Below are 57,671 nucleotides of genomic sequence, written 5' to 3' on the forward strand. Positions count from 1 at the left end.
GTGCGTCCAAAGAGGGGACCCTTCCGCCATGCTGACTGAGAGGACACGGGCCGCCGCCTCCCACAAGACCCTGGTACTGCGCCTGTTACGGGAACACGGTCCGCTGACGCGGGGGCAGTTGGGGACCCTGTGCGGCCTGTCCCGCACCGTGCTCCACGACGCCGTCGGGGCGCTCATGGACGACGGCACCGTCCTCGCCTCGGTACCGGAAGCGGCCCGGCGCAAGCGGGGCCGCCCGGCCGAGGTGCTGACCGTGAACCCCGGAACCGGCCTGCTGCTCGGCATCGAGTTCGCGCGGCGGGCGGTTCGGGTGGCCACGATGAACGCGTCACACGAGATCGTCGGTGCCGTGCGGGAGGCACACGGCCCCGACACCCCGTGGCAGGCCCGTGTCGACATCGCATGGCGGCTGGCGGACACCCTGACGAGCGGGACGCTGCGATCCGGCGCGCCGAACGGCATCGGCGTCGGGGTGTTCGGACCGGTCGGCCCACCGGAGCACGACCCCATGCGGGCGTCCCGGCACAACACGGTTTCAGAGCTGGTCCGCGAGCGCTTCGGTGCGCGGGTGCTGGTCGACAACAACACCAGGCTGGCGGCACTGGCCGAGACGATCTGGGGCGCGGCCACCGGCGAACGGGATGTGCTGTACCTGCGGTTGTCGCACGGCGTCGGCGGCGGACTCGTGGTGGCGGGCGCACTCCACCGCGGCGCTGACGGCCGCTCCGGAGAGTTCGGCCACATCGCCGTGGAACCGGACGGCGCGCCCTGCGAGTGCGGTGGGACCGGGTGCCTGGAGACGGTGGCCTCGATCGGGGCCGTACTCGACGCCTACCGCGCCGCCGGAGGTACGGCAGCGGACATGCCGGAGCTGGTGGCCGCGGTCAGGTCGGGCGACCGTAAGGCACACGCGGTGCTGGAGCGGGCCGGCGCTTACGTCGGCGGAATGCTGGAAGCGGTGAGCCACGCCGTGGGCCCGGCCGTGATCGTCGTGGGCGGTGAGCTGGTCGACGCCGGTCCGGCCCTGCTGCGGCCGATCGAACGGGCGCTGAACACGCGCGTGGCGCACGGCTCGTATGGGCGGCCGATAGTGCGTCCGGCCGGACTCGGCGACTCCGCCGCCGCGCTCGGCGCCATCGCCCGCATGGCGCCCGGCCCCCGCACCGTCCGGTAGGAGGATCGTCGTCACCGTGAGGTACGTGGCGGTCCTGGGCGCGCTCCGCGCCTACTGGCCTCCGTGGACCGAGTCCTCCTGGTCCGGGATGACACTGCCGTCCTGTCGGCGTACCGGACCCAGCGTGCCGTCGGGGTTGGTGTATCCGGTGGTGGAGCAGGGGTAGGCGGCTTCCTTGCGCGGCAGCGACTCGATGAACATGGGGTTGATCAGCCAGGTGCCGTCCGCGTTGTCGTAGGCCCGGCACATGATCTCGTTCTTGTTCCGGTTGAGGACCAGGCCCGCGCCGGTGGCGTCGCCGACCATCGTCACATCGGTGTCGGCATCGCCCGCGCCGATCACCAGGCGCTTCCCGGCAGGCTGCTGCTTCCAGGCGGCGGGGCCGGTGACACCGAACACCTTCTCGTTGAGCCAGCATCGCTTGCCCTCGATGTACGGCATGACCGCGCCCTTGCTGTCGGGTTCGCCACCGCACCCTTCCTGGGTGTAGGTGATGCGCCCCCGACGGTCGAGCAGGTTGCGGATGGCGAGGGTGTGTTGGCGGTCGACGCCGACGCCACCTGCCCAGGCGTTGGTGACCGGAGTGCTGCCGGCGGAATCCACCCACACCTCGAAGCCCGCCTTCTTCAGGACCCGGATCAGATCCTTGATCTGCGGGTTGTAGCGAGCGTAGGCGTGCAGGGTGTGGCTGCCGACCCGCTGTGTGGCGCCGACGGGCGCGGCCAGCGCCTCGGCCCGGGACTTCCGCGCGTAGGAGGTGACCTCGGCCTCGGTGTGACCCGCGAACAGCTGGGGCACCCAGGCGTATTGGGGAAGGGTCCGGCGGCTGTTCCACTCTCCCGCGAATGCCTTGTGGCCGTTCATCAGGGTGGCCTCACTGCGGACGGAGAAGATCTCGTCCGTGCAGGCGGTGTTGGTGGAAGTCGGCAGTGGCGCGCCGACGGGCACATCCGTGCCACATGCCTTGGTCAGTGTGCGGTCGGCTTCCTCGGTCAGCCAGGGACTGGTGTCGGACCAGCGAGCCGGTCGCAGGATCTTGTCGTGCTTGAGAGCCCAGGCGATGGCGAGGTCGGTGATGTCGTTCTTGGTGACGGTGTTGTCCCAGTCGAAGGCGGCGACCGGCCGCTTGCCGTGCCGCACCTGCGGGTTGCCGCACGTTCCGTGCTCGTCGATCACTCGCTGAAGCCGCTCCCTGTTGTCGCCGTACCACGCGAGCGAGGAGGAGAGGCGGGGGCAGTGGGCTCGTCCGGCGGCGGTCTCCGTCGCGTACGTCGTTCCCGCTGGAGCCAAGGACGTCAGTACGACGACCGATGCCATCCCGAGGACGGCACCCAGGGAAGCAGTGCGCATGCGGTGACTCTCCTTCACATCGAGGACGGTGAGGACGGGTGAGGACGGGTGAGGGCGAAACGTTCGTACGACGGACGGCAGGACGACTCGTACCGTACGCGCAACGATCATCCGGGTACACCTTTGAGCGGCGAGTCACCGCAGTGGCCGCGAGCGCGGTGTCGGTCGTCTGCCCCGGACAGGCAGTGTGGACGAGGTACGGGGTGCGGTGGCCGGCGTCTGAGGGCGGACCGTCACCGCCGACGACGCGCGGATCGGACGCGGTCGCCCATAAGACCATTCAGTGGTCGATCGTCGTGGTGAGGCGTCGCAGCGCGGCATGTCCGGGTGGGCCCCAGGTGCGCTTGCCGCCCGGACGGCCGTGGACGCCCGCCTCTCCGATGAGGACGCAGACGAGGGCTTTCAGCACCGCCCAGCCGCGGGCGCGGCGTCGGGTCGCCGTGTCCGGGGTCGGCTGATAGGCGTCGTAGAAGCGGTCGACGGCGCCGTCCGGCAGCAGTATCCAAGCGGCGGCGAGATCGCAGGCCGGATCGCCCGCGAAGAGATCGCCGAAGTCGATCACGCCGCAGAAGGTGCCGTCCTCGGTGAGGACGTTGGCCGGATGCAGATCGCCGTGCAGCCACAGCGCCGGCCCCGTCCAGTCGGGCGCGGCGACGGCATCCTCCCAGACGGCGCGGACGGCGTCCGGGTCGGCGATCAGCCCCGGCTCGGTGGCCGAGGCCATGGTCCGGGCGAACCCCTCGGCGTGGTCGGTCAGCGATCCTCCGCGGTCGCGGCCGGTAGGCGCCCCGTCGGGGGCGGGCCGGTGAAGAGCGGTCAGAAACGCGGCCAGGGTGGCGGCCGCCTCCGCGGCGCGCGTGGCGGGGGCGCGGTCGGCGGGCGTTCCCGGCACCCAGGTGGTGACGATCCAAGGCCGCGGAAACCGCTCGGAGGGCTCGCCGAGGCGCTGCGGGACGGGGACCGGCAGGGGGAGACGCGGGGCGAGAGCGGGAAGCCAGGCGTGCTCCTTGCGCAGCAGCGCGTCCGCGGACAGCGTCGCCCAGGGCAGCCGGACGGCGAGGTCGTCGCCGAGCCGCCACAACTGGTTGTCCCAGCCACGTGCACCGAGCCGCACAGGGTGATCGGCCAGGTCGGGGTGCTGGTCGCGCAGCAGATCCCGGACCAGTTCCGCGGTGATCTCGATCTCGGTGTGGGTCATGCGGAGCCACGATAGCCGGACGGTGACCCGGCGTTCGCGACAGCCGACAGCCCGTGGTCCCGGGCCTCCGTCGTCCCAGCCGGGCGGGGATCGACGGCTGCGGGTCGGTCCTGGTCGCGGGGTTTCCTACACTCGCAGGATGAACAACTACACGTGCACCCATTGCGGCACCGTCGGTCTGGCGGAAGGTTTCATCGAGGACGCCGGCGAGCACTCGCGCGGGTACGCGCGCTGGATCGAGGGCGCGATGGAGCGGGGGTTCTTCGGGGGTGCCAAGCGGACGGGGCGGCCCCGGCGGCAGATAGTGGCATTCCGCTGCCCCAAGTGCGGACACCTCGAGCTGTTCGCCACCGACGAGGTGTAGCCGGCCCTCGTCGCCCCGGACGTCCACGGGCCGACCCCACCGTCGGCGTTTTGGCCACTTCCCCTTCCGGGCCCGGCCCTTGCGCGGCAAGGGCCGGTGCAACCCGCGCCTCCGGCACACGCCCAATCACGGGGTTCCAAGGCCGTCCGAAACACATGTGTTCGAAATTCCCGCTGAGTCGTTGACCCTCACAAGCCAGCCGCGCGACCGCCAAGGGGGACCACGTTGACTTCGGCCAGCACACAGGAACAACCGACTCCGGGCCCATCGGACACCAGCACGCCGGACGACACGAACAGCGCACGGGACGAGGAGTTCCTGTACCGCGACAAGTCCAGACTCCAGGCCGGCGCACAGATGACGACCAGCACGATGGCGCGGCGGCTGCCCGCGCTGGTCCTGCGGTCCCTGAAGATGGCGTGGCGGGTGGACCGCGGCGCCACGCTCGGCCTGCTGGCATGCCAGGTCGGCACGGGCGTGCTCGCCGCCGTGGGGCTGCTCGCGGTCACGGGGACGATCACCGCGCTGATCTCGTCGGGAGACATCACCGAGCGACTGTGGGAGGCGGCTCCGCGGCTGGCGGTCATCGCCACGGCGGCCGGTCTGCGCGCCCTGCTGGGGATCTCGGTCACATGGCTGACCGCGCGGCTGCGGCCGGTGCTGGCCCGGGCGGCGGAGCTGACGATGATCGAGGCGGCGCTCGGCGCGGAGCTGGCGGCGAACAACAAGCCCGGCTACAACGACTTCTACGACATCGCCGACCGCGGCGCCCAGGTCACACCCGACCTTGTCGACGAGGCCCAGAACGTGCTGGCCGCCTCGGCCACCCTCGCCGCCGGCGCGACCGTTCTCACCGTGCTGCACCCGGCGCTTCTTCCGCTGCTCCTTCTGGCGTGCATGCCGCAGGCCGCCGCGTATGTGCGGGCCGCGAGGGTGGTGTACCTGGCGGCGCTGGAGACCTCGGGGCGGCGCCGGATGCTGCACAAGCTCCGCTGGCACATGGCCTACGTGGAGTCCAGCGAGGAGATGCGGGCCTGCCTGGCCGGCCCCTTCCTCATCGGCCGGTACCGGCGGCTCGCCGCCTCGGTCAACGCGGCGGAGCGCAAGGCCGCGGACACCGGTGCGTGGATGGGTCTGGCCGGCGCGGTCGCCGGCGGCGTGGCGTCGGCCGCGGTGTGGGCCGCGCTGCTCTGGCTCCTGGCCTCCGGCCATATGAACCTCGCGGCCGGAGGCGGCGCGGTCTTCGCCCTCCAGACCGCGACCGGCTCCGTACGCGGCATCATCAACGGCGGGGCCCGGCTGGTACGCACCGGCTGGTACGTCCAGGACTGGCAGAACTTCCTCGACAACGCCCATGGGCAGGCCATGACGGCGTCCCGAGGCACCAAGACCCTCACCGGGGCGCCGGAGCGGTTCGAGGTCCGCGACGTCACCTACCGGTACGACGGCGCCGACAAAGACAGCCTCAGCGGGGTGTCCCTGCGAGTGCGCCGTGGGGAGATCGTGGCGCTGGTCGGGGAGAACGGATCGGGCAAATCCACCCTGTCCCGGCTCATTTGCGGACTGCTGCTGCCCACGTCCGGCGAAGTGGCGTGGGACCACACGACCACGGCGGAGCTGGAGCCCTGGGAGGCGTGGCAGCATGCCGCCCTGGCCCCCCAGAAGTACACCTACCTGCCACTGACCCTCCGCGACAACATCACCTTCGGGCAGGGTGACACCAGCGACACCGCCGTCCTGGCAGCCTGCGAGGCGTCCGGGGCGACGGACATGCTGCCCGGCCTGCGGTCAGGGCTCGACACCCTTCTGACGTCGGAGTGGTACGGAGGGCAGCAGCTGTCCGGGGGGCAGTGGCAGCGTGTGGTGCTGACGAGGGCGTTCTACCGGAAGGCGGCTCTGCTCGTGATGGACGAGCCCACCGCCGCGCTGGACGCCCGCGCGGAGCACCACATCTTCACCGGACTGCGGGGCCTGGCCAAGGACCGAGCGATCCTGCTGATCACACACCGGCTCGCCAACGTCGCCGTGGCGGACAGGATCGTCGTCCTCGACCAAGGACGGGTCGTGCAGGAAGGAACGTACGCCCAACTCACCGGCGAGCCCGGACTGTTCAGGACCCTATGGACACTTCAGCGGCGCACGGGCGGCGAGACGAGCACCTGCGCCTGACCCCCACCGCCACCGGCCCCCGGACGATCTCGTCACCGGTCTTGATGGCCAAACCGGATGATGAAGCCGCGCAGTCACCACTTTCCTCTCTCTGCTCTCGGGAGTTCTCGTGTCCGTTGAGGACCTCAACGCCGAAGCCTGGACCGTTTACGGCCAACGTCAGCTGAACCGTGGGTACATGCCACCTGTCCCCGCACGGCTGGAGTGGACTCCGTGGGAGGGGGTCGGTCCCGGTGCGGAGATCCTCGGTGACGTCACCGGCAAACGCGTCCTGGACATCGGCTCCGGCCCGGGCCACCACGCCGTGCACCTGGCCCGAGCGCACGATGCGCAGGTCACCGCGGTCGAGCGGTCCTTGACCCAGCACCAACGAGCCATCGATACCCATGCAGGGACTCCCGGCATCCAATTCGTGCACGGCGATGTGGTCGACTACCTCCGCACCGCCCAGCCCTTCGACGCCGCGTACGCCATCGGGAGTCTCGCCTTCACCGATCCGCGCCGCTCCCTGCCCGCGCTGCGGGACGGGCTGCGCCCCGGCGCGCCGTTGGTCCTCTCGCTCCTCCATACCGACCTGCACGGCCGGGGTCCGTCGATGACAGTGGCGCCACGCGAGCAGACGCTCAGGCTCCGTGACGATCCACCGCTGCCCACCCGGATGTGGGTCTTGGCACCGCGGCTGTGGGAGGACCTGCTCACCGAGCACGGCTTCCGAGTCGAGGCCGTCGACCTCCTGCGCGCCTCCGACGGGAACAACCCCGTGGTGCAGCAGCTCATCCGCGCCCGACGCCTCCCGCACGGCCCCGTACGCGTCTCCAGCCGACCGCGCTCCACCCGGCCGCCCGCGCCGCACGCCGCCATCGGTGTCGGCGCCATCGTCCTCAGCGACCAGGGCGTACTCCTCGGCCGCCACCGTCGCGGCACCCTCGAACTACCCGGAGGCACCGTAGAGGCCGGGGAATCCCTCGAGGCGACCGTGGTCCGTGAACTCGCCGAGGAAACCGGGCTGATCGCCCGCCCCGACGACGTCACCCTGCTGGGCACGCTGGTCGACCACGTCGGGGACATCGTGCGGGTCACCGTCGGCGCCATCGTCGGCGCCTGGCGGGGCCAACCGGTCACCCAGCCGGACGAGAGCGTCGGTGACTGGGCTTGGTACCCCCTGGACCGACTGCCTGACGGCCTGTTCGTATGCAGCGCCCAAATCCTCACCGCCTGGCGCCCCGACCTGCCCATCGATCACACCCCAGCGCATTTCACTCCCTATGCCTGACGCGAACGGGAGAAGACGACCTCTCGTCAGCTGGGCTCGTGCAATGCCACGGCCTGGTGTCCCCCCAACCCCGACGAGCACGGCATGGGTGATGAGTTCGGCGAAGTGAGCGGGCCCTCGGTCCACAGCGCCAGGATCTCCTGCCGGGAGCGGAGCAGTTTGAACGATATGGCCGGAGTGGGCACCCGTTCAGGGCGTTCACGCCGTCGAGGCTCCGCGCCCTGACGCGCAACCTCCGCATGTCCCGGGCCCTCTTCCATATCGGCCATGTCCGTACGCGCCGACGTGCCCCGGTCCGGGCCGCGCATCGGCTGACCGCCCCCGACTCCAACCCGACGCCGACTCCACGAGGACACACCGCTGTGATGCCTGACGAACACTTCGACCGCATCGCCGACGAACGCACCGATCGTCCGCGCGCAGCCCGTCGCGTTCATCCGGAAGCGCACAGCTCGGCTACCGGGGAATCGTCGGCCTCGTATGGACCGGTGGCGGCAGACGTGCCGGAACTTGTGCTGCATGCCAATGGACGCACCTGGACCCTGGACGCGTCCCGGAGTTACACCATCGGGCGCGACCTGGGGGCCGACGTCCCGTGCATCGACCGCCGGGTCTCCCGGCGGCACCTCGTGATCCGCTGTGACGGCGGGACGTGGGTCGTCGAAGATCTCGGCAGCGCGAACGGCACGTTCGCCGAGGGGCGTCGTATCCAGCGGATCGAGATCGGCCACGGTTCGATCGTCCGGCTGGGGAACGTGTCCACCGGCATGCGGCTGGACTTCACCGGAACCCCGGCGGCGGGCGACGGTCAGGCGCGTGCTGACGCTCAGGTGCGTGCTGACGCTCGGATACGCGCCGGGCTGCCCCAGGGCGAGGCCCGTCCCCAGGCCCAGACCCCCACCCCGGCCCCGGCCCCGGCCCCGGCCCCGGCTGCCAACGATCGGGGCACATCGGCGGCGGCCGCCGCCACACCCCCGGTGGTGCCCGGTCCCCGGGCGGGGGAGGCTCCGGGAGCCCCGACGGGGGCGGCGGCCCATGGCGACGACCTGTTCCGGCCCCTCCCCCACCCCGCAGCGTCCGACCCCACCCGTGCCGCGGTTCCCGGGACTCCCGGAGCCGCGGGTGGCGCCCGGGACGCCCATCGGCCCGAAGGGCCCACAGCCGGTCCCCGTGGAGCCGCCGCGGCCCTTTCCATCGACCGGGATCCCTCGGGCGTCCACCGGCTCGACCTGGGACAACGGCTGCGCATCGGTCGCGCGCCGGAGAACGAACTGGTGGTGGAGGGCCCGTATGTCTCCCGCCACCACGCGGAGTTCCGACCCCTGCCCGGTGGCCGTTTCGAAATCGTCGACCTCGGCAGTCACAACGGCACCTATGTCAACGGGCAGCCCGTGCACCGCCAGGTCATCGGCCCGTACGACATCGTCGGTGTCGGCCACTCCACCTTCCGTCTCGCCGGAGACCGGCTGGAGGAGTTCGTCGACACCGGTGAGGTCTCCTTCACCGCCCGCAACCTGACGGTGACCGTCGGACACGGCAAGACCATCCTGGACGACGTCTCCTTCGGTGTCCCCGAGAAGTCGCTCGTCGCGGTGATCGGGCCGTCGGGCTCCGGGAAGTCCACCCTTCTGCGCGCACTCACCGGCTACCGGCCCGCCGACCGTGGTCAGGTGCTCTACGACCACCGCGATCTCTACGCCCAGTTCGCCGAGTTGCGCCGCCGTATCGGACTCGTCCCGCAGGATGACATCCTGCACAAGGAGCTGACCGTCGACACCGCTCTGAAGTACGCCGCCAAGCTCCGCTTTCCTGGCGACACCAAGGCGGCCGAGCGCAAGGCCCGAATCGACGAGGTGCTCCAGGAGCTCAAGCTCGACGTGCACCGGACCAAGAAGGTGGCCTCCCTCTCCGGCGGTCAGCGCAAACGGGTGTCCGTCGCCCTGGAACTGCTGACCAAGCCCTCCCTGCTCTTCCTCGACGAGCCCACCTCCGGTCTGGACCCGGGCCTGGACCGTTCTGTCATGAAGTTGCTGCGGGAGCTCGCCGACGACGGCCGCACCGTGCTGGTGGTGACGCACTCGGTCGCCGAACTGTCCATGTGTGACCGGGTGTTGGTCATGGCGCCCGGTGGCTCCGCGGCGTACTTCGGTCCCCCGGACGAGGCCCTGGACTTCTTCGGTCACGACAGCTGGGCCGATGTCTTCTCCGCCTTCGAGGACCATCACGACGACGACTGGGGCGGGCGCTGGCGGGCTTCCCGGCAGTACCACCGGTGCATCGCGGAGATCGACTCGGCCGTACCACCACAGCAGCCCGGCGCCCCTGCCCCGCAGCCGCGCGCCCGAGCCCTACAGCCCAAACCACAGGGCTGGATCGGCCAGTTGTGGACGCTGATGCGCCGCTATGTGTCGGTCATCGCCTCCGACAGGGGCTTCATGGCGCTGATGCTGCTGCTCCCGGCCGTGCTGGGCGGAGTGAGCTGTCTGATCCCGGCGAAATACGGACTCGCCCCGCCACCGCCCGACAGCGGTTTCCGCTACAACCAGGAGTCCGGAACCATTCTGCTGGTGCTGATCGTCGGCATGTGCTTCACCGGCGCGGCCAACTCCGTACGTGAATTGATCAAGGAACGGGTGATCTACGAACGGGAGAGAGCCACGGGTCTGTCCCGATCCGCGTATCTGATGTCGAAGGTGATCGTCCTCGGTCTGATCACCGCGATGCAGGGTGTCGTCATCTGCGCGATCGGCTTCTCCGTCCGTCAACTGCCGGACCAGGGGCTGCTCATGCCCACGGCCGTCGAGGTCTGCGTGGTCGTCAGCGCGCTGGGCTTCACCACCATGCTGTTCGGTCTGGTCATCTCCGCGCTGGTGAGGACCCCGGAGAAGACCATGCCGCTGCTCGTGATGTTCGCCGTCGTCCAGGTCGTCTTCACCGGGGTCCTCTTCAAGCTGTTCGACTCTCCGGGCATCGAACAGATCGGCTGGCTGATGCCCGCCCGCTGGGCGGTCGCCGGCGCCGGGACCACGCTCGACCTCGCGCACACCATGCCGCCCTGGAATCTCGACAAGCCGGACGACCTCGACCCGCTGTGGGCCCACACCGTCACCCAGTGGGGTATCGACCTCGGTGTGCTCCTGGCGATCGGACTGCTCTGCGGCTTCGCGGTGGCCCGCCTGCTGCGCCGGCACGAACCCGAGGTCATGCGGGACTAGGGAGTGCCCGCCGGATCTTGACGCCTGCGGCGAGCCGCTCCCCTACCCGCCCTTCCCGTAGCCCGCGAGACATAGCGGTCAGGCCCACGATCAGAGATCGTGGGCCTGTCTCGGGTATTACCAAGCCGCGGGTCAGCCGCCCTGCCCGATGCCCCCGATCGGGCCGACCTTCATCGCGGAACCGGAACCGTCCGTGACGGGCAGCGTGCCGCCGCCCGGCCAGTCGAGGGTGACGCCCGACCGGCGCCGGCAACGCCGAATCGGCCGCGAGGGGCGCCGCCACCGGTGTAGCCGGTGTGCTCGGTGTCGATGTCGGCTCCGCCGGTCAGGCGTGCCGATTCCGCGTCGTACGAGGTGATGGGCTGCTCGGGGCCGGGGCGTGCGTTCAGCGTGTACCAGGCCTCGGTGGACCAGAGTTGCTCACCGGCGTCCGAGGCGAAGGGGCGCGGTGAGCGTATGTGCACCACCCGGTCGGTCTTGAGGCCGGGGATGGTGAGCCGGACCGTGCGACGGTCGGCGGACAGCCGGGCGGCCGCGACGGGGAGGGTCTCTTGGTCGACCTTGGGGCCGCCGTACGCCGGGGTGGGGACGTAGCGCCACTGCTCGGCGGAGTAGGCGCCGTTCGACAGCTTGGCGGCGGTCTCCGTCGACAAGGGCTTGGTATAGGTGAGTTCGAAGCCGTCGCGGGTGGCGCGCATGGTCTTGATGTCGAAGGCGGTCTTGCCGTTCGGCGTGAGTTTCTGAAGGCCGAAGCGGAGTTTTCCTTCCTGTCCCCAGTTTCCATCGGCGCCGAGGCCATCGGCGTAGATCGCACCGTCCGGTCCGGTGCTGATTCGGGTGATGCCGGCCTCCAGGCCCTGGGTGTCCGCCGTAGGTGACGTCGCCGAAGAGCATCTGCCCGGCGAAGGGTCCCTTCTTCAACAGCATCGGCGTACTGGGCGAGTTGGCTATCTCGTTCTGCGGCAGCCAGAGCGCGGGCTTGGTGACCGGGCGGTCGTCGAATGGGCCGTCCGGGTTGGTGTAGTGGTTGAAGAAGCGGTCCTGCTTGACGTGGAGCAGCTTGGAGGCGGGCAGCCAGCCGCCCTGATTGTCGGTGACGAAGAGATCGCCCTGGGGTCCCCGCCCGATCCCGTTCGGGGTCCGGAGGCCACCGGCCAGGTAACTCACCTTCCCGGTCCGCTTGTTCACCTTGATGGTGGTGCCGTGGTTCGCGGCAGGCTGCGGATCGGTTGTCGCACCGCCGTAGTTGATGGCCACGGAGAGGTTCAGATAGAAGTTCCCCTTCTCATAGAGCAGTCCGAAGGCGAACTCGTGGAAGTTCTCTCCGTACGGCCAGTCGGCGACCTTGCGGATCTCGTCCGCGGTGTTGTCGCCCTCGATGTCGGACAACTCGGTGAGCTGGTGCTTCTCCGAGACATAGAGCTTTCCGTCGACGTACTTGATCCCCATCGGCTCCTTCAGGCCGCCGGCGATCTTCTTGTATGTGACCTTCTCCGGCCCGGTGTCACCCGTGACATGCGAAGCCCTCGGGGCGCAGATCGGTGAGGGTGTAGCCCGGGTTGACCGAGGTCAGCGGGAGTCCGTCGCCGGGGGTGTCATAGCTGCCCTCGCACTCCTTGCGGCCCGGGGCGGTGACCCGGACGACGCCGGCGTCGGTGCTGAGCACGGAGTTCGGGACGAGGGAGAAGTCGTCGGCGCCCGGCGGCTTCCACTGGAGGGTGACCTGCTGCTCGCCGCCGCGGTCGAAGTGGTCGATGCGCAGGGGGTGGTAACCGGGCGCGAGGGGCGATCTCGCCGTCCTTGGGCTCGGCACCGTGCAGTCCGTCATGGTCGACGACCTTCTTGTCGCCGATGAGCAGTCGGGAGCCGTCGTCGCTGATCAGGCGGAATGTGTAGGGGACGTCGATGTTGCCGGTGATCTGCGACACGAAGTTGTCGGTGAAACCGAAACCCTCGGTGGAGGACCAGTCGACGTTGGGGATCAGCTTGTCGACGTTGGGGGTCTGGGCCGGTTTGAGGTCGCAGAGCTTGCTCAGCGGGGACTGGATGTCGAAGACGCGGAGGGTGACGCCAGGTTCCTGGGGCGGCAGATCTCCGAAGGGTCTTTCGTCCGCTTCGGCGGCCGGTGTCGCGAGGGCGCCGGCGAGAAGGCCCGCGAGGAGCAGGCCGGTTCTTCGTGGTCTACGGCGGTGGCCGCGAAGGCTCGGGGACTTGCGTAGCATCACTCCTTTGTCCTCAACAAGTCGAAAGTCCCCGCCCCTCACCGCACGCGGTGGCGGCCGGGGTCAGCCGGCCGTCTTCACCTTGGTCGCCTTGGCGACCTCGCACGTCTTCGGCATCGTTGCGGAGTCGCCCTTCCACGCGGCGGACGCGAGCGCGCTCTTCATGGCCCCGGCTTGGACGGGCTGATTGGCGAGGGTGGCGTAGACCGCCTGATCGGGGTGTGCGGAGTTCAGGAAACGGACCTTGACGGTGTAGGCGTAGTCCGCCGCGCCATTGGCGTTGTCGAGCTGGACGACCGCGAACAACTTGGCCGCGTCGCGCAGCTGGCACGACTTGATACTGACCTCGGCCTTGGACGTGACGGCCTGGGCGGCATTGGATCCGCCGGTCGACCCGCTCGCCGCGGCGGACGGCGACGACGCGCTCTTCGAACCCGGCGAGCCGCTGCTGCTCGTGCCCTTCTTCTCGTCCTTCCCGGCGGCGGACGACGCGTCGTCCGACCCACCGCCGGAGCAGGCCGAGAGAGCAAGGAGGGCGCAGGCGGCGAGCGCGCCGAAAGCGGCCACGCGAGGAAGCTGGTGCATGGTGAAAAGTCCCCCGTCAGGACACGGATTCGCCGGACGGACCGGCCGAGTCCGCTTCACGCTAGCACCCGCCATACACGCCAAGCGCTTGAGCGATCACTGGTTGGCGCACCCGGCGCCTGGCGCCCGAGACGTTGGTCCCGCGGAACGCCGTACCGCTCAGTGGCGGAGGAAGGAATCGATGGCCATGGCGGCGTCCGCCGTCTTGACCGCCTCGGCGATCACATGGGCTTCTTCCCGGCCTCTCTGTGCTCGATCACTGAGCGCGGTGTCGTCGACCACTTCGTTGATCGGCCCCCAGGCGGAGGCTTCCTCAGCGGTGGTTCGACGCGCTGGGGCCGGAAGCCGCCACCCCGACCCCAAAGCACAGCCGATTGATCCGACGTCAGCCCTTGCGGGACTTGACCTCCTCGGTCAGCTGCGGGACGACCTCGAACAGGTCACCGACCACGCCGTAATCGACCAGATCGAAGATCGGAGCCTCGGCATCCTTGTTGACCGCCACAATCGTCTTCGAGGTCTGCATACCGGCCCGGTGCTGAATCGCACCCGAGATACCCGCCGCGACGTACAACTGCGGCGAGACGGTCTTACCCGTCTGACCCACCTGATTGGTATGCGGATACCAGCCCGCGTCCACCGCCGCACGCGAGGCGCCAACCGCCGCGCCCAGGGAATCGGCCAGCGCCTCGACCACGGGGAAGTTCTCCGCACCACCCACACCACGGCCACCGGAAACCACGATCGCGGCCTCGGTCAGATCCGGACGCCCCGTCGACTCACGCGGCGTACGCGCCACCACCTTCGTACCGGCGGCGTTGTCGGAGAAAGACACCTCAAGCGCCTCGACCGCACCCGCGGCCGGGGCGGCCTCCGGCGCGGCCGAGTTGGGCTTGACGGTGATGACCGGCGTACCCTTGCTGACCCGGGACTTGGTGGTGAAAGCGGCGGCGAACACCGACTGCGTCGCCACCGGACCCTCCTCCCCAGCCTCCAGGTCCACCGCGTCGGTGATGATGCCCGAACCGATACGGACCGCCAGCCGGGCCGCGATCTCCTTACCCTCCGCGGAGGACGGGAACAACACAGCGGACGGCGACACGGCCTCATACGCCGCCTGAACCGCGTCCACCTTCGGCACCACGAGATAGTCGGCGAACTCCGGCGCGTCCGCGGCCAGCACCCGCACCGCACCGTACTCCGCCAAAGTGGACGCCGTATCCGCGGCACCGGCACCGAGAGAGACCGCGACAGGCTCGCCAATGCGGCGGGCCAGCGTCAACAGCTCCAGCGTGGGCTTGCGGACGGCACCGTCCACGTGATCGACAAAGACAAGGACTTCAGCCATGGGAATCGCTCTCCTGCGACATGCGAAAGATCTGGACGATAGGGACGGCGCGGCTCAGATGAACTTCTGACCCGCCAGGCGGCTTCAGATGAATTTGCGCTCCGCGAGAAAGGCAGCGAGCTGCCTGCCGCCCTCACCCTCGTCCTTGACGATCGTGCCCGCCGTACGGGCCGGACGCTCAGTGGCACCCTCCACGGCCGTCCAGGCACCCTCGAGACCGACCTCGTCCGATTCGATCTCCAGGTCCTCCAGGTCCCAGGACGTCACCGGCTTCTTCTTCGCCGCCATGATCCCCTTGAACGACGGATACCGGGCCTCACCGGACTGGTCGGTCACCGACACCACCGCCGGAAGCGACGCCTCCAACCGCTCGGTCGCGGTATCCCCGTCCCGGCGCCCCTTCACCGTGCCGTCCCCGACCGACACCTCCGACAGCAGCGACACCTGCGGCACGCCGAGGCGCTCCGCCAGCATCGCCGGGAGCACGCCCATGGTGCCGTCGGTGGAGGCCATCCCGCAGATCACCAGGTCGAAGCCGGTCTTCTCGACCGCCTTGGCCAGCACCAGCGAGGTACCCAGCGCGTCGGTGCCGTGCAGATCGTCGTCCTCGACATGCACGGCCTTGTCCGCACCCATCGACAGCGCCTTGCGCAACGCGTCCTTCGCATCCTCCGGACCCACGGTCAGCACCGTGATCTCCGCGTCATCCGCCTCGTCGGCGATCTGGAGGGCCTGCTCGACCGCGTACTCGTCCAGCTCCGAGAGCAGACCGTCCACATCCTCACGATCAACGGTCAGATCCTCGGCGAAGTGCCGGTCGCCGGTGGCGTCGGGCACATACTTCACACAGACAACGATCCTCAAGCTCACGCCGGCTCTCCTCACCGTTCTCGAATGTCTGCGTTGCCGCAGCGGAGCACCCGTACGAGGGTATGGCACTCAGTGCCCTGCGTAAAGGTACTCAGTGTCAATCACTGCTGGTGCTGATGCTAGGTTCCCTCCATGACGGACGTACGCGACGAGGGCAGGGCCACCGCGGCGGTCGGCGGGCCCGAGCCGTCCGACAAGGCGCCCATGCGCGAGGCGCTCATCGAGGCCGCGTTCCAGCTCTTCCTGGTGCACGGTTTCGAGCGGACCACGGTGGACGACATCGTGGCGCGGGCCGGAGTGGGACGCCGGTCGTTCTTCCGCTACTTCCCGTCCAAGGAAGACGTCGTCTTCCCCGAACATGAGCGCTGCCTGGCCGAGGTGAGCGCCTTCCTCACCACGAGCACTGACGGCGAACCGCTCGACGTGATCTGTGACGCGGCCCGTCTCGTCATGCGGATGTATGCCGCGAACCCCGAGTTCTCCGTGCAGCGCTACCGGCTCACCCGCGAAGTGCCCAGCCTTCGCGGCTATGAGCTGTCCGTGGTGCACCGCTACGAGCGGACCCTGGCCCACTACCTGCGGCAACGGTACTCAGGGGATCATGCTGGAGCGCTTCGGGCCGAAGTGCAGGCCGCGGCCGTCGTCGCCGCGCACAACAACGGACTGCGGACCTGGCTGCGAGGTGGGGGGCGGGGCGATGCCGCGAAGGCGGTGGATCAGTCGCTGACCTTCGTCCGGCAGACATGGGGCAGCGTCGGCGAATCCGCGGAGAGCGGCACCGCGCCCGCGCCGGAGGACGATGTGATCGTCATGGTGGCGCCACGGAGCACTCCCATATGGCGCGTGGTGCAGAAGATCGAGAAGACTTTGGAGGACGACTAGCCCCCCGCATGGCACTCAGCGCCTTGGCCGAGGGTACTCAGTGCCCTACAGTGCCTGACCTGGGACAGCCCGGTCAGGCACCGTCATCTATCGGGCCTTACGGCGTGTAGACGGCGTCACTGCCGTACAGCTCCCTGGTGAACGCGGAGACATCGGCGCTGCGATTGGCGCCGTCGAGGTTGTACGTCAGATAGACCCCGTACCCCTCGCTGACGGTGCGGCGGGCGAGGTCGGCGGCCGTGCCCTGCGAGGTCCGGCCGATCTCGACGGCCGCAGGTGACAGCTTCGACTTGGGCAGTGCTATGCGGGGAACCTGCCAGCTGCCGTAGTACGGGTTCCAGGCGTAGTCGAACTTGGACGAGATGTCGATGCCGCCGTAGGAGAGGCGCGACGCGGCCGGGCCGATGTTGTAGAGGCTGATGATCTTGCCCGGCATGTTCGCGCGCAGTGCCGTCACCAGGTGCACGAACGAGCTGTCGTTGGGCTGGCCCGTGCCGTTGTTGCCGTACTCCGCGTACTCGTCGTCGAAGTCGATGCCGTCGAGGCCGTACTCGGCCACGGTGTCCGACAGCTTCTTCGCGAACGCCGAAGTCGCTTGCTGGGAAGGGAAGTTGGCGAAGCCCGCGCCCTGGTGGTTGCCGAGCACCGAGAGGACGACCTTGATGCCCTTCTGCTGCAACGGCCGTATCTCCGTGGCGGCGTTGTCGAGGACGCGCTGCACGTTCTCGTTGAAGTGCAGATACGCCGTCTTGGTACCCGTGTCGTAGTTGATGTTCGCCGCGAAGATCACGGCGACGTCGAAGACGTTGCCGCCGCCGTTGGCGAGGGTGTACTTGCCGACGTTGCGCATGCTGTTGTTGTTCACCTCGACGTACGCCACCGAGGTCGGCCCCTGTTTCGCGGGAGCGGGAGCGGGGGCCGCCGCCGCACCGGTCGTGGCGGTCCCGGCGAAGGCGAGGGCCGCGACCGCCGAGAGCGCGAACGCGGTCCTCCGTACTCTGCTCCGTAAGAGAGTGAACATCGCTGACTGCTTCTCCCCTCGCTTGGGTCGGCGCCCGACCTGTTCGGAGCGCCGGGTGAGCCCTCCAAGTCTTCCGCCCCCGTAACCGGATCCCGAGAATCGCGCGCGAACTCTTCACGACTCCCACGCACCTCACGCCGCACACCGGCGCCGCGCGGTCGGCGGGCCTGACCCGGCGGGAGGGGTCCCGGCCGGGGCGGGGTCCCATGGGGCCATGATGCATAGAACGTCATCCACCGCCGTCTTCGCCGTCGCTGTCGCTGTCGTGTTCGCCGCCCTCACGTCGTGTTCCTCGGATTCTTCGGACGGGCCCCATGCGAAGGGCCGGTCCGGCGGGTCCAACTCCGGGTCATCGGCGTCCGATTCCACGCCGACTCCCACGGAGTCGGCCAAGCCGTCGCCCTCGCCGACCGGGCCGTGCGCCGACGGGACGTGCGAGATCGAGGTCGCCGCGGGGGACGTCGTGACCGTGCCGGCGAAGTACGGCCTCGGGCCGATCAAGGTGAGGGCGATCACTGCCGACGAGGTCGAGATGGTCGCGCAGGTGACGGGTTCGGGCTTCAGCGTTTCGGGCTGTTCCGGTGGCGGCGGCGTGTCATCGGAGGGTGGCGGCGGCGTCGGACTGAACTGTGGCGAGGGACCCGCCGCGACCATCAACGACGCCATGAGCCTGAAGGTCGTCAAGATCCACGGCACCGCCGCCGTCCTCCGTATCAAACCCGCCGGATGACGCCGCCAATACGCCAATACGTGCGACCGCTAAGCTGATCGTCTCAACGCAAGCCAGGCAAGCAGCAGTCACGGGAAGAAGCCGGCGGTACCAGGAGGGAACCAACCGCATGCCTGTCGAGTTAATCGGCGTGATCAGCACCAGGGACCAGTCGGTCACCCACGCCCTGAGGGGCGAGCCCCTGGCGGGGAGCGCGGGAGTGGTGGCATGAGCGACCAGAAGCGGCAGCTCAAGCTGGGCGCGATCACGATGGGCGCAGGCGGCCCCGGCCAGCCCTACCTCTGGCTCGACGAGGACCTTCCGGTCGATGCCAGCGTCAGCATCGACTGGTACGTCGAGCAGGCCCGCCTGGCCGAGGAGGCCAAGTTCGACCTGGTCTTCATCGTCGACGGTCTGTTCATCACCGCCGACTCAGCGCCGCACTACCTCAACCGTCTTGAGCCGCTGACCCTGCTGTCGGCCCTGGCGGTCAGCACCAGCCACCTGGGTCTGGTCGCCACCGTGACCACCTCCTACAACGAACCGTTCAACACCGCCCGCGGCTTCGCCTCCCTGGAGCTCATCTCCGGTGGCCGGTCCGGCTGGAACGTGGTCACCACCGGCGACGCGGGCGCCGCGGGCAATTTCTCCCGCGACGAGCACTACGACTACGACACCCGCTACGCCAGGGGCCTGGAGTTCGTCCAGGTCGCCCAGGGCCTGTGGGACTCCTACGAGCAGGACGCGTTCCCGCGCGACCGCGCCACGCGCACCTTCCTCGACCGGGCCAGGCAGCACGCCCTGAACCACAAGGGCGAGCACTTCCAGGTCGTCGGCCCGCTGAACGTCTCCCGCTCCCCGCAGGGCCAGCCCGTCATCTTCCAGGCAGGCGACTCCGAGCAGGGCCGTGACCTCGGCGCCACGATCGGCGAGGCCATCTTCACCAACGCTTCGTCCATCGAGGCGGGCCAGGCGTTCTACAACGACATCAAGACTCGGGCGGCGAAGAAGGGCCGCGACCCGCGGCACATCGTCGTCATGCCCGGTACCTCGGTATTCGTCGGCGACACGGACGACCAGGCCAGGGAGATCGAGCGCGAGATCCACACCAAGGACCGGGACTTCGATCAAGCCCTGGCGGGACTCGGCCGCCCATTCGGCTGGCACGACTTCCGCCAGTACGACCTGGACGCCCCGTTCCCGCAACAGGCCCTCGCCCATGCGCAGCGCGGCTTCCGTACCAACGCCGAGAAGATCGCCAACAAGGCGAAGGAAAAGGGCTGGACGCTCCGCCAGACCGTGGAGTTCATCTCGAGCCCGCGCCCGACCCCGTTCGCGGGATCGCCGGAAACGGTGGCCACCCGGCTTCAGGAGTGGTTCGAGGGCCGCGCCCTCGATGGCTTCAACTACCCCATCAGCCACCCCGACCAGTGGCGGCGCTTCCGCGAGGAGGTCGTTCCGATCCTCCAGGAACGCGGCATCGTCCGCACCGAGTACGAGGCCACCACCCTCCGCGGCAACCTGGGCCTGCCGGTGCCGGAAAACCGCTACACGAAGGCCCGCGAGGCGGAGTCCTCCTCGCTGAGCGGCTGAGCGGTCGCGCGGTCGGAGGTCGTTCAGGCGGGCCGGTCAGCCGCGGTGGCCGCTTCCGCCGTGGTAGCCGAGTTCGAGGTAGCGGGCGCGGGTGCTCCAGGGGCCGAGGTCGGACGTGTTGGCCAGGACGTCGCGCCAGGGGTGGGCTCCGGGAGCGGCCGCCTCGTCGTGCGCGGGCCGGGGAGAGCCCGGGCGCCCGGCCCAGAGCCGCACCCCCGACCGCGCGTCGGACTCGCGGACCGGCTCCCACCAACCCATCGAGAACATGCCGGCGAGCTCGTGCATGGCGATGAAGCCGGCCACACCGCTCTCAGGGTCCGTGCTGTCCGGGCGCTCGGTGAGGGCGTGCCACAGGAAGCGCATATTCGGTAGCCGGACATCGGGCTTGAAGCGGTACACGAGCCGGTCCAGCGTGATCGAGCCGATGCGCGGCAGCTGTACCCGGTTGAGCGGGACGACCTCGTGCTTGCCGCCGTTCCAGGTCAGCGTCTGGTTGCGGCCCCGGTAGCCGGGCTCGCTGAAGACCGTGGCGTGGAGGAGTTCCCGGCGATCGGGCCGACGGTTGTGCGCCATGCCCGCGGCGGTGACGGCGCCCACGGAAGCCAGGCCCACCAGGAGGATTCTGGTTTTGCGCTTCATCGGGACGCGACACCTCGCTTCTGATGGGACGGGCGCCTCCATCATGCGCCACCGACGGCGGGTTGACCTACCGTCAGCTCGTGCTCAGGTGTCGAGGAGTTCCGGCACGAAGATGTCCTCGCACGTCAGCCGGTGCTTCGACAGCCCCTGCTCGTGGTGGTAGCGCAAGAAGGTGTCGATGGCCTTGCGGTTCGCGCCGATCCCGTAGGGCCACCAGTCGTCGCCGAGCAGCCGGCGGTTCTCCTCGAACAGCGCGCTGAACCACGGCGTGATGACGCCCATGTGCTGCTTGGCGGCGTCGACGAGGTACTTCCGCTCGGCGAGCTCCTTGGCCTCCGTGAAGGCGTCGTAGACGGCCCGTGCGAGGCCCCGCCGCCGCACCAGTTCCCTGCGGATCGCGACGATGTGCATCGGGGGGAAGATCCCGGTGCGGCGGTAGTAGTCGCGCTCGACGGCCTCGTAGTCGGGGAAGAGGCGGGCGACCTTCGGTGAGCCGTCCAGCACCGCCTGCGGCACGTCGATGGAGATCAGTGCGTCGATCTCGCCGGATTCGAGCATGGCACCCAGGGTCTGGCCGTCCTCCGCGTGGCGCACGTCGACGCCGTCCGGGACGGGCTGCGGGATCCAGTCGCAGGCGGGGACGGGGTCGTTGGTGCCTCCGATGACCCAGCGGCACTGGTCGGGGGTCACGCCGTACTCGTCAGCCAGGATGCCCTTCGGCCAGATCCCGGCGTCGTGGCCGTAGAGCATGAACTCGCCGACGGTCCTGCCGACGAGATCCTGCGGCTCCTCGATCCCGCTTGCGGTGTTCACGAAGATCGCCGAGTGGCGGAAGTTGCGGTTGGGCAGGATCGGCAGCGCCAGGAACGGCGCATCGTCGAGGTCGAAGGTGCGCAGGAAGTAGGTGAGACCGAACTCGGCGAGGTCATAGTGCCCCTCGATGGCGCGATGGAAGATGTCCGATACGAGGGGTGCCGTCTCGAACACCGCGTCCACCCCGTCGACCGCGACCCGGCCGTCAAACAGTGCCTCGGTGTGCTCGTAGGTGTATACGCCGATGCTCAGCTCCGTGCCCATCAGTGGATCTCTTCTCCGGGGGTTCGTGGGGAGGCTCGCTTCCGTAAATGACCTTTCACTTTTATGGTGGTCCCGGAGCGGCCGAGCCGTCAAGGTGAACGTCCATTCACGATGAAAGGGGCCGTCATGCCGCGCATCACAGCCGAGCGCCGCGAGGCCAGGCGCGCCGAGATCGTCGCGGCGGCCCGCCGCTGCTTCTCCCGCGACGGGTTCCACCAGAGCTCGATGCCGGACATCGCCGCGGAGGCGGGCGTCTCGGCCGGCGCGCCCTACCGCTACTTCACGAGCAAGGAGGAGATCGTCCTCGCTATCGCGGGCGACGCGTTCCGGCTGATCTTCGAACCGGTGGAGCGGCTGGCCGACGGCACCGACGCCCCGACCGTCGCGGAACTGGTGGCCGCCGCGCTCGACACGATCAGCGGCGAGACGGTGCGGGACGCGGCGGGGCACACGGTCGCGGTCGACGAGCTGCTGCGCTGCGTGGTGCAGACGTGGTCGGAGGTGCTGCGCAATGACGAGGTGCGTGGCCCGGCCGCGGAGGGCTTCGAGAGGGTCCGAGCCAGGATCGCCGACGCGCTGCGCCGCGGCCGAGCCGCGGGCACGGTGCCCGCCGCCGTGGACCCGGACCGCGGAGCCCGCGTGGTGATGGGGCTGCTGCACGGATTCCTGCTCCAGCGCGTGGCCTTCGGACTCACGGACACGGCCGGCATCGCGGACGACCTGCGGGCCGGGCTGCTCTTGTGATGGCGATGACCGCGCCAGGCCGACGCGATCGGCTCAGGGAGTAGGATGACAACTAGACGCTGAGCCTGGGCCCTTGACCAGGGCGATGGCCAGGCTGGTCGCTGGAGGGTGGGTCGGATACGACGGGGGGCTCGCGTTGGATCGCCTGACACCGCCCACGGCGGACAAGAAGGTCACTACCCCGGGTCGACCGGGTGCGGTGGGCCTATGACCGGTCGGCCGGCGCCCGCGGTGCTGCCCCGGTCGCTGCGCGCGCGGCTCGGGCCGATCGCGGCCCTCGCCGCGCTGGTGGTCGGTGTGCTCGGGGTCCTGTACGCGGGTCACGGCGAGCCCGGCGGGGTGGACAGGTGGATCATCGAGCCGACGGCGGACAGTGTGCGGCCTCCCTGGAGACGCGTCGCCCTGGCCATGGACTTCCTGGGGGAACCCGCCGGAGCGGCGACGCTGATCGTGGTCGCCGTGACCGGCTGCCTGCTGCTTCGGCGTCCTCGCGCGGCGGTGCTCGTCGTCGCCGGGGCCGCCATGGCGGTGGGGACGGCGACGCTGCTCAAGCATCTGGTGGGACGCACCATCCACGGCGACGGCAACCTGTCCTATCCGAGCGGGCACACCGCCTTCTTCACCGCACTCGCCCTCGTCGTGGCGCTGCTCGCGACCGGCCGGTTCGGCCTCGGCAGGACGGCCGGCACATCACTGGTGCTCGCCGCGGCGCTCGTGGGCGGTGCGGCGATGGGATGGGCGCAGGTCGCCCTGGGCGCGCACTATCCGACCGATGTCCTCGGCGGCTGGTGCACCGCGCTGGCGGTGATTCCGGCGACCGCGTGGCTGGTCGATCGGATGGCCGACCGGCTGGTCGATCGGACGGCCGACCGGACGGCCGACCGGACGGCCGACGCCCGTCAGCGGGAGCATCGCTGACGCCACGTCACGTCACGTCACGCCAAGCGGCGGAATACGGGCTTCACCGGTCTTCCGGCCAGCCAGGGGGTGGGGTCGGCGGCGTCCAGCGCCTTCCGGTACACCGCACACGCCTGGGCCACCACGTCGACGGTGTGATCGATGTCGGCGTCGCTGAGCGCGCTGCTCACCACGAACGACGGGGCCAGCACCCCGCCCGCGAGGAGTCGGCGCAGAAACAGGGTGCGGTACCGCTGCGACGGCTGCCCGTTCTCGTCGAGGGTGGCGAAGACCAGGTTGCTGGCCCGGCCCCGGACGACGATGTGGTCGCCGACGCCCATGGCGGCCGCCGCCTCGTGGACCCCAGCGGCCAATCGCTCGCCGAGGAGGTGCAGTTGGGCGGTGGTGCCCTCCTCCACGTAGGTGGTTTGCACGGCCATCGCGGCGGCCAGCGAGTGCGTTTCCGCACCGTGGGTGGTGGACAGCAGGAACACCCGGTCGCCGGAGTGGCGCAAGCCCCCCAGCTCCATCAGATCGCGGCGCCCGGCCAGCGCCGAGACGGCGAATCCGTTGCCCAGCGCCTTGCCGAACGTGGAGAGGTCGGGGACGACTCCGTACAGGCCCTGGGCACCCGCCTCGGACCAGCGGAAGCCGGTGATCATCTCGTCGAAGATCAGAACACAGCCGTGCCGGTCGGCCAGTTCGCGCAGACCGGCGAGATAGCCGGGCGGCGGCTCGGCGACGGCGGCGGGTTCGAGGATCAGACAGGCGACCTCGTCCTGGTACCGGGTGAGCAGTTCCTCCGTGGCGGCCAGGTCGCCGTAAGGGAAAGCCACGGTGAGCTCGCTGGTCGCCGCCGGAATACCGGCGTTCATCGGCGTGGTGCCGATGAACCAGTCGTCGATGGAGAAGAACGGATGGTCGGCGCAGATGGCCACCCGCGGGCGCCCGGTGGCGGCGCGGGCCAGGCGTACCGCGGCGGTGGTGGCGTCGGAGCCGTTCTTCGCGAACTTCACCATCTCGGCGGTCGGCACGGTGGCCAGGAAGCGTTCCGCGGCTTCGACCTCCACGATGGACGGCCGGACGAAGTTGCTGCCGCGGTCGAGTTCCCGCCGCACCGCCTCGACCACGCGTGGATGGGCGTGGCCGAGGCTGACCGACCGCAGACCGGAGCCGTACTCGACGTAGCGGTTGCCGTCGATGTCCCACACGTGGGCGCCACGGCCGTGGCTGATGACCGGGGCCAGGTTCTCGGGGTACTGGTCGTCGCCCTTGGCGTAGGTGTGGGCGCCCCCGGGGACCAGGGTGTGCAGCCGCTCGTTCGCCGCCCATGACCGGGGCAGTTGGAACTCTTCGGTGTCCAAGCCGACTTCACCCTTCCTTGTGCTTCAGGACCTCGGCGAGGCTCGGCGCCTCGCGGTCCCGCTGGGACATCGATGTGACCGGCAGCGGCCAGGGAATGGCGAGCTCCGGGTCGTCGAAGGCGATCGTCACGTCCTCGGCCGGATCATGCTCGCGGTCGATCCGGTACGAGGTGTCGGCGGTCTCGGTCAGCGCCTGGAAGCCGTGCGCGCACCCGGCCGGGACGTAGAGCGTGTGCTGGGTCTCGCCGGACAGCTCGAAGGAGGCCCAGGCGCGGTAGGTCGGTGAGGCCGGGCGCAGATCCACGACGACGTCGAAGATCCTCCCGTAAGAGCACCGCACCAGCTTGGCCTCACCGGCGCCGGAGCGCAGGTGCAGGCCGCGCAGCACGCCCCGGACCGAGCGGGACACGCTGTCCTGGACGAAGGCGTACGGGTCGAGGCCCACCGAGCGGACCACATCGGCGTCGAAGGTGCGGCAGAAGAAGCCGCGCTCGTCGGCGTACGGCGTCGGCTCGAACAGGTACGCGCCGGCGATCTCCGGGACTTCGGTCGCTTTCATCGAGCCTCCCGAGGGGCCTGGGCATGGGCGTTCGCCGGGAACAGCGTCGTGGTCAACGCGGCGAATTGGTGGGCGAGTTGCTGTGCGGCGGCCTGGTTCCGCTCGATCAGCGTCTGCCGCAGCTCCGCCGAGCGCTTCTCCAGGTCCCTGAATTGTTCGAGCAGCCGGTCGGCGTCGACCGCGCGCGCCGGGTGGCAGTACGCGCCGAGGCCCATCCGGTCCATGAGCGCGTCGCTTTTCGCCGCGTAGCAGAGGGCGAGCACGGGCGTTCCGGTCTTCAGCGCGCAGATCAGGTTGTGGTAGCGGACGGCCACGACGGTGTCGGCGGCCGCCATCTCGTTCATCAGGTCGGCCAGTGAGGCCGGTTCGGCGGCGGTGACCAGGGTTGAGTCCACCGCGTCGAGGATGGCGGCGACCACCGACGCGTCGCAGTCGTCACCGGTGAGCAGCCGGACCGGTCTGCCCTCCTCGACCAGCGCGCGGACGAACCGGATCGTCCCGTCGAGGTAGCGCCGGTATATCTCGTCGGCCCGGGCGCGGTCGTCGTTGCCGCCGTGGAAGTCCATGACGCCGACGCAGACCGTGCCCGAGGACCCGGCGGCCGAAGGTGCGGGCAGCGCGAACGCGAGGTCGGGGTAGACCTCGTCGCGCGCGGTGTCCACACCCATCGCCCGCATCGCGTCGCGGGACTGGGCGTCCCGGTACGACCGGTACGCGGCCAGCCGCCCCGACCAGCGCACCAGGGCCCGGGTCGGCCGGTTGCGGATCTCGGCGGCGCCGACGCTGACCAGCGCGACCCGGGTGCGCAGCAGCCGGCCACTCGCGCAGAGCAGGAACAGCGAGTACGGGAAGCCCCATGGCCGCAGCGGCAGCGTGGCCTCCAGGACGCCCATGCCCGGCACGATCACCACGTCGTGCCGGCGCACCCAGGCGGCGGTGCGGAAGACATCGACGAGTTTGCCCAGGCCCTTCGCCGCGATCGAGCCCGCACGCGACGCGGTCCGGTACTCCCCGCGGTTCCAGTGCAGCCGCGTCGCGGGGATCCCGAACCGGGCCGTGACGGCCTCGGGTCCGCCGCACAGCGCGTCCACGACCGCCTCCGGGTGCTCGGTGCGGAGGTATCCGAGCACGGCCTCGAGCGAGCCGTCGTTGCCGAGGTTGCCGGAGCCGAGCAGGCCGAACACCCCCACGCGTGTCGCGGTCCTCATGCCCGCCTCCCTTCACGGCCCGCGACGAGGGCGTCGACGGAGACGGTCAGCTTCGCCGGGTCGACCGGGGCGCGGTCCTCGACCCGCTCACCGGCGCCCGGCCGGACCCGGCTGGTCAGCCATGCGGCCAGGTGGCGGTGGCAGGCGCGCCGGTCGGCCGCGGACAGCGGGGCCCGCCGGATCGCCGAGGCGAAGCCCCAGACGTACTCGGCGAGCAGCCGGGGCGTCGGGTGCAGCGGGCCCGCCCGGCGCGGGTCCAGGTTGACGCACCGGGAGCGCTTGCTCGGGTTGGCCCGCTCGGCGCGGGTGGGGTGGTCGCGGCGGAAGTACAGCAGCTCCGGCACCTGGTGGAAGCGCCCGTGCAGGGCGATCTCGGCGACGAATGTGCGGTCCGCGTGGTGGTAGCTGTCCATCGGCTTCACCCGGCGCAGCGCGGCGGCCCGGATCACCCCGTAGAAGTCGTCACCGCCGGGCTCGAACAGCATGCTGCGGAAGCGCTCCGGAGGGTGCGGTGAGTCGGTGGCGAGCGTGTACTCGTACGGGACCTTCACCTGGCCGTCGCCGTCGATGACCGCCTGGTCGGCGTGGGCGAGGATCACGTCCGGCCGCTCGTCCAGCGCCTGGACGCAGGCCCGCAGCAGATCGCGGGCGTAGAGGTCGTCGTGCGAGGCCCACTTGAACAGCTCGCCGCGGCACTCGGCGAACACCCGGTTGTGGTTCGGCGTGGCGCCGATGTTCCGGGGCAGCCGGAGGTACCGGACGCGCGCGTCCTGCGCGGCGTACTTGCGGCAGATGTCCTCGGTCCCGTCGGTCGAGGCGTTGTCCGAGATGAGCAGCTCGAAGTCCTCGTAGGTCTGGCCGAGCAGGGCGTCGAGCGACTCGGCCAGGTACTCCTCGCCGTTGTACACGGGCAGGCCGACGCTCAGCCTGGGTTGGGCTGTCATGAGGTCCTCACTTCGCGGATGGAATCGTGGTGGTGCTCGCGCAGGGCGGACCGCAGGTGCAGCCACCACACGGCCGAGCCGCTGACGGTCGCGGCGGCGACGCACCAGGCCGAGCCGACCGTGCCGGCGACGGCCGCCCCGCCGAGCCCGCCGCCGGCATAGCAGGCGGAGGCGAACAGCTGGGAGCGCAGGCTGCGCCGGGCGGCGCCGAGCGCGCGCAGCCCGGCCGCCGCGCCGGTGCCGAGGCCCGCGCCCGCGACACCGAGCGTGACCGGCACGATGAGCTGCGCGGCGGAGTGCCAGACACCGCCGAGCGCCAACTCGCCGAGCCGGTCCGGCATCAGCAGCAGCGCCCCGCCCCAGAGCAGCGCGCCCGCCGCCTGCCCGCCACCCAGCAGTAGGCAGAACGCTCCGAGGCGGTGCGGGGTCCGCCGCAGTACCCGTGCCGCCTCCGGGACGGTGACCAGCGAAAGGCCCATCAGTACGGCGAGGAACGGGCCGAGCAGGAGCTCGGCGCCCCGCACCGCGCCCACCGCGCCGACCCCGACGATCGCGCCGAGCCCATAGGCGCGCAGCTGGCTCGCGCCGCTGAGGCAGGTGTTCTCGACCAGGTAGCGGTAGCCGAGGTCGCGCTGCTCGCGAAGCCATCCGCGCGCCCCGGACACCCGGGGCCGAATGCCGGACTGGAGGTAGCCGTACCCCGCCGCCACCGTGGCGGACGCGCCCCAGGCGAGCACAAAGGCGGCCACGCTGCCCACCCGGGCCGCCACGATCATGGCCGGGACGAGCGCGACGCCCCACACGACGTCGTTGAGACACGCCTTCCGCCCGGCGCCGGCGGCGAAGAACGAGAACCGCCAGGCGTCCTGGAGCAGCAGTCCGGGCAGCATGACGCCGAGGCAGACGAACGCGGGCCCCACACGCCCGCCGAGGGCCGGCCCGGCCACCAGACACGCCGCGCCGATGGCCGCGCCCACCCCGAGCGCGGTTCCCGTCGACCGGGCCACCGCCCCGCGCCAGGACGCGTCCGGCACACCGCTGAAGCGCACCACGAGCGGATCGGTGGCCAGCCCGCGGGAGATGTTGAGCACCACGCCATAGGTCACCCAGGCGAGGCTGAACACGCCGAACGCGGTCACCCCCAGCGAGCGGGCCACGTAGATGCCCACCGCGAAGTTGGACACGCTGGAGGCCGCCTGGTCGGCAAGGCCCCAGGACAGCCGGCCGACGAGGGCCCGCTTGGCGGATCCGGCCGGTGGCGCCGGTGTCGTCGTCTTCTCCCCCTCGGTGGGCATCGGCGTCATGCCTTGATCAGCCCGGCGCCGTGGAGGGCGCCGGCCGCGTCGGCGACGGTGTCGAACGGCAGCCCGGACCGCTCGGCGACGTCCAGCAGACTGTGCTCGCCGTCGGAGAGGTTGAGCACCCAGAGCATGGCCATCTGGGCCTGCTTGGCGTCGCTGCGGCCGCCGAGCGAGTCGTACAACCCACGTCGGCCCAGCTGTGGTTCGCCGTAGGGGCTGAGGTTGAGGTACCGCCGGTTGCGGTCGAGGACGGCGAACGCCTCGCGGCAGACTGCGAGGGTGTCCGCCATCGCCTCCGGGGAGACGAAGTCCAGATTGTCCGCCGAGGTGTGATATTCGGGGTAGCCCGCGTACGGGGTCCGGGTGAGCGAGCCGACGCCGAGGTCGAACCCGGGCGAGCAGAACTGCCGCTCGTCGTAGCCGTACGGGGTGAACTCGGCGACGCGGTGCGGGCGTTCGGAGGCGGCGAGCACATGCCGCATGACGCGGTCGATCTCCGCGTCCCCGCGCCTGCTCTGCTTGTACGTCAAGGAGCCCCGGTCTCCGGCGCAGGCCAGCACCAGCCCGTGTTTGACCCGGTCGATCCGCTCCGCGTTGCGAGCCAGCCAGGTGATCGCCCCGATGGTGCCGGGCGCGTAGATGAACCGGTAGGTGTAGTACGGCGTCCGCTCCGCCAGCGTCCGCGCCAGGAAGGTCGCCACCGCGATACCGGCCAGGTTGTCGTTGGCCAGCGACGGGTGGCAGACGTGGCAGGAGACGATCACCTCGTCGGGGACCTGCCCGGGGATCACATGCTCGGCGTAGGTGAGGTGGCCGTCCGCGAGGGTGGAATCGATACGAACCTCGTACTCGCCGTCCGGCAGCGCGTCCAAGGTCTCCTGGGCCAGGCAGAACCCCCATTCCGGCTGGTAGTAGCTGGTGCGGTACGGCACCCAGGCCGGTTGGTCCGGCAGGGTGTGCAGGTGCGGGCGCAGCTCGGCCAGCGGCATGGTCGCGGACACCGGCACGCTGTAGCCCAGCACGTGCAGGCTGGACGCCTGGAAGTCGACGACCCGGTTGCCGTCGGGGTCGGCGATGTACGCGTCCCGGATGTTCCACTCCCGCGGCACCGTCCAGTCGAGCACCTGGGTCCCGGTCGGCACCTCGTGCACCCGCAGCGGGACGTACTCGCCGACGATCTCCAGGGTGGCGCGCACACCGTCGCCGGTGATGCTCCGGCACAGCGGGTACAGCCGCTCCACCAGCGCGTACATCTCATCGCCCGGGGCGGTCACCGGCGCCACCGCAGGGTCTCGTCGACGGTGCCGGCGTCGGACGCCGCGCGCAGCACGGCGAGGCGGGTGAAGCGCCGCTCGAAGTCCTCCCGGGTCAGCCCGTGTTTCCGGTAGGCGTCGGCGAGTTCGAGTGCGCCCTGCTTCACCGTCCACTCGCAGTCGAAGCCGGGTATCGCGGCGCGGAACCGGGAGAAGTCCACCCGGTACGACCGCGGGTCGGCACCGGTCTCCCCGGTGATCACCACCTTGGAGCCGGACACCGCCTCGGCGACCTGCCCGGCGATCTCGGCGACCGTGACGTTGTTGGTCTCGCTTCCGATGTTGAACGCCCGGTCGTGCACCGCTTCCCGCGGCGCGGTCAGCGCGGCCGTGAAGGCCCGTGCGATGTCGACGGCGTGCACCAGCGGGCGCCAGGGGGTGCCGTCGGAGAGCACCAGCACCTCGCCGGACAGCAGCGCGTGGCCCACCAGGTTGTTCAGCACGATGTCGGCGCGCAGCCGGGGCGAGTAGCCGAAGGCGGTGGCGTTGCGCATGAACACCGGGCTGAAGTCGCCGTCGGCCAGGCCGTGCAGGTCGTCCTCCACCCGCACCTTGGACTCCGCGTACGGCGTCACCGGGCGCAGCGGGGCGTCCTCGGCCACCAGGTCGTCGCCGCCGGCGGCGCCGTAGACCGAGCAGGTCGACGCGTACAGGAAGCGCCGCACTCCGGCGTCGCGGGCGAGCCGGGCCAGCCGTACGGACGCGTGGTGGTTGATGTCGTGGGTGAGCTCCGGCGCCAGCGATCCCAGCGGGTCGTTGGAGAGCGCGGCCAGGTGGATCACGGCGTCGGCCCCGGCCACGTGTTCGGCCGTGACATCGCGCAGGTCGACCCGATGCCCGGGGGCACCGCCCACAGGCGCGTCAGCGCCGACTGGGGGAGGGTCGGCAGGTGCCGGGCCGAGGACGCAGTCGGCGAAGAGTCCGGCGTCGAGGCCGACGACCTCGTGCCCGGCGGCGGCGAGGGCCGGGGCCATGACGGTTCCCAGATAGCCCTGGTGTCCGGTCAGCAGTACGCGCAAGGTTCAACCCCCCAGGTTGAGCGTGAGTTTGGTGACGGCGAACGCTTCGGCGTATCGCTCGTGGCATTCGATGCCGCGGATCCGCGCGAGGCCGAGGAAGGCCTCCCGGTCGTACCAGGGCCGGTGCCGCTGCGAGGGGTAGTGCTCCTGAAGCATCCGCACCTTCGCTTCGGCGATCTCCGGCGAGAGTGGCTGGTAGGCCGCGAGGCGGCCGAGGTCGCCGTCCCACTTGACGATCTCGTAGCCGAGCACGAGGTGGTCGCGGAAGGCGGTGGGTATCAGCCGCGCCAGGCCGCGGTGATCCTGGTGCGCGTCATCGGTGCGCGGCGCCAGCACCAGATCCGGCTCGGTGCGCGCGCGCAGTTCCTCGACCGCGGCCTTGGCCTCTTCCCAGTGGGCGGGCAGCCGGCCGTCGGGGAGCTTGTGGACGGTCAGCCGCAGGTCGGCGTCCGGGCAGAAGGCGGCGAGCGCGGCCGCCTCCTCCTGCTCCCGCTCGCTGCCACCGCCGGTGAGCACCAGCGCGTCGACGCGGACGCCCGGCCGCGCGTGGCACAGCGTCAGCAGCGTGCCGCCCGCGCCGATGGCGATGTCGTCGCAGTGCGCGCCCATGGCGACGATCCGGTCCAGGCGCCCGGTGTGGAGACGGATCACGCGCTCGCCCCCGCGCCGTCTCGTTCCCATACGGCCCAGGGGCGGTCGCCCCGGGCGTAGGCGGCGTCGAGCGCGGCCCGCTCCTTCACGGTGTCGGTCGGCTTCCAGAAGCCGCGGTGCTGGTGCGCCACCAGCCGTCCGTGCTTGGCCAGTTGGGCGCATCCGTCGGCGACCAGGTCCCCGTTCTCCGGGATGTGGTCGAAGATCTCCTGGCGGAGCACGAAGTAGCCGCCGTTCTCCCACAGTGGCAGTTCGCTCACCGCGGTGATACCGCCCACCAGGCCGTCATCGCCCAGGTCCACGCAGTGGAACGAGGACTGCGGCGGCACCACCATCATCGACGCACCGGCGTCGCGCGCGGCGAAGCGGTCGATCATCTCCGGCAGCGGGGCGTCGGTGAGCACGTCGGCGTAGTTGGCGAGGAACATCTCGTCGCCGTCCAAGTGGTGGCGCACCCGGCGCAGCCGCTCCCCGATCGGCGACTCGACGCCGGTCTGCGCGAACGTGATCGTCCAGTCCGAGATGTCGGTGGACAGCAGCTCGGTCCGCCCACCGCGCAGCACGAAGTCGTTGGACGTGGTCTCCTCGTAGTTGAGGAAGAAGTCCTTGATGTGGTGCGCCCCGTAGCCGAGGCACAGGATGAACTCCGTGTGCCCGAAGTGCGCGTAGTAGCGCATGACGTGCCAGATCAGCGGCCTGGGGCCGACCATCGCCATCGGCTTGGGCACATCGTCCGCGGCACCGCTCCGCATCCGCATCCCGTAACCGCCGCAGAACAGAACGACCTTCATGCCTTGACCTCGACAATGCTCAGTTCCGGGATGGGAAAGACCAGTCGGCCGCCCCAGTCGTGTACGAAGGACAGCTGCTCGACCAGTTCGGCCCGCAGGTTCCACGGGAGGACGAGCACGTAGTCCGGTTTGTCGGCGGCTATCCGCTCGGGCGGCAGGATCGGGACGCGGGTGCCCGGGGTGAACCTGCCGTGCTTGTAGGGGTTGCGGTCGACCGTGTACGCGAGCAGGTCGGGCCGGATGCCGCAGTGGTTGAGCAGGGTGTTGCCCTTGCCAGGGGCGCCGTAGCCGACGACCGTCTCGCCGCGCTCGGCCGCCTCGATGAGGAACCGCAGCAGATCCCGGCGCACCTTGGCCACCCGGCCACCGAACTCGGTGTAGCCGGACAGCTCCTGGAGGCCCGCGGCCTTCTCCCGGTCAAGGACGGCGGCGACCTGCGGCCTCGGCTCACCAGCCACCTCCACCGGCCGGGCCCACAGCCGGATGGAGCCGCCGTGCGTGGGCAGCAGCTCGACGTCCACGAGCGCGAGTCCGCCGCTCGCCAGCGCCCGGGTCGCTGAGGCGACCGTGTAGTACTGGAAGTGCTCGTGGTAGATCGTGTCGTACTGGTTCTCCTCGATCAGGGTCAGCAGGTGCTGCACCTCGATGGAGACCCAGCCGTCGTCGGCGACCAGGGCGCGCAGCCCCCGCGTGAAGCCGATCACGTCGGGGATGTGCGCGTACACGTTGTTCGCCACCACCAGGTCCGCCGGGCCGTGCTCGGCGCGTACGGCCTCGCCGGTTTCCGGGCTCAGGAACTCCGTGAGCGTGGGCACACCCGCCTCACGGGCCGCGGCGCCGACGTTCACCGACGGCTCGATCCCCAGGCAGCGGATCCCCCGGTCCACCACGTGCTTCAGCAGGTATCCGTCGTTGCTCGCGACCTCGACCACGAAGGCATCGGGCCCCAGCCCCACCCGGTCCGCGGCCTCGGCGACGTAGGTGCGCGCGTGCTCCACCCAGGAGGTCGAGTACGAGGAGAAGTACGCGTACTCCTTGAACGTCTCCTCCGGTGTGATCAGCGGCGGGATCTGCGCGAGCCAGCATTCGGTGCAGACCCGCAGGTGCAGCGGGTACGCGGGCTCCGGCTGGTCCAGTTGGTCCGCGGCGAGAAAGCTCTCGCACGGTGGTGTCGCCCCGAGATCGACGACGCTCGCCAGCGTCGCCGAGCCGCAGAGTCGGCATCGTGTCATCTACTGCCCCCCATTGATTCCGTCCCCCATTGATTCCGACCGCCCCGCGATCGCGGTGCGGTACTCCTCCTCCAGGCGCGCCAGCCCGACGGCGGGGCTGAACCCCTGCTCGTACCGGCGCCGCGCGGCCTGCCCCATCTCCTGGTTGCGGTCCGGCTCGGCCGCGATCCGGCGCATCCGGGACGCGAGCGAGGCGGGCTCGCCGGGCCGGTGCAGCAGCCCGGTCACGCCGTCCTCCACGAGTTCGACGAAGGCGCCGTGACCGGCGGCGACGACCGGGACCCCGGCCGCCATCGCCTCCACGACCACCAGGCCGAACGCCTCCAGCCAGGTCGAGGGGGCCACCACGGCGACCGAGCGCGCGATGGCCTTGGCGCACTCCGCCGGGTCCAGCAGGCCGACGAAGGCCACGTCGTCCCGGCCCGCCGCCCAGGCGGTCACCTCCCGCTCCAGTGGCCCCGCGCCCGCGATCACGAGCGGTACGCCCACACCGCCGCTCGCCGCGATCTCGTCCCACGCGGCCATGAGCAGCCGTATGCCCTTGGCCTCCGCGAGCCGGCCGAGACAGAGCAGATGCTCTCCCCCGCCTTCTCGGCGGGCGCCCGGGTCGGGCACGAAGTTGTGCTTCACCACCAGCCGCTCGGCCGGCATGCCGGCCCCCACCAGGACGTCGCGCTGCGCCGCGGAGATGCAGAAGAACCGCTCCACGCCGGACCACCAACGCCGCCGGTTGACCGAAAGGCTGACCGCGAGCGGCACCGTCGCGAGGCGGGAGCCGCGGTAGCAGCCGTGCCGGACGGCGGGCAGTGGTGCGGAGCCGACGCACTCGGCGCACGGCCTCCCGTCCCGCTGGAGCGTGCCGGGCGGACAGACCTGGGTGTAGTTGTGCAGCGTGGCGACGGCGGGCACACCGGCGTCGGCGCAGGCGGCGAGCACGGCGGGCGACAGGAGCGGGAAGACGTTGTGGACGTGGACCACGTCCGGCCGCTCGGTGCGCAGCCGGGTGGCGAGCTCCGCGCGGACCGCCGGGTTCCACGGCACGAGGAGCGGCACCGCGGCCTTGCCGAGGAGGGACCGGGCGGCGATGTCGTCGCTGCGCCGCTCGAACACCCCGACCCGGTGGCCGGCCGCGCGCAGCAGCGCCACCTCCTGGTCGACGACCTTGTTCTCCCCGCTCGGCTGCGCCGAGGCGTAGCGGTTGTGCACCACGAGGACGTGCATGCTCAAAGAACCTCCGATCGCCGGGCCCAGCGCGGAATGTGCCGTCGAGGGGCCTCGGGCATCGCGAGAGGAGCGGCCGCGGCAGGTGCCGCCAGCAGCGTGGCGGCCAGGGCCAGATGCAGCAGATACGGCGAGGCGTCGCCAAGGCCGGCCTCGGTGTACGACGCGATCGCGCAGTAGCTGATCAGGAAGATCGCGCAGGCCCTCTCCAGCGACGGTGGCCGCAGCAACGCGACGCCGCCCAGCACGAGGATGATCGCCGCGACAAGGGTGACACCGGCCAGACCCTGCTCGTTGTAGACGGCCAGCCAGCTGTTGTCGATCGGCAGCCCGCCGAACGACTTGTCGCCAAGGCCCACGCCGAACCACTTCTCCCCGGTCGTCCGTGGCGCGGCCAGCAGGGCGTCCCACACCTTGGCCCGCCCGGTGAGGCTGGAGAAGTTCTCCTTGCTCTGTCCGCGCAGGAACCACGCCTGGAGCAGGGAGGCGAACCCCACCGCGGCCACCGTGGCGCACAGCACCGCCCAGGTGAAGAAGCGGCGGGCCGCGGCGCTGGTGAGGAGGAGCGAGCCGATCGCCAACGCCAGGCCGAGGAACAGGCCGAGCGTGGCCGTCCGGGTGTGGGTCAGCGCGAGCAGGACGAGTGACGGCACGATGACCACCGCCGCGCTCACCCTGTCGGTCCGGCGGCCCAGTACGAGCAGCACGGTGAGCCCGATGATCACCGCGGCGTACTGTCCGATCTGCGGCGGGGTGAGCGGCCACAGCGCGCCGACCAGCCGCCCGCCGTAGAGGCCGGGCAGGGCCGCGCCCGGGGAGACGACCAGGCCGACGGCCACCGACCCGAGCACCGCGAAGTACATCCGGATGTGGTGCCGGACGAACGTCAGGCTGCCGTCCCACCAGCGGCTGAGCAGCCAGAGCGTGCCGACGAAGAGGGTCAGCCGGAAGCAGCGGAACAGCGCGCCGAACCCGGACTCCAGGTGCGCGCTGGAGATCACGCTCGTCACCAGCAGCAGGGTGAGCAGGAAGACATACGCACTGGCGCGGACGCGCAGCCGGAGATTGACCACGAGCGCCAGCGTGAACGCGGCGACCAGCGCGCCCATGGTGACCATCTGGATGAGGGAGCGGGGCAGCGGGACGATGGTCTTCGCCCCGGCGGAGCCGAGGGTGTTGAGGACCAGCAGCCCCCAGACCGTCCCGACGATCTTCGGTGTGTGACCCCCGCCCATCTCAGCCGCCGTCCCGTGCGCGGAAGGTGCTGCCCGCGTCCTGCTGGTACGGCGTGCTCTGCCACTGCCCGAAGTCGAGCACCCGGCTCGGGTCGTAGGCGACGAACATCCATGGTCCGAGGTAGACGTTGTCGTGCCAGCGGTTGTGCTGCTTGTGGGTGATCGCCTCGGCCACCCCTTCGCCCTGGTACGGGGACCAGTCCGGATAGGTGCCGTAGTTGGCCAGCACCGCCATTCGGTCGCACTTCACCGTGCACTTGACGACGGACGTGTCCAGCACGAAGCGGTTGTCGTGGATGTCCACCCGCTGGGTCTTCCACCGGCAGTCGGCGTAGAGCGGTGGCTTGCCGATCGCCGGTTTCGCGCAGCGGTCGGTGTTCCGGACCAGCAAGGTGCAGTCACCGGACGAGGTGTTGGCCGGGCTGTTGCAGAACCGGTCGGCGTTTTCCCACAGGGTGATCCCGGACCAGTTGTTCTCCAGCACGTTCCGGTAGATCTCGATCTTGTCCGTGCGGGCCTTGATCCGTGGTTCGCCACCGGACTCGGACACGTAGACGGTCGGGTACGGGAAGTTGTCGCCGCGGTCGGCTTCCCTGCGGCCCTCGACCCAGTTGTTCCGCCGGATCGTGTTCTTCCGGATGACCGCGTTATAGCTGGTCTCGTAGATCAGGGCGGCCCCGTCGTTGTCCTCGAGCACATTGCTCTCGATGCGGAAGTCGTTGTTGTTGGTGTCCGCCCACAGCCCGGTTCCACGGTTGTCGTGCACCCAATTGCCGCGTATGTCGGCGCGGTTGACGGCCCAGAACTTGATGCCTCCGGTGCAGCCGCAGCCCTTCCGCCGCCGCTCCCAGTCGCCGGTGTTGTTGCCCACGATCTCGTTGCCCTCGACCACCAGGCCGCCGATACGGCCCTTGGCCTTGTACGCGTTCATGCCGTACTGGCCGTTGTCGCGCAGACAGCTGGCACGGACTCGCTGGCGGGCGCCGGCCATCAGCCCGGCGCCGGAGTTGTCCTGGATCGTCGCGTGCTCGATCACCCATCCGTCGGCCGAGTCATGGTTGACCACGCCCTCGTCCGGCGGCGCCACGAAACGTCGCACGGTCAGGTAGCGGATGGTGACGTCGCGGGCGGTGCCGCCGAACGCGTACTGGTTCTTCTTCCGTCCGTCGAGCACCGCGCCGGGCGCGCCGAGGTAGCGGTTCCCCTCCTTGGGGATGACCTGGGCATAGCGTTCCGGGTCGAGCCTGTGCTTGCCCGGCCGAAGCCAGAACGTGGTGTTCGGGGGGTTGCTCTTGGTCTTCGCCGCCAGGTCACCGACCACCGCGGGGTCGACCGTCACCGCGCCCGCGGGCGCCTTCGCCGGCCCGGCCGCGGGCTTGGCGCACACCCGGGCCACGGACCGGGCCGCGGACATGGACGGCGCGGCGGTCGGCTCCGCCGCCGGGCTGCCGGGCGTGCTCTCACAGCCGGTCAACGCCAGCAGTACGAGCGCCGCCACCGGTAACGCCCAGTTCCGCCACTTGATCACCACGCGTCCCCCCTAGGGGGCGTCTTGCCGCGGAACCTGAGTACGGTGGTGAACCCCTGCGCGCCGTCGGCGAAGCCGGTGCCGACGAGTGTGGTGGTGGGTTCCTTGCGCCCGAAGCCGGCGGAGTACCAGCCCAGCGGCGGTCCGGTCTCGCCGCGATGTGCCCGCCAGGACAGCTGCCCGGGCAGGTCGAGCACCGCGGAGCGGTCCTCGCCGTCCCGGGTCCAGGTGAGCCGTGCCCGGTTGTCCACCAGGTCCGCGGCGATCGCCGGGCCGAGGTGGAACGCCAGCGCCACGTCCCGGCGCGGGCCGCGCACCTCGTCGACCACCCTCAGCTCCCTGGCCGCGGCCGTCAGCTCCACCCGGCGGCGGTGCACCGAGCCCTGGTAGCCGTCGTGCTCGGCGCACCAGCGGGCCACGCCCTCGCCGGAGGTGTCCGCGGCCAGGACGCGGCTGCGGGCATGCCGGGTCCACAGGAACGGGCCGCCGGAGACGGACTGGTCACCGCCGTCCAATTGCAGGGTGTTGTGGCCGAGGGTCGACCGGAAGTACCGCCGCCACTCGGGCTGCCCGTGGTAGCAGTACGTCCCCGGGTCGGCGAGCACGTCGACCCCGTCGTGCCGGACCTCCACGGACAGCGCGTCCGCGTGGGCGTGCGCGGCGATGGACAGGAAGCCGTGCGGACCGCCGTCGCAGCGGCACCAGATCCCTTCCGGACCGCGCAGGATGGTGAGCCCCGCGTCGGCGAAGTGGGCCGGGCGGCTTGGCGGGCGGGGCACCGACGGTTCAGTGGGTTTGATGAGCGCGGCCAGCAGCGGGGTGCGCACATCGGTGCCGGTCACCGCCGGCCACCAGGCGAGCCGGCCGAATACGGCGTCCCCGGTGGCCAGCAGCGAGGCCCAGCGGTCGGTGCCCGCGCCGTCCACGACCAGACCGTGCCCGTCGTCGGCGTCGCCCTGGCGCGGCGGCCGTAGCCGGCCGTCCACGATGGCCGCGAGCGCGTCGGTCATCCGCAGCAGCACCAGCCGGATCGACGCGGGGACCGGCCTGCCCGCGGCGTCCGCCTCGGCCAGCGCGGCCAGGCCGAGCTCCAGCACCAGTCCGTGATATTCGGTGGCCAGTTCGCGGTTGAGGCCGGAGCCGAAGGTGTTGCTTCGCAGCTGCCGCTCCAGCGACCGCAGTGCGTCGGCCCGCCAGCGCGCCGAGGCGGGGAACCAGCCGAACGCGCAGGCCGCGGCGTACTGCCCGGCGGCCTCGGCGATGACGTGGTTGTTCGCCGAAGAGCCCCGGCTCGGGAAGGCGGCCAGCCAGCGCTGGTGGTGCCAGATCTGGTTCAGCGCCACCGGGTTGCCCTCGAACAGCCCGGCCGCGCCCGGCCAGCCGTCGAGGAGCCGGCGGATCCACACCCAGGACAGCAGCCGGATTCCCAGCTCGATACCGCTGGTCCAGTGCACTCCGCGCAGCGGCGCGTTGGCCGTCCACCACGACCGCAGGTGCTCGGCCACCCGCTCGGCGTACCGCTCGTCCCCGGTGATCGCGTAGGCGGCGGCGAGCTGGGTGAGGTACTGGTGCCGGGACGGCTCCCAGATCTGCTTGATGTCCCCGACCGCGTCCTCGTCGCGGTACGGCACGTCGAAGGCGTAGCCCCACGGGGCCCGGCGTCCGGTCTTCGGGTCGTACGACCAGTCCGGGTCGGCCAGGTCGTGGCGGACCACCCCGAAGTACTCGGCGTGCCCGGCCATCAGCCGGTCCGCCTCGGCGATGAGGCGTTTCGCGGCGTCCGGTGGCACCGCGGCGATCGTCCCCGCGGGCAGTACCGCGGTGAACCGGGCGCCGGTCACCCTGGGGCAGTCCGGCGGCGCCGACCGCCACCGCCGCCTGCGTACCGCGTCGCCCACCCGGCCGCCGACCTCCCGCGGTCCCATCCGGGACAGCCGCCGCAGGTACCAGCCCGGACTCCCCGAGCTCACGGTCATCGCGCCCTCGCCAACGTCACCGGCGCACCGCCGGCCAGGCCGGCCCGCACGGCGAGGGTGGCCGCCGTGGTGGCGACCAGCGACTCCAGCGGCACCGGCATCGGCCCGCCGGTCCGTACGGCCTTGATGAACGCGGCCAGCTCGGCGGACTGGCCCTTGTCCCGGGCCTTGGGCAGCCGCGAACTGACCCACCGGTCGCGGCGGCCGTCGTACACGGCGGCACGGACGAAGTCGTCGAGCCGCAGCACCTTGCCGTCCGCGATCAGGTCCAGCGTCTCCTTGGGGAAGCCCGGCGAGCCGGTGGTGACGTAGGCGATGGTGGCGGTGGACCCGTCCGGGTAGCGCAGCACGACTTGGAGGTCCTCGTTGCCGGGGGTGGCGACCGCGTACGCCGAGACCGGGTCGGCCCCGAGCAGCCAGCTCGCCGTGTCGATGAAGTGTCCGCCCTCACCGGCGAACCGCGAGCCCTCGGTGCCCTGTTGGAGGTACCAGCTGCCGTGCTCGAGGCGGCCCGCGTTGACCAGGTAGCGGAGGTTTCCCGGCCCGGTCCGGGAGCCGAACCGCTTTCTGGCCTCCTGGAGCAGTGGCGCGAACCGGCGGTTGAAGCCCACCTGAAGCCGGTCGTTGCCGGACTCCTCCACCGCCGCGAGCACACCGGCCAGCTCGTCCTCGGTGAGGGCCAGGGGCTTCTCGACGAACACCGCCTTGCCGGCCCGCAGTGCCCTCATGGTCAGTTCGGCGTGCGAGCTGTGGCGGGTGACCACGAACACCGCGTCGATGGACGGGTCGCCGAGCACGGAGTCGAGATCGGTGGTCGCCTCGGCGAAGCCGAACTTCCGCTGCGCGTTGGCCGCGGACAGCGCCGTAGTGGTGACGACCGTGGCCAACTCGACGCCGTCGCGCCGTTCCAGGTGCGGCAGCAGCATCGACGACGCGTAGTTTCCCGCACCGACGAACGCCAGCCGCACCGACGCGTTGGCGTACCGGGCCGGGGTGGACGCTCCGCCGCCGCGTCGCACCGCGGGCACGGCCACCTCCGGGGGCCCCGTTTCCGCGGCCCGGTCGGGGTGGTCGGGGTACCGGAACAGCACCGCCACGGCTTTCAGATCGCCGTCCTTCAGCCGCTGGTACGTCTCGACGGCGTCGTCGAAGTCGGCCGTGTGGGAGACCAGGGGATGCACGTCGACGCTGCCGCGGGCGAGGAGATCGAGGAAACACGCCAGGTTGCGGCGCTCGGTCCAGCGCACATAGCCGATCGGGTAGTCCCGCCCCTCGAGCTCGTACTCCGGGTCATAGCGCCCGGGGCCGTAACTGCGGGAGAACCGGACGTCGAGTTCCTTCTCGTAGTACGCGTTCCACGGCAGGTCCAGGCGGCACTTGCCGATGTCGACGACCCGGCCGCGGTCCCGGCTCAGCCGGGCGGCCAGCTCGACGGGCTGGTTGCTGCCGCCGCCGGCGGCCAGATACACCTGGTCCACGCCCAGGCCGCCGGTGAGTTCGGCGACGGCGGTCTCCACGGCCGCGGAGGCGGGATCGCCGCAGGCCGCCGCACCCAGGCGCGCGGCGAGCTCGCAGCGCACCGGGTCGGGGTCGGCCCCGATGACGCGGACCCCCGAGGCGGCGAGGAGCTGCACCACCAGCTGCCCGATCAGCCCGAGGCCGATGACCAGCGCCACGTCGCCGAGCTGTGGCTCACCGCGGCGGACGCCCTGCAACGCGATCGACCCGACGGTGCCGAAGGCCGCGTGCCGCGGCGCGAGGCCGTCCGGCACCGGGGCGTAGAGGTTCTTCGGCACCCAGTTCAGCTCGGCGTGCAGCGCGTGTTCATTGCCCGCGCAGGCCACGAGGTCGCCGACCTTCACATCGTCGATCCCGGCGCCGACCTGCTCGACCACCCCGCACAGCGAGTAGCCGAGCGGTGTGTAGGAGTCCAGCTTGCCCATCACCTTGCGGTAGGTGGCGCCCACCCCGTTGGTGGCCACGCTCTGCATGACCTTGGCCACCTGGTCCGGCCGGGAGCGGGCCTTGCCCACCATCGACATGCCGGCCTCGGACACCTTCATGAGCTCGGTCCCGGTGGATATCAGCGAGTAGGCGCTGCGGACCAGCACACCGCCCGGCTTGCACCCCGGCACCGGCACGTCGAGCAGCGCCAGCTCGCCGCTCTTGTAGTTCTGCACAACCTGCTTCACTCAAACTCCCCAGAAGTCGCGCCGCGATACCAGTACTCGAGGGTCAGCACATGCCACAGATGCTTGGAGAAGTCCCGCTGCCCGGCGGCGTCCTCGGCGACCATCCGCGCCAGCGCCTCACGGCGCAGGAAACCGGAGCGGACCAGCACGCCGTCGTGCACCACCTCGCGCACCAGCGGTGCCAGATCCCGGCTCATCCAGGCCCGCAGCGGGGCGCTGAACAGGCCCTTGGGCCGGTACACGATCTCCCGGGGCAGGATCGAGGTGGCCGCCTCCTTGAGGACGACCTTCCCCTGCCGTCCGACGATCTTGCGGTCACCGGGCACGGCGAACGCCGCCTCGACCACCTCGACGTCCACGTACGGCACCCGTACCTCGGTCGACGCGGCCATGCTCGACCGGTCCGTGTACGCGAGGTTCAGGCCCGGCAGGAACATCCGGGCGTCGCCCAGGCACATGCGGTTGACGAAGTCGTCGAGGTCGTTGTCCTGGTAGACATCCGCATGCTCGGTCAGCACGTCCTCGACCGTCCCGGCCAGGTCCGGATCGATCAGTGCGAGCAGCTCGTCCTGGTCGTACATGGTGTAGCTGCGCCGGAAGGCGGTCTCCTCCGGCAGATCGGCGAAGGAGAGGAACCGCTTCGCGAAGCGCACCGATCGGTACCCCCGGCGGGCCGTGGCCACCGGCAGCCGGTCCACGGCTCTGGCCACCCCGCGCCGCAGGGGCCGTGGGACGCGCTGGTAGCGCAGCGCGATCAGGTTGGCCAGGTGCTTGCGGTAACCGGCGAACAGCTCGTCGGCACCCATCCCCGAGAGCATCACCTTGACCCCGGCCTCCCGGGCGGCCGAGCAGATCAGGAACGTGTTGATCGCGGCGGGGTCGCCGATCGGCTCGTCCAGGTGGTACGTCATCCGTGGCAGCAGGTCGAGCACGTTCGGAGCGATCTCGATCTCATGCAGGTCGACGCCGAACCGCTCGGCCACCCGCCGGGCGTAGCGCAGGTCGTCCGGCATCGCCTCGAACCTGGCGTCCTCGGCGCGGAACCCGATCGTGTAGGCGGAGATCCCGGGTTGGTGGCGGGCCGCCAGCGCGGTCAGGTAGCTGGAGTCGAGACCGCCGGAGAGGAAGGTCGCCACGGGCACGTCGGAGAGCAGATGGCGCCGGGTCGACTCCTCGACGATGGCGGCGAGGTCCGGCCGCTCGCCGCTCCGGGCCCGCTCCCGGCCCTCGGCGGCGACGTCCCTGAGGTTCCAGAACCGGCCGCGCTCCACCCGGCCGTCGGGCCGGCACCGCAGCCAGCTCCCCGGTGGCAGCTTCTCCGCATCGCGGAACGCGCAGCGCGAATCCGGCACCCAGTAGTACAGCAGCGAGGCCACCAGCGCCGCATGGTCCACCTCCAGCGATCCACCGGTCACGGCGGCGAGCGCCTTGAGTTCGGAGGCGAACACCAGGCCCCCGCCGCGCCGGAGCAGGAACAGCGGCTTGATGCCGAGCTGGTCGCGGGCGAGCACCAGATCGCCGGTTCGCTCGTCGAAGATCCCGAACGCGAACATGCCGCGCAGCCGGGACAGACAGTCCGTGCCCCAGCGCCGCCAGGCCTCCAGCAGCACCTCGGTGTCGGAGGTGCCGCGGAACCGCACCCCGGCGGCCGCCAGTTCGGCGCGCAGCTCGGGCGCGTTGTACAGCTCGCCGTTGTACGTCAGGACGAGGCCGTCCGAGACCATCGGCTGGGCGCCGGTCCCGGACAGGTCGATGATGGCCAGCCGGCGGTGCCCGAGGTGCACTTCACCGTCACCGGCGGGGTGGCTGTACCGGCCCGTCCCGTCCGGACCGCGGTGGGCGAGGGTATCGGTGAGCCGGTCGGTCACGGCCTTCCCGTCCGGCCATCGGTAGGTGCCTGCGATACCACACATGTCCTACCGTGCCTCCTGGTCGCTGTCCGGGACTCGCGCGGCCCACATCGGCGAGCGCTCCGTCCGTAGTTGGCCCATCCCGTGTCGCCGGGCCGGCCGTTCGCCATGGCCCCGCAGCGCGATGTGCAGCCCGTCCCACAGCGTGCCGTCGGTCCGGTCCCGCGGATCGGGGTCGATCAGCACCACACCGATCACCGGGATGCGCTGGTCCGCGAGCTGCCGCGCCACGGTGTGCAGCCATGCGGCGCTGCCGTGCCCGGCGCGCACGACGAGCACGGTCCGGGTGCCGAGGTACTGGAGGTCGGTCCACGCGGTGCCGGGCGCGACCGAGCCGACGCCGATCCGGCGCTCCTGATGTGAGACGGCGGCGGCCTGCTCGCCGCTGACCACGGTTGGGTCTCCTGGTTTCGGGCGGCGGCTCGCGAGCTGCGGGCCGGGCAGACCATCGATGATGACCACTGGCTCCTCCGCCGCGATCGCCCTGGCGAGGTCCAGGGCGATCACGCTCGTACCGCGCGCACAGCCCAGTTCCAGCAGCGACACCGGTTCCGCGGCGTCGCGCACGGTGCGGGCCAGGGACGTGGTGAGCCTTGTCCGTGCCGCCCGGATCCGTCGGCGCCGCCACGGCCTGCCCGACCGGAGGGGCAGCTCCGCGATGACCGAGGCGCCCAGGTTCGCCGCGATCTCCCGGCGCAGCACGGGGCGGTCCGCCACCACCGTGCCGACCGCGGCCACCGCGAGCCCGAGGGCGAGCCCGAGGACGAGCCCGATCGCGGCGTTGGTGGCAGCGGCCTTGGGCAGGGAGTGCGGCACCGCGCGCGGGGCGTCCACGATCTGCGTACCGGCGATGATCCGGGGCGTGCCGGTGCGCGCCTCCGCGGCGCGCTGGTCGAAGTCGGCGATCCGCGAGTTGAGCTCGGCCCGGCGGGCGAAGAGCGACTCGGTGCTCGCCGACGCCTCCGGGTCGCTGCCCGGCGATCGGTCTCCGATCGCCTTGTTGACCTCGGTGAGTTCGGCCCGTACGCGGTCACGCTGGTCGAGCAGGGCCTTGGACTCGGCTTTCGCGGTCTCCCGCATCCGCCTCACATGGTCCGCGACGAACGCGTCGGCCAGCGCCTTGGCCCGCGCCGCCGCTTCCGCGTCGCTGTCGCCCGTCACGGTGATCTGTAGCAGGTTGTTGGTCAGGCCGGTGCCCTGGTAGTCCCCCATGAAGTCTTCCGGTTTCTCCGGGGACTTGAGGGACCGCAGGGCCTCCCCGGCGATCCGCGAGGTCCCCAGCAGCGCGACATCGGTGCGGATCAGCGTTCCGGTGTCGTTCGGTTGGTCCTCCTGATGCGCGACCAGCACTTTGGTCACCGCGGTCGGCGGTGGCGGCAGCAGGACCGCCAGCGCCACGCCGCCCAGCAGCCCCAGCAGGGCCATGGAGCACCAGAGGCGGCGGCGCCTGCGCACCGCCACCACCAGCGCATGCAGGTCAAGGAGCGGAGTGGCGGCCGACGACTCCGCGGTCTTGCTCGTCACGCCGAACCTCCCGTCGCGTGGCCGCGTACCGCGAGCTCCAGAGTGGTCTCGTCCGCGGGACGGTCGGCGGTCCGCGTCGGACGGGCCCGTACGGTTTCCGCGACGACGGTGCCGACGACCTCATGCCCGGCGTCCGCACACGCCTCGGCGATGCCGGCGAGCTCCTCCGCGGTCCGGCTGCCCGCGCTGAGGACGACCAGGGCACCGGACTCGGTGTCGCGGTCCGGCACGATCGGCCGTTCCACCGAAACCTCCACCACCCGCAGCACGGGGTGTCCCCTGCTCGAAGAGGTCGGGGAAGGATCACCCTTGGCCTCGGCGACGAGCTGCCCGGCGGCCCGGCGGCCGATCTCGTCGCCTTCTGGTACGACCACCAGCAGCCGCCGGGGGGCCGCCAACTGGTCCCGGAGGCGGGCGCACACCCGCCGGTAGCGGATTTGCCTGCTGGCCTCGTCGCCGGACCGCTGCGGGGGCGGCATGTCCCACCGGGTGTCGACGCCGAGGAGCCGGCGGATCCGGGCCCTTGGGCCACCGCCTTCCGGCCGGTGCGCGCGCCGTTCACCAGGTACGTCGACGGTGCCCAGCAGCGTCGAGCCCAGCGCCGCGGCGATCTCCGGTTCGGTGCGCGGTCGGCGGCTCATCCGTGCGGCGGTGAGATGGCCGATGACCGCGAGCAGGAAGAACAGCATCGCCCCCGCCACGATGAGCTGCGTCCTCGTCGGCGGTGCCTCGCCGGACGGCCGGGCCGCGGGACCCATGACGACCATGTTGGATTTGCTGGTCACCGGGTCGGCCTCGGCCAGCTTCTTCATGGCCTCCTGGAGCGCGATGCGCAGCTTCTCCAGCTCGGTGCGGCCCTGGACGCTCTCCACGGTCCGCCCCGGATCGGCCGCGTCGGCCAGCTCGGTGATGCGGCGGCTCGTCTGCGCCACCATCTTCCGCAGGGTCTCGGGCCCGGCCGAGGCGTCGGAGTCGGTGTCGTCGCCCGCGAGCCGCGCGGCGAAGGTGACGAACTGCTGGGCCACCTGGTCGGAGAGGCGCTGCGCGCGCTCCGGGGTTTCGGCCGTACCCGAGATCTCGATGATGTTCCCGTCCGCGGCCTTGGCGCTCACCCGATCGCGCAGCTCGCTGCCGCTGACCCCGGTCCAGCCGAGCGTGGCGGCCGCGCGGTCGACCACCACCGAACTGGTCGCGATCTCCGCCTGAGTCAGCAGCTCGCGCTCCTCCCACGCCCCCGGCAGCAGTACCGATGCCGATGTCGTGTAGCGCGGCGGAATCAGCAGGGAGGTGCCGTAGCCGGCGAGCGCCCCCACCACGGCGAGGATGGTGAGAAGCCGCCACCGCCGACGGAACATCCGCCCGATCGTGACCAGGCGTATCGTGTCATCGCTCAACGGCGCGGCCTCTTCCCTGCCCGGCCCGGGTCGCCCGCCGACGCGTAGGCGGCGAGCAGCGAGGCTTGCGAGTTCCGCCAGGAGAGCGGCCCGCCGATCCGCTCCTGGCCGATCTTGCCCATCCGGGCCCGCCTCTCCGGATCGTCGAGGAGCTGCGCGATGAGCCCCGCGAACTCGGCCTCGTCGTTGGCGGGGGCGTAGACGGCGGCGTCACCGGCGGAGACTCGCGCCTCCTTCAGGTCGAACGAGACGATCGGCCGGCCCATCGCCATGTACTCCAGGACCTTGTTCATGGTCGACACGTCGTTGAGCGGATTGCGCGGGTCCGGCGACAGGCACACGTCCGCGGTGGACAGGTAGCGCACCAGGTCGGCGTCCGGAATGCGCCCGGTGAACCGCACTCGCTCGGTGAGGCCGAGCCGCCGGGAGAGCTCCACCATCGCGTCGAAGGCGTCGCCGGAGCCGACGAACACCGCGTGCCAGTCGGTCCGCCCGAGCTCGTCGCGCAGCTTCGCCAGGGCGCGCAGCGCGTAGTCGACGCCGTCCTGCGGGCCCATGACGCCGAGGTAGCACAGCAGATGGGGCTTGCCGCGCTTCAACTCCGGCTCGGGCGGCACCGGTTGGAACCGGTCGATCTGGGGCGCGCTGCGCACCACGAAGACGTCCTCCGGCCGCTTGCCGCCTCGGCGCACCGCGACGTCCCGGTAGCTCTCGTTCGTGGCGAGCACGACGTCCGCGGCCCGGTAGGTGCGCCGTTCCAGCGCGCACACGGCGCGGTAGAGCAGATCCTCGCCGCGGTCGAACCGGGAGAGGTACAGCTCGGGCACCAGGTCGTGCTGGTCGAAGACGAACCGCGCCCCGCGCCGCTTGAGCCACAGCGCCGGCAGGAACAGCAGATCGGGCGGGTTGCAGGCGTGGACCACGTCGACCGGGCCCACCTTCCGGGCCAGCCGGGCCGTATGCCACAGCGCCGATCCGTACTCCCGCAGGTAGCCGGCCGGTCCTCCGGTGGCCGCGCGCAACGGGTAGCGGTGGATCCGCACCCCGTCGATCAATGCCTCCGGCTCCGTGTCCCGCTTGCTCCCCCGGGGGCAGATGACGTGCACCTCCCAGCCCGCGTCGCGCAGCGTCGTGCACTCCTGCCACACCCGCCGGTCGAACGGCACCGACAGGTTCTCCACCAGGATCAGCGCGCGCCGACCCGACCCGTCACCGCTGAACGCATCACCAAGCAAGGCCCATGTACCCCGGTTCGGCCCGGCGCGCCTCGGCGTCGGGAAGGCGGATGAGGTCGACGATCACCGGGCCGTCACCATGGGGCAGCGCCGACAGCACGTCCGGATCCCTGGTCCCGACCAGGCACACCTCGGCGTGCTCGAGCACCTCGCCGACGGAGTCCGCGAGCAGCTGCGAGAGGTGCGGCAGCCGGGTCTCGATGTACTCGCGGTTGGCGCCGAGCAGCCGGGAGAGGCTCACATTGGCGTCGTAGATCTTCAGGTCGTAACCCTTGCCGAAGAGCCTCTCCGCCAGTTCGACGAGCGGGCTCTCGCGGAGGTCGTCGGTGCCGGGTTTGAACGACAGCCCGAACAGGCCCACCCGGCGCTTGCCGGTGCGCTCGACGAGCTCCACCGCGCGCCGCAGATGTTCGGAGTTGGAGGGCAGCACATGGGCGAGGATGGGCACCGAGACATCGGCCCGCTGCGCCGCGTGGACCAGGCTGCGCAGGTCCTTGGGCAGGCAGGAGCCGCCGAAGGCGAAGCCGGGCCGCAGATAGGCGGGGCTGATGTTCAGCTTGCGGTCGGCCAGGAACACGTCCATCACCTGGTGCGAGTCCACTCCGAGCGCCTGGCACACCGCGCCCAGCTCGTTCGCGAAGCCGATCTTGAGGCCGTGGAACGCGTTGTCCGCGTATTTGATCGCCTCGGCCGTCGGGACCGGCACCCGGAACACCTCACCGGGCAGGCCCTCGTACAGCGCCGTCACCGCGTCGCCGCTCGCCGGGTCGAGCTCGCCGATGACGGTCTTGGGCGGGTCGAAGAAGTCCCGCACGCTCGTGCCCTCGCGCAGGAACTCCGGGTTGACCGCGACCCCGATGTCCACCCCGGCCGTGCCGCCGACGTACTTCTCCAGGATCGGCACCAGCAGGTTCAGACAGGTGCCCGGGAGCATGGTGCTGCGGAACACGACGGTGTGCCGGCCCCCCTGTTCGGCCCCCTCGGCCAGCGCGGCGCCGATCTGCTCGGTGACCCGCTCCAAGTACGTGGTGCACAGGCTGCCGTTGGGCTCCGACGGCGTGCCCACGCAGACCAGCGACACCTCGCTGCCCATGATCGCCTCGCGGACGTCACCGGTGGCGCGTAACGCCCCTGTCCGCACGACCTCGGCGATGAGCTCGCCGATCCGCTCCTCGACCACCGGGGCCTTGCCGTCGTTGACCAGGTCGACCTTCACCTGGTTCACGTCCACCCCGATGACCTCGTGCCCCATGCTCGCCAGGCACGCGGCCGACACGCAGCCCACGTAGCCGAGCCCGAAAACGCTGACTCTCATGACCCGTTCCTCCCCCCCGGGCAGGCCCTTGCGGCCTGCCCTCCGTGCGCCGTCCGGACGGCGCCCCCCGCGCATCAGTAGGCCCCCTGCCCCTGGAGCACCGCACGCAGCGTCTTCCACAAGATCACTGTGTCCAGGGCGAGCGACCAGTCCTCCACGTACCGCAGGTCCAGCCGGACCGCCTCCTCCCACGGCAGGTCGCTGCGTCCGCTGATCTGCCACAGGCCGGTGAGCCCGGGCTTGACCAGCAGCCGCCGCCGGATGTCCGGGCCGTACGCGGCGGACTCCTCCGGTAACGGAGGCCGCGGGCCGACGAGCGACATCGATCCGGTGAGCACGTTGAAGAGCTGCGGCAGCTCGTCGATCGAGTACCGGCGCAGCACCGCTCCCACCCGGGTCACCCGCGGATCCCGGCGGAGCTTGAACAGCAGCCCCGCGCCCTCGTTGCGGTCGGCCAGCTCGGCACGTGCCCGGTCAGCCCCGGCGACCATGGTGCGGAACTTGAGGATGGTGAACTCGCGGCCGTCCTTGCCGACCCTGCGCTGGCGGTAGAACACCCCACCCCGGCTGTCCACCAGCACCAGCAGCCCGACGAACACCATCAGCGGCGCGAACAGTACCAGCAGGATCGCCGCGCCCATCCGGTCGACGACCCCTTTGACCGCCCGGCGGCCCCCGGTGAAGGTGGGCATGCTGACCCGCAGCAGCGGGATCCCGAGCACCGCGTCGATGTGCAGCCGCGGCCCGGCCACCTCCATCAGCACGGGGGCCACGACCATCTCGGCGTCGCTGCCCTCGAGGTTCCAGGCCAGCCGCTGCAACCGGTCCGGTGTCCAGTGCGGGTCCGGGGTGACCGCGACGACACGGTAGCCGTCGTGGCGGACGTGCTTGGCGACGTCCGCCAGCCGGCCGACGACCCGCACTCCGTCCAGTTCGTCACCTTCGAGCCCACGACCGTCCGTCGTGCACACCGCCTCCACCCGCCAGCCGAGGTGCGGGAACTTGCGGGTCCGGGTGATCAGGTCGCGTACGGTGGCCGGGCTCCCGGCGGCGAGCACCGGTCGCAGGCACCGTCCTTCCTTCCGCTGTTTGTGCAGCCAGAGGCGCAGCAGATAGCGCGCGGACATGGTGATGAGCGCGATCGCGGGGATCGCGACGAAGATCCAGAGCTTGATGTTGCGCGAGGTGAGGGCGATCCCGCCCAGCGCCAGTACGACGGTCGCCGTGAACAGTGAGCGTCCGAGCCGGCGGAATTCCTCGGCGCCCTGGCCGAGCACGGCCGGAGCCCACGACCGGCTCACCGCGAGCGACCCCAGCACCAGCAGCTCGGTGCCGAATGCGAGAATTCCCCATTTCTCGTGCCAGTTGGCCGCGTCCCGGGCCCCGAAGAAGTTACCGATCGCCGCCACCACGAAGGCGGTGGCCACGGTATCGCTGGTGATCACGGTACGGCGGTACCGGTGCTCCCAGTCAGTCGCGGGCTGTCTGATCGCCCCGTCCGCCAGACGCCCGCGCGCCGACGGAAACGGGTTGAGTAATCCCCCTTGCACAGAACCCCCCAAGGTCCCCAGTGGTTCGACGTATTCGCCTAACACTGTTCTCGGGAGGTCCCCACCCCCCGTACTGCCCCTCCCCTCGGGAGGCCCCCACCTCCCGTACTGTCCCTCCCCCCGGGAGGCCCCCACCTCCCGCACCTCACATGCCGGCCGCGACTGCTGGCTGTCCGTAGATCCGGACGCATAGATCATTATTTGTCGGCTGGTGTCCAAACATGTGAAGCACGGTCAATCTAGACCATCGGGGGGCCCATCTGAAGAGGGGATGTGTGCAAGTTGTGCCCAAACTTTGAAGCCGGGTCCACCGATCTTGCGGAAACCGCAAGGAGACGTGCCAGTTCGGGCAGAGCCTGGCGAGAGTGGTGTGCGCACCTCCCCGAACAAGGAGTTTCGATGAGCACAACAGACGCCGGTACGTTCTGGAACGACATCTACGCGGCCCGGCCCGCGGCCGCCTCCCCCCGCCCCAACGCGTGCCTCACCGCGACGGTCACCGGCCTGCCGCCCGGCGACGTCCTGGACCTGGGGTGCGGCGACGGCGGCGACGCCCTGTGGCTGGCGGGCCGCGGATGGCTGGTCACCGCCGTGGACGTCTCCTCCGTGGCCGTCGGGCGCCTCACCCGTCTCGCCGCCGAGGCCGGCCTCGCCGACCGGCTGACGGCACACCACCACGATCTGCGCACGTCCTTCCCCGCGGGCGCCTTCGACCTGGTCTGCGCCCACTACCTGCACACCCCCCTCGACCTGGACCGGACGGCCGTGCTGCGCACGGCGGCCCACGCCCTGCGCCCGGGCGGACGGCTGCTGGTGGTCGACCACGGATCGACCGCGCCGTGGTCATGGACGCAGGACCCGCACATCCGGTACCCGACCCCGCGGGAGGTCGCGGCGGACCTGGCCCTGAACCCCGGGACCTGGACGGTCGAGCGAGCCGACGCCCAGGTGCGCGAGGCGACCGGACCGGACGGCCGCACGGCCGAGGTCACCGACCACATCCTGATCATCCGCCGTACCGCCTGAACCGGCACGGCCGTCGAAAGCAGCCACCATGACCACCTCCCCCCGCCCCCACCGCCGCCGCGACGCCCCGCCGCCGCGCACCGGGAACACCGAGACCGAGGTCCTGCGCGGATTCCTCGACTACCTGCGCGACTCGATCGCCGCGAAGGTCGAAGGCGCTCCCGAACCCGGGATCCGCACGGCCGCGGTGCCCTCGGGCACGAATCTGCTCGGCCTGCTCCACCACCTCACCTGCGTGGAGCGAGCGCTGTTCCTCGGCGCCCGGATCACCGACTGGCAGGCGACCTTCCACGCCGCCCCCGAGCAGAGCGCCACCGCCGTCGTCACCCGCTACCGGGAGACCGTCGCGGAGGCGAACGAGGTCCTCGACACCTGTACCGACCTCGGCGCGCCACTGCCCCGCCCCCGGCCGGACACACCGGCCCCCGCCGTCCGCTGGGCGCTCACCCACATGATCGAGGAGACCGGCCGCCACGCCGGCCACGCCGACATCCTCCGCGAACTCCTCGACGGCGCGACCGGGCGCTGACCCACCCCACACCGCCGACGGCGGTAGCGGTCCAGGACTACGTGGGTGTCGCGGACTACTCCTGGGGCGCGGCGGGCCTCTTCAGCGCGGTGGGCGGGACCGGCGGCAGCTGGTCCCGGCGCAGGTGCCAGAGGCGGGGGTCGGACGTGGCGGCCGCGACCGATCCGAGGGCCAGCGCGAGCGCCACGTCGGCGGGGGTTTCCACGAATCCGGCGGCGACTGACGGGGACATCGCGCGCTGTGCCCGCTCACTCATCCAGGCGATGATCGGGGCGGGCATGATCTCGACCAGGTCCGGCGCCCCGCGCGAGATCGCGTCCGTGGAGCGGGGCAGATTGGACCGATCGGTGACGAACACCTTCATCATCGTCCACAGGCCCAGCGGGCGGCCCTTCTCTATGAGCGAGAGCCGGGTGCTGACCACCCCGTGCGCGCCCATGTTCTTGATGAACTCCAGCGCGCCCCGGTCCTGGGCCAGACCGGGGCTGCTGTCCACGTTCACGAACACGGTCTTCCCCGCCCGGACCAGCGCCGGCACCACCTTGGGCAGTTGCCCCACGGTGAACGACGCGAGGATGCACACCTTGGCCGGCGCGGTCAGGAACTGCCGCAGCGGCTGGGTGCCGATCACCGACGCGACGACCGGCACCTCGGCGAAGTCCGAGGCGAGCCGGGGCGCGAGTGCGGCACCGGACTGGAACGGGTGGCGGGCCATGGCGAAGACCTGTCTGGGGGGAAGGAGGGCGCGGGGCTGCTGAGGTCAGTCCAGCGGGGACGTGCCGAAGCGGCTGGGGAGGCCCAGTTTGCCAGGGTTGAGAATGCCCGCCGGGTCGAGGGCCTTCTTCACCGCGACGCACGTCGCGAAGCCCGTCCCGAGGGATTCCTCCAGGTAGGGGCCGCGCAGCAGACCGCAGCCATGGTGGTGGCTGAGCACCGCCGCGTGCTTGATCAGTACGGCGTTGGCCGCGTCCCACACCGAGCGGTACCAGTCACGGCGCGACTCGGGCGCCACATCGCCACGCAGCGAGAAGTAGACGCAGGCGCCATCGGTGTACGCGTGGGACTGGTGGGCCGAGGCGGCCAGCGTGCCCTCCACCGACTGGATCGCGGCGACCACCTCGTCGTAGATCACCGGGAGGTCGGCCCAGGACGCGGCCATCTCCAGGGTGTCGGCCACGAAGCCCGGACCCGGCTTGAAGCCGTCGGCGGACTTGCCGACCAGCATCCGCTCGTCCAGCCAGCGCTCGAAGACCGCCTTGCTGTCCAGCTCGGGGCCGTAACCCCCGCAGACCTCCTTCGCCACCTTGATCGAGGCGTCGACGATGGCCGGGTCACCCTCGTCGGCGATGAGCAGGAGATTGGTCTCCGGGTGGCCGAAATGGGTGCCGGACTCCAGGGTGTCGTACAGGCGCAGCACGGCCGGGGTGGCGCCGCGCTGCATGATCCTGCGGCAGGCGTCCAACCCCTCCGCGAAGGTCGTGAAGCCGTACGCGGCGGCGTCGGCGTACTCCGGCAGCGGGTGGACCCGCAGCCGGGCCGAGACGATGACGCCGAGGGTGCCCTCGGAGCCGATGAACAGCTGGCGCAGGTCCGGGCCGACCGCGGCGCGGGCGTAGTCGCCGTACGTGGCGCGCGTACCGTCCGCGTGCACGACGTCGACGCCGACGACCATGTCCTCGATCTTGCCGTAACGGGTGGAGAGCTGACCGGCGCCGCGGCAGGCGATCCAGCCGCCGACGGTGGAGACGGCGAACGCGGACGGCCAGTGGCCGGTGGTGACGCCGTACTCCTCCTGGAGTTGCTTCTCGAAGAGGTCTCCGAACATCCCGGCCTGGACGTCCACGATCTTCGACTCGGCGTCGAAGCCGGTGATCCGGTTCAGCCCGCAGACGTCCAGGACGACGCCGCCGAAGACGGGGAGCGCCGCGCCTGTGACGTTGGAGCGGCCCGCGGAGGGGGTGACCGGAATGCCTGCCTCGTGGCAGACGCGCAGTACGGCCGCGACCTGGTCGGCGTCGGCGGCCTCGACGATCACGGCGTTCGGGGTGGCGGGACGGCCCTCGGTCTCGCCGATCATCGAACCGGCCCACCAGTCACGGGTCCGGGTGACGACCTCGTGGCGGGAGGTGTGGACCGCGTGCGCGGCCTCGCGCAGCGCCTCGACCACGGACTCGGGGACCTCGACCGGGTTCACCTGGAGCGCGGCCTCGCCCTCCCCGACCGGGGTGTTCCGCGCCCACCTGGCGAAGCTGGGGGCGCCGACGGTGTAGTCGCCCCGGTTGAACGGGTGGGTGATGGTCTGGCGGCTGATCATGCTGCTGCTCCTTCGAGGAGTACGGACTTTTCGTGGCGGACGGCCGCGAGGTACTCGGCGACCGAGCGCTCGACCTCGGCCTCCGCGAGGTTCAGTTCCTGGCCGAGGATCGCGCCGACGGCCTCGGCGGCGTCCACGGAGGCGTCCCGGGCGAACAGCCGGGCGCGCGTCCGGCGGGAGAGCACGTCGTCGACCGAGCGGGCCAGTTCGGCGCGGGCCGCGTACACGACCTCGGCCCTGGTGTACGGGAGTCCCGCGACGATCGGCTCGGCCAGCGCCGGGTCGTCCTGGATGAGGTCGCCGACGAAGCGGGCCTCGGTGCCGAAGCGCTCGCCCAGGTGCGCGGCCAGGCCGCCGGACGCGGCGACGGCTTCGGCGTCGTGACCGGCGCCGCCGAGCAGCGGGAGGTTGGCGGTGCGGCTCTTCCCCCTGCGGCCGAGGACCGTCATCACCTTGTCGATGACGAGCTCGCCCATGTGCCGGCTGGTGGTGAGCTTGCCTCCGGTCACCGTCACCATGCCGGTGCGGCCGACGGTGATGTGGTGGTCGCGGCGCATATCGAGGGTGGCGCCCTCCTTGCCACCGACCAGCGGGCGCAGACCGCCGATGGAGCCGACCACATCGTCCGGGGTGAGCTTTCCCTCGAAGGCGGTGTTGGCGCCCTCCAGCAGGAAGTTCATCTCCTCGCGGGTGCAGTGCACATCGTCCGGGGGGCCCTGGTAGTCCTCGTCGGTGGTGCCCAGCACGACGCTGTTCCCCCAGCGGGTGCAGGTCGCGCGGCGGGCCCGGCCGGGGACCGGCACGGTGACCGTGCAGTTGATCCGCACCTTCTCCCAGGGGACCACGATGTGAACGCCCTTGGCCGGGCGTACCCGCGGCTGGTGACCGTCGTCCGCCTTCGCGTCGAGCTCGTCGGTCCACACCCCGGTGGCGTTGACGACGGCCCGCGAGCGGATGTCGAAGGTGTCGCCGTCCGCCGTGACCCGGGCACCGGCCACCTTGTCCGTCCGCGTCAGCAGAGCCTCGGCCTTGGCACCGTTGAGGATCGTCGCGCCGAGCGCGGCGGCGGTGCGGACGATGGTGAGGACGAGCCGGGCGTCGTCGGTGCGGGCGTCGAAGTACATCAGCCCGCCCTTGAGGTTGTCGGCGCGCAGCGTCGGAGCCTGGGCGAGCACCTCGGGAACGGTGAGCCGCTGGTGGAGCTTGCCGATCCGCCAGCCGCCGACCAGGTCGTACGTCCACAGCAGACCCTCGAAGCCCTTGGCGAGGCGGGCGTCGAAGACACCCTCCTTCTCCAGGACCGGGAAGAGGAACGGCAGCCGGTGCACCAGGTGCGGGGCGTTCTTGCGGAAGCGGTGGCGCTCCAGGAGCGAGTGGCGGACCAGGTTGACGTTGCCCTGCTCGATATAGCGCAGCCCGCCGTGCACCATCTTCGAGGACTTCGACGAGGTGCCGGAGGCGAAGTCGTCCTTCTCGATCAGCGCCGCGCGCAGCCCGCGCGAGGCGGCGTCGAGCACGGCATACGCCCCGGTGATGCCGCCGCCGATGACGAGCACGTCATATGTGTCGTCGGCCAGCCGGCGCTTGAGGGCTGCCCGGTCGAGCAGCAGTGGCGTTCGGCGGGTCGCCGCGGCGCTGCGCCGCGGTTTCCGGGCGGGCATGGTGATCACAACATCAACTCCTGGTGTTCCGGTACGGCGGCCGCGTGGTCGGCGGGCCGCCCAGTGCGACGGTCAGTGGGCCGTCGTCAGCGTGGGGTGGGGGGTTGGGGCGCGGGGTGCTCGGAGGAGAGCAGCGCGGGGTCGTCGAGGTGGGCGATCAGCACATCGCGCCAGGCGGCCCGCTGCTCGACGCGTTCGGCCGTCGTGATCGCGGGCTCGAAGATCCGGCCGTGCGGCTGTGCTTCGACGACCTCTTCGAGCGAGGGCCACAGCCCCCGGGCGACACCCGCCAGATAGGCGGTGCCGCGCAGGCTGGCGGTGGCGGAGTCGGAGACCCGCTCCAGTGGCACACCGGCCAGGTCGGCCTGGGTCCGCATGAGCGGGTCGCTGGCGGAGACTCCTCCGCCGACCCGGAGCCGGGTGAACGGCGTACCCATGGTGTCGGCGACCCCGTCGATCAGATCGCACACCGAGTGCGCGATCCCGTCGAGCACGGCGCGTGCGAGATCGGCGCGGGTGGTGGCGAGGGTGAGTCCGGTGAGGACCCCGGTGGCCTCCGGGTGCCAGACCGGCGTACGGACCCCGGCGAGTGCCGGGAGGAAACGCGGGGTGCGGCCGGGCCGGGCGGGGCTCCGGCCCGCCTCCTCGCCGAGCTCCTCAGGCGATGCGAACAGCCCCAGGTCGTCGCAGAGCCAGCGCAGCGCCGAACCCACCGTGGAGGTGTATGCCTCCAGGCTGTAGTGGCTGATGTCGCCCTGCCGCCGGCCCGGCTGGGCGAGCACCCCGGAGATGTCCGGCCGGGGCAGGGCGGGCGTGGTGCCGGTCGCCGCGTCGACGAAGGCGCCGGTCCCGTAGACGCACATGCCCTGTCCGGCGGCGAGACCGCCGAGCGCGACGAGCGCGGCGTGCTGGTCGCCCATGGCGGCGGCCAGCGGGACGGCGATGCCGAGGACGGCCGGGTCGGTGGTACCGAATCCGGCGTCGTCGGAGCGGAGCTCCGGCAGCAGGTCGAGGGGGAAACCGAGGTGGTTGATCCACTCCTCGTCCCAGGCGTGCCGCTCCAGCAGATAGCCACCGGTGGACGCGGCGTTGGTCGGCGTGGTGGCGTACACGGCGCCGCCGGTGAGGCGCCAGATCAGCCAGGTGTCGACGGTCCCGAAGAGCAGCCGGCCCTGGCGGTACGCGGCGGCCACCCCGGAGTGCTCGGCGATCTGCCGGGCGGCCCAGAGGAACGGGGAGCGGGCGCCGACCGGCCGGCCCTGCCGGGCCAGCAGGACGGCGTCCCACTCCGCCTCGTACGCGGTGAGCTCATGCGCGTACCGGCGGTCCTGCCACACCACCGCGGGCAG

Annotated in this window: 46 protein-coding genes and 2 pseudogenes (1 of these 48 only partly in view); 12 read left to right on the top strand and 36 right to left on the bottom strand. The window is 71.0% G+C overall.

What is annotated here, in order from left to right; translation table 11 throughout:
* The first annotated feature begins 28 nt into the window (after nucleotides 1-28).
* On the top strand, nucleotides 29-1,174 hold the full coding sequence (locus ACJX2R_RS09925) for an ROK family protein (RefSeq protein WP_413099752.1): 1,146 nt from the start codon (nucleotides 29-31) through the stop codon (nucleotides 1,172-1,174).
* 51 nt (nucleotides 1,175-1,225) lie between these two features.
* On the opposite strand, the gene ACJX2R_RS09930 is transcribed toward ACJX2R_RS09925, so the two are convergent.
* Both ACJX2R_RS09930 and ACJX2R_RS09935 read right to left on the bottom strand, forming a co-directional pair.
* A complete protein-coding gene (locus ACJX2R_RS09930) occupies nucleotides 1,226-2,524 on the bottom strand; it encodes a haloacid dehalogenase-like hydrolase (RefSeq protein ID WP_413099753.1) in 1,299 nt (432 codons plus the stop codon).
* A 280-nt stretch (nucleotides 2,525-2,804) separates the two neighbouring features.
* The gene (locus tag ACJX2R_RS09935) at nucleotides 2,805-3,722 is read right to left on the bottom strand and encodes an aminoglycoside phosphotransferase family protein (protein WP_413099754.1); all 918 of its coding nucleotides are present in this window, start codon (nucleotides 3,720-3,722) and stop codon (nucleotides 2,805-2,807) included.
* 139 nt (nucleotides 3,723-3,861) lie between these two features.
* Between ACJX2R_RS09935 and ACJX2R_RS09940 the strand changes: the two genes are divergently transcribed.
* The 4 genes from ACJX2R_RS09940 (at nucleotide 3,862) to ACJX2R_RS09955 (ending at nucleotide 10,743) form a co-directional block, all read left to right on the top strand.
* Complete coding sequence (locus ACJX2R_RS09940) at nucleotides 3,862-4,086, top strand: hypothetical protein (protein ID WP_210945700.1); 225 nt, start codon at nucleotides 3,862-3,864, stop codon at nucleotides 4,084-4,086.
* Between the two features lie 225 nt (nucleotides 4,087-4,311).
* Nucleotides 4,312-6,255 (top strand): ATP-binding cassette domain-containing protein, encoded by a 1,944-nt coding sequence (locus tag ACJX2R_RS09945; RefSeq protein ID WP_413099755.1) that lies wholly within the window; start codon nucleotides 4,312-4,314, stop codon nucleotides 6,253-6,255.
* Between the two features lie 178 nt (nucleotides 6,256-6,433).
* Nucleotides 6,434-7,528: a bifunctional class I SAM-dependent methyltransferase/NUDIX hydrolase gene (locus ACJX2R_RS09950; protein WP_413099756.1), complete on the top strand. Its 1,095-nt coding sequence runs from the start codon at nucleotides 6,434-6,436 to the stop codon at nucleotides 7,526-7,528.
* A gap of 500 nt (nucleotides 7,529-8,028) precedes the next feature.
* Nucleotides 8,029-10,743, top strand: a complete 2,715-nt coding sequence (locus tag ACJX2R_RS09955) for an FHA domain-containing protein (protein WP_413099757.1) — start codon at nucleotides 8,029-8,031, stop codon at nucleotides 10,741-10,743.
* 132 nt (nucleotides 10,744-10,875) lie between these two features.
* Here ACJX2R_RS09955 and ACJX2R_RS09960 read toward each other — a convergent pair.
* The 6 genes and pseudogenes from ACJX2R_RS09960 to ACJX2R_RS09985 all read right to left on the bottom strand — a co-directional run.
* A pseudogene (locus tag ACJX2R_RS09960) lies at nucleotides 10,876-10,977 on the bottom strand (DUF4232 domain-containing protein); the annotation flags it as partial.
* A gap of 8 nt (nucleotides 10,978-10,985) precedes the next feature.
* Nucleotides 10,986-12,965, bottom strand: a pseudogene (locus ACJX2R_RS09965) (PA14 domain-containing protein); the annotation flags it as partial.
* Nucleotides 12,966-13,028: 63 nt separating this feature from the next.
* Nucleotides 13,029-13,532 (bottom strand): hypothetical protein, encoded by a 504-nt coding sequence (locus ACJX2R_RS09970; protein ID WP_413099758.1) that lies wholly within the window; start codon nucleotides 13,530-13,532, stop codon nucleotides 13,029-13,031.
* A gap of 177 nt (nucleotides 13,533-13,709) precedes the next feature.
* Entirely contained in the window at nucleotides 13,710-13,832 is a 123-nt protein-coding gene (locus ACJX2R_RS09975) for a hypothetical protein (RefSeq protein WP_413099759.1), read from the bottom strand.
* A gap of 103 nt (nucleotides 13,833-13,935) precedes the next feature.
* Nucleotides 13,936-14,898 carry an electron transfer flavoprotein subunit alpha/FixB family protein gene (locus ACJX2R_RS09980; RefSeq protein WP_413099480.1) on the bottom strand — a complete coding sequence of 321 codons (963 nt, stop codon included), beginning with the start codon at nucleotides 14,896-14,898 and terminating at the stop codon, nucleotides 13,936-13,938.
* A gap of 84 nt (nucleotides 14,899-14,982) precedes the next feature.
* A complete protein-coding gene (locus tag ACJX2R_RS09985; RefSeq protein ID WP_413099481.1) occupies nucleotides 14,983-15,768 on the bottom strand; it encodes an electron transfer flavoprotein subunit beta/FixA family protein in 786 nt (261 codons plus the stop codon).
* Between the two features lie 132 nt (nucleotides 15,769-15,900).
* Here ACJX2R_RS09985 and ACJX2R_RS09990 point away from each other — a divergent pair, with 132 nt between their 5' ends.
* On the top strand, nucleotides 15,901-16,650 hold the full coding sequence (locus tag ACJX2R_RS09990; protein WP_413099760.1) for a TetR/AcrR family transcriptional regulator: 750 nt from the start codon (nucleotides 15,901-15,903) through the stop codon (nucleotides 16,648-16,650).
* Between the two features lie 97 nt (nucleotides 16,651-16,747).
* Here the strand turns inward: ACJX2R_RS09990 and ACJX2R_RS09995 are convergent, their stop codons facing one another.
* The gene (locus ACJX2R_RS09995; protein WP_413099761.1) at nucleotides 16,748-17,671 is read right to left on the bottom strand and encodes an endo-beta-N-acetylglucosaminidase H; all 924 of its coding nucleotides are present in this window, start codon (nucleotides 17,669-17,671) and stop codon (nucleotides 16,748-16,750) included.
* 463 nt (nucleotides 17,672-18,134) lie between these two features.
* Between ACJX2R_RS09995 and ACJX2R_RS10000 the strand changes: the two genes are divergently transcribed.
* Nucleotides 18,135-18,401: a hypothetical protein gene (locus ACJX2R_RS10000; RefSeq protein WP_262705726.1), complete on the top strand. Its 267-nt coding sequence runs from the start codon at nucleotides 18,135-18,137 to the stop codon at nucleotides 18,399-18,401.
* Nucleotides 18,402-18,608: 207 nt separating this feature from the next.
* A complete protein-coding gene (locus ACJX2R_RS10005) occupies nucleotides 18,609-19,973 on the top strand; it encodes an LLM class flavin-dependent oxidoreductase (protein WP_413099762.1) in 1,365 nt (454 codons plus the stop codon).
* 36 nt (nucleotides 19,974-20,009) lie between these two features.
* Here the strand turns inward: ACJX2R_RS10005 and ACJX2R_RS10010 are convergent, their stop codons facing one another.
* Both ACJX2R_RS10010 and ACJX2R_RS10015 read right to left on the bottom strand, forming a co-directional pair.
* The gene (locus tag ACJX2R_RS10010) at nucleotides 20,010-20,612 is read right to left on the bottom strand and encodes a hypothetical protein (protein ID WP_413099763.1); all 603 of its coding nucleotides are present in this window, start codon (nucleotides 20,610-20,612) and stop codon (nucleotides 20,010-20,012) included.
* Between the two features lie 84 nt (nucleotides 20,613-20,696).
* On the bottom strand, nucleotides 20,697-21,689 hold the full coding sequence (locus ACJX2R_RS10015) for a 4,5-dihydroxyphthalate decarboxylase (RefSeq protein ID WP_413099764.1): 993 nt from the start codon (nucleotides 21,687-21,689) through the stop codon (nucleotides 20,697-20,699).
* 126 nt (nucleotides 21,690-21,815) lie between these two features.
* Between ACJX2R_RS10015 and ACJX2R_RS10020 the strand changes: the two genes are divergently transcribed.
* Both ACJX2R_RS10020 and ACJX2R_RS10025 read left to right on the top strand, forming a co-directional pair.
* A complete protein-coding gene (locus ACJX2R_RS10020; RefSeq protein WP_262705730.1) occupies nucleotides 21,816-22,433 on the top strand; it encodes a TetR/AcrR family transcriptional regulator in 618 nt (205 codons plus the stop codon).
* Nucleotides 22,434-22,640: 207 nt separating this feature from the next.
* On the top strand, nucleotides 22,641-23,351 hold the full coding sequence (locus tag ACJX2R_RS10025; protein WP_413099765.1) for a phosphatase PAP2 family protein: 711 nt from the start codon (nucleotides 22,641-22,643) through the stop codon (nucleotides 23,349-23,351).
* 17 nt (nucleotides 23,352-23,368) lie between these two features.
* Here ACJX2R_RS10025 and ACJX2R_RS10030 read toward each other — a convergent pair whose 3' ends face one another.
* The 21 genes from ACJX2R_RS10030 to ACJX2R_RS10130 form a co-directional block, all read right to left on the bottom strand.
* Nucleotides 23,369-24,694, bottom strand: coding sequence for a glutamate-1-semialdehyde 2,1-aminomutase (locus ACJX2R_RS10030; protein WP_413099766.1), 1,326 nt, complete (start codon nucleotides 24,692-24,694; stop codon nucleotides 23,369-23,371).
* Nucleotides 24,695-24,701: 7 nt separating this feature from the next.
* Nucleotides 24,702-25,253, bottom strand: coding sequence for a dTDP-4-dehydrorhamnose 3,5-epimerase (gene rfbC / locus ACJX2R_RS10035; RefSeq protein ID WP_413099767.1), 552 nt, complete (start codon nucleotides 25,251-25,253; stop codon nucleotides 24,702-24,704).
* Complete coding sequence (locus ACJX2R_RS10040; RefSeq protein WP_413099768.1) at nucleotides 25,250-26,461, bottom strand: polysaccharide pyruvyl transferase family protein; 1,212 nt, start codon at nucleotides 26,459-26,461, stop codon at nucleotides 25,250-25,252. The genes rfbC and ACJX2R_RS10040 overlap by 4 nt, the downstream gene beginning before the upstream one ends.
* The gene (locus ACJX2R_RS10045) at nucleotides 26,458-27,405 is read right to left on the bottom strand and encodes a glycosyltransferase family 2 protein (RefSeq protein WP_413099769.1); all 948 of its coding nucleotides are present in this window, start codon (nucleotides 27,403-27,405) and stop codon (nucleotides 26,458-26,460) included. The genes ACJX2R_RS10040 and ACJX2R_RS10045 overlap by 4 nt, the downstream gene beginning before the upstream one ends.
* On the bottom strand, nucleotides 27,402-28,709 hold the full coding sequence (locus ACJX2R_RS10050; RefSeq protein ID WP_413099770.1) for a hypothetical protein: 1,308 nt from the start codon (nucleotides 28,707-28,709) through the stop codon (nucleotides 27,402-27,404). The genes ACJX2R_RS10045 and ACJX2R_RS10050 overlap by 4 nt, the downstream gene beginning before the upstream one ends.
* Nucleotides 28,706-29,989, bottom strand: coding sequence for a DUF4910 domain-containing protein (locus ACJX2R_RS10055; RefSeq protein ID WP_413099771.1), 1,284 nt, complete (start codon nucleotides 29,987-29,989; stop codon nucleotides 28,706-28,708). Before ACJX2R_RS10055 ends, ACJX2R_RS10050 begins: the two co-directional genes overlap by 4 nt.
* Nucleotides 29,977-31,038: an NAD-dependent epimerase/dehydratase family protein gene (locus ACJX2R_RS10060; protein ID WP_413099772.1), complete on the bottom strand. Its 1,062-nt coding sequence runs from the start codon at nucleotides 31,036-31,038 to the stop codon at nucleotides 29,977-29,979. The genes ACJX2R_RS10055 and ACJX2R_RS10060 overlap by 13 nt, the downstream gene beginning before the upstream one ends.
* Before the next feature lie 3 nt (nucleotides 31,039-31,041).
* Complete coding sequence (locus ACJX2R_RS10065; RefSeq protein ID WP_413099773.1) at nucleotides 31,042-31,689, bottom strand: PIG-L deacetylase family protein; 648 nt, start codon at nucleotides 31,687-31,689, stop codon at nucleotides 31,042-31,044.
* Nucleotides 31,686-32,480 (bottom strand): glucose-1-phosphate cytidylyltransferase, encoded by a 795-nt coding sequence (locus ACJX2R_RS10070; protein ID WP_262705740.1) that lies wholly within the window; start codon nucleotides 32,478-32,480, stop codon nucleotides 31,686-31,688. The genes ACJX2R_RS10065 and ACJX2R_RS10070 overlap by 4 nt, the downstream gene beginning before the upstream one ends.
* Complete coding sequence (locus tag ACJX2R_RS10075) at nucleotides 32,477-33,712, bottom strand: class I SAM-dependent methyltransferase (RefSeq protein ID WP_413099774.1); 1,236 nt, start codon at nucleotides 33,710-33,712, stop codon at nucleotides 32,477-32,479. Before ACJX2R_RS10075 ends, ACJX2R_RS10070 begins: the two co-directional genes overlap by 4 nt.
* Complete coding sequence (locus tag ACJX2R_RS10080) at nucleotides 33,713-34,933, bottom strand: glycosyltransferase (RefSeq protein ID WP_413099775.1); 1,221 nt, start codon at nucleotides 34,931-34,933, stop codon at nucleotides 33,713-33,715.
* Between the two features lie 2 nt (nucleotides 34,934-34,935).
* Nucleotides 34,936-36,168: an O-antigen ligase domain-containing protein gene (locus ACJX2R_RS10085; RefSeq protein ID WP_413099776.1), complete on the bottom strand. Its 1,233-nt coding sequence runs from the start codon at nucleotides 36,166-36,168 to the stop codon at nucleotides 34,936-34,938.
* Between the two features lies 1 nt (nucleotide 36,169).
* A complete protein-coding gene (locus ACJX2R_RS10090; RefSeq protein ID WP_413099777.1) occupies nucleotides 36,170-37,699 on the bottom strand; it encodes a right-handed parallel beta-helix repeat-containing protein in 1,530 nt (509 codons plus the stop codon).
* Nucleotides 37,693-39,672, bottom strand: a complete 1,980-nt coding sequence (locus tag ACJX2R_RS10095; protein WP_413099778.1) for an alginate lyase family protein — start codon at nucleotides 39,670-39,672, stop codon at nucleotides 37,693-37,695. Before ACJX2R_RS10095 ends, ACJX2R_RS10090 begins: the two co-directional genes overlap by 7 nt.
* Nucleotides 39,669-41,864, bottom strand: coding sequence for a bi-domain-containing oxidoreductase (locus ACJX2R_RS10100; protein WP_413099779.1), 2,196 nt, complete (start codon nucleotides 41,862-41,864; stop codon nucleotides 39,669-39,671). Before ACJX2R_RS10100 ends, ACJX2R_RS10095 begins: the two co-directional genes overlap by 4 nt.
* Nucleotides 41,861-43,777, bottom strand: a complete 1,917-nt coding sequence (asnB, locus tag ACJX2R_RS10105) for an asparagine synthase (glutamine-hydrolyzing) (protein ID WP_413099780.1) — start codon at nucleotides 43,775-43,777, stop codon at nucleotides 41,861-41,863. The genes ACJX2R_RS10100 and asnB overlap by 4 nt, the downstream gene beginning before the upstream one ends.
* 3 nt (nucleotides 43,778-43,780) lie before the next feature.
* A complete protein-coding gene (locus tag ACJX2R_RS10110) occupies nucleotides 43,781-45,298 on the bottom strand; it encodes a Wzz/FepE/Etk N-terminal domain-containing protein (protein ID WP_413099781.1) in 1,518 nt (505 codons plus the stop codon).
* On the bottom strand, nucleotides 45,295-46,692 hold the full coding sequence (locus tag ACJX2R_RS10115) for a Wzz/FepE/Etk N-terminal domain-containing protein (RefSeq protein WP_413099782.1): 1,398 nt from the start codon (nucleotides 46,690-46,692) through the stop codon (nucleotides 45,295-45,297). Before ACJX2R_RS10115 ends, ACJX2R_RS10110 begins: the two co-directional genes overlap by 4 nt.
* Complete coding sequence (locus ACJX2R_RS10120; protein WP_413099783.1) at nucleotides 46,689-47,927, bottom strand: glycosyltransferase family 4 protein; 1,239 nt, start codon at nucleotides 47,925-47,927, stop codon at nucleotides 46,689-46,691. The genes ACJX2R_RS10115 and ACJX2R_RS10120 overlap by 4 nt, the downstream gene beginning before the upstream one ends.
* Nucleotides 47,917-49,242, bottom strand: a complete 1,326-nt coding sequence (locus ACJX2R_RS10125) for a nucleotide sugar dehydrogenase (RefSeq protein WP_413099784.1) — start codon at nucleotides 49,240-49,242, stop codon at nucleotides 47,917-47,919. Before ACJX2R_RS10125 ends, ACJX2R_RS10120 begins: the two co-directional genes overlap by 11 nt.
* Nucleotides 49,243-49,316: 74 nt before the next feature.
* Nucleotides 49,317-50,792 carry a sugar transferase gene (locus ACJX2R_RS10130; protein ID WP_413099785.1) on the bottom strand — a complete coding sequence of 492 codons (1,476 nt, stop codon included), beginning with the start codon at nucleotides 50,790-50,792 and terminating at the stop codon, nucleotides 49,317-49,319.
* 399 nt (nucleotides 50,793-51,191) lie between these two features.
* Here ACJX2R_RS10130 and ACJX2R_RS10135 point away from each other — a divergent pair, with 399 nt between their 5' ends.
* Both ACJX2R_RS10135 and ACJX2R_RS10140 read left to right on the top strand, forming a co-directional pair.
* Nucleotides 51,192-51,818, top strand: coding sequence for an SAM-dependent methyltransferase (locus ACJX2R_RS10135; RefSeq protein WP_413099786.1), 627 nt, complete (start codon nucleotides 51,192-51,194; stop codon nucleotides 51,816-51,818).
* 28 nt (nucleotides 51,819-51,846) lie between these two features.
* Nucleotides 51,847-52,347 carry a DinB family protein gene (locus tag ACJX2R_RS10140; RefSeq protein ID WP_413099787.1) on the top strand — a complete coding sequence of 167 codons (501 nt, stop codon included), beginning with the start codon at nucleotides 51,847-51,849 and terminating at the stop codon, nucleotides 52,345-52,347.
* 55 nt (nucleotides 52,348-52,402) lie between these two features.
* Here ACJX2R_RS10140 and ACJX2R_RS10145 read toward each other — a convergent pair whose 3' ends face one another.
* From ACJX2R_RS10145 to ACJX2R_RS10160, 4 genes are all read right to left on the bottom strand, one after another.
* Nucleotides 52,403-53,062, bottom strand: a complete 660-nt coding sequence (locus tag ACJX2R_RS10145; protein WP_413099788.1) for a glycerol-3-phosphate responsive antiterminator — start codon at nucleotides 53,060-53,062, stop codon at nucleotides 52,403-52,405.
* 45 nt (nucleotides 53,063-53,107) lie between these two features.
* A complete protein-coding gene (locus tag ACJX2R_RS10150; protein WP_413099789.1) occupies nucleotides 53,108-54,661 on the bottom strand; it encodes an FAD-binding oxidoreductase in 1,554 nt (517 codons plus the stop codon).
* Nucleotides 54,658-56,331, bottom strand: a complete 1,674-nt coding sequence (locus tag ACJX2R_RS10155) for an FAD-dependent oxidoreductase (protein ID WP_413099790.1) — start codon at nucleotides 56,329-56,331, stop codon at nucleotides 54,658-54,660. Before ACJX2R_RS10155 ends, ACJX2R_RS10150 begins: the two co-directional genes overlap by 4 nt.
* 77 nt (nucleotides 56,332-56,408) lie before the next feature.
* On the bottom strand, nucleotides 56,409-57,671 hold the 3' portion of the coding sequence (locus ACJX2R_RS10160) for an FGGY family carbohydrate kinase (RefSeq protein ID WP_413099791.1). The gene runs 315 nt beyond the window's last position; the window shows 1,263 of its 1,578 coding nt (coding positions 316-1,578); the start codon falls outside the window, past its right edge — the gene reads right to left on this strand; the stop codon is at nucleotides 56,409-56,411.

The organism is Streptomyces sp. Inha503 (genome assembly GCF_047215865.1).
In the GTDB taxonomy this organism is placed as follows: Bacteria; Actinomycetota; Actinomycetes; order Streptomycetales; family Streptomycetaceae; genus Streptomyces; species Streptomyces lycopersici.

Coding starts and splice junctions, on each gene's coding strand:
- ACJX2R_RS10025 (WP_413099765.1), top strand. CDS start 22,641: ATGACCGGTCGGCCGGCGCCCGCGGTGCTGCCCCGGTCGCTGCGCGCG.
- ACJX2R_RS09980 (WP_413099480.1), bottom strand. CDS start 14,898: ATGGCTGAAGTCCTTGTCTTTGTCGATCACGTGGACGGTGCCGTCCGC.
- ACJX2R_RS09940 (WP_210945700.1), top strand. CDS start 3,862: ATGAACAACTACACGTGCACCCATTGCGGCACCGTCGGTCTGGCGGAA.
- ACJX2R_RS10050 (WP_413099770.1), bottom strand. CDS start 28,709: ATGACGCCGATGCCCACCGAGGGGGAGAAGACGACGACACCGGCGCCA.
- ACJX2R_RS10010 (WP_413099763.1), bottom strand. CDS start 20,612: ATGAAGCGCAAAACCAGAATCCTCCTGGTGGGCCTGGCTTCCGTGGGC.
- ACJX2R_RS10020 (WP_262705730.1), top strand. CDS start 21,816: ATGCCGCGCATCACAGCCGAGCGCCGCGAGGCCAGGCGCGCCGAGATC.
- ACJX2R_RS10135 (WP_413099786.1), top strand. CDS start 51,192: ATGAGCACAACAGACGCCGGTACGTTCTGGAACGACATCTACGCGGCC.
- rfbC (WP_413099767.1), bottom strand. CDS start 25,253: ATGAAAGCGACCGAAGTCCCGGAGATCGCCGGCGCGTACCTGTTCGAG.
- ACJX2R_RS09925 (WP_413099752.1), top strand. CDS start 29: ATGCTGACTGAGAGGACACGGGCCGCCGCCTCCCACAAGACCCTGGTA.
- ACJX2R_RS10075 (WP_413099774.1), bottom strand. CDS start 33,712: ATGACACGATGCCGACTCTGCGGCTCGGCGACGCTGGCGAGCGTCGTC.
- ACJX2R_RS10080 (WP_413099775.1), bottom strand. CDS start 34,933: ATGCACGTCCTCGTGGTGCACAACCGCTACGCCTCGGCGCAGCCGAGC.
- ACJX2R_RS10045 (WP_413099769.1), bottom strand. CDS start 27,405: ATGACAGCCCAACCCAGGCTGAGCGTCGGCCTGCCCGTGTACAACGGC.
- ACJX2R_RS09990 (WP_413099760.1), top strand. CDS start 15,901: ATGACGGACGTACGCGACGAGGGCAGGGCCACCGCGGCGGTCGGCGGG.
- ACJX2R_RS10085 (WP_413099776.1), bottom strand. CDS start 36,168: ATGGGCGGGGGTCACACACCGAAGATCGTCGGGACGGTCTGGGGGCTG.
- asnB (WP_413099780.1), bottom strand. CDS start 43,777: ATGTGTGGTATCGCAGGCACCTACCGATGGCCGGACGGGAAGGCCGTG.
- ACJX2R_RS10150 (WP_413099789.1), bottom strand. CDS start 54,661: ATGATCAGCCGCCAGACCATCACCCACCCGTTCAACCGGGGCGACTAC.
- ACJX2R_RS10015 (WP_413099764.1), bottom strand. CDS start 21,689: ATGGGCACGGAGCTGAGCATCGGCGTATACACCTACGAGCACACCGAG.
- ACJX2R_RS09935 (WP_413099754.1), bottom strand. CDS start 3,722: ATGACCCACACCGAGATCGAGATCACCGCGGAACTGGTCCGGGATCTG.
- ACJX2R_RS10095 (WP_413099778.1), bottom strand. CDS start 39,672: ATGACCGTGAGCTCGGGGAGTCCGGGCTGGTACCTGCGGCGGCTGTCC.
- ACJX2R_RS10140 (WP_413099787.1), top strand. CDS start 51,847: ATGACCACCTCCCCCCGCCCCCACCGCCGCCGCGACGCCCCGCCGCCG.
- ACJX2R_RS10005 (WP_413099762.1), top strand. CDS start 18,609: ATGAGCGACCAGAAGCGGCAGCTCAAGCTGGGCGCGATCACGATGGGC.
- ACJX2R_RS09950 (WP_413099756.1), top strand. CDS start 6,434: ATGCCACCTGTCCCCGCACGGCTGGAGTGGACTCCGTGGGAGGGGGTC.
- ACJX2R_RS09995 (WP_413099761.1), bottom strand. CDS start 17,671: ATGTTCACTCTCTTACGGAGCAGAGTACGGAGGACCGCGTTCGCGCTC.
- ACJX2R_RS09930 (WP_413099753.1), bottom strand. CDS start 2,524: ATGCGCACTGCTTCCCTGGGTGCCGTCCTCGGGATGGCATCGGTCGTC.
- ACJX2R_RS10040 (WP_413099768.1), bottom strand. CDS start 26,461: ATGAGGACCGCGACACGCGTGGGGGTGTTCGGCCTGCTCGGCTCCGGC.
- ACJX2R_RS10070 (WP_262705740.1), bottom strand. CDS start 32,480: ATGAAGGTCGTTCTGTTCTGCGGCGGTTACGGGATGCGGATGCGGAGC.
- ACJX2R_RS10125 (WP_413099784.1), bottom strand. CDS start 49,242: ATGAGAGTCAGCGTTTTCGGGCTCGGCTACGTGGGCTGCGTGTCGGCC.
- ACJX2R_RS10145 (WP_413099788.1), bottom strand. CDS start 53,062: ATGGCCCGCCACCCGTTCCAGTCCGGTGCCGCACTCGCGCCCCGGCTC.